The sequence below is a fragment of the Mycobacterium sp. genome (genome assembly GCF_049647605.1).
Lineage (GTDB): Bacteria > Actinomycetota > Actinomycetes > Mycobacteriales > Mycobacteriaceae > Mycobacterium.
This window is the reverse complement of record NZ_JBARXZ010000188.1, coordinates 1-49514: the sequence shown is the minus strand read 5'-3', so window position 1 is coordinate 49514 and position 49514 is coordinate 1. Positions and strand designations below refer to the sequence as shown.

The 49514-nt window shown below is 65.1% G+C and carries 56 protein-coding genes, 1 tRNA gene, 2 pseudogenes and 1 riboswitch; of the genes and pseudogenes, 31 read left to right on the top strand and 28 right to left on the bottom strand.

Annotation, left to right across the window (positions count from 1 at the left end):
• A pseudogene (locus tag WBB07_RS24240) lies at positions 1–1304 on the top strand (hypothetical protein); the annotation flags it as partial.
• On the opposite strand, the gene WBB07_RS24235 reads toward WBB07_RS24240, so the two are convergent.
• Positions 1261–1923: a hemerythrin domain-containing protein gene (locus WBB07_RS24235; RefSeq protein ID WP_526311352.1), complete on the bottom strand. Its 663-nt coding sequence runs from the start codon at positions 1921–1923 to the stop codon at positions 1261–1263. The pseudogene WBB07_RS24240 and the gene WBB07_RS24235 overlap by 44 nt on opposite strands.
• Positions 1924–2152: 229 nt before the next feature.
• Here WBB07_RS24235 and WBB07_RS24230 point away from each other — a divergent pair, with 229 nt between their 5' ends.
• Together WBB07_RS24230 and WBB07_RS24225 are read left to right on the top strand one after the other, a co-directional pair.
• Positions 2153–2566: a PASTA domain-containing protein gene (locus tag WBB07_RS24230; protein ID WP_526311350.1), complete on the top strand. Its 414-nt coding sequence runs from the start codon at positions 2153–2155 to the stop codon at positions 2564–2566.
• 31 nt (positions 2567–2597) lie between these two features.
• Positions 2598–2822, top strand: coding sequence for a hypothetical protein (locus tag WBB07_RS24225; protein ID WP_526311349.1), 225 nt, complete (start codon positions 2598–2600; stop codon positions 2820–2822).
• 13 nt (positions 2823–2835) lie between these two features.
• On the opposite strand, the gene WBB07_RS24220 is transcribed toward WBB07_RS24225, so the two are convergent.
• A complete protein-coding gene (locus WBB07_RS24220) occupies positions 2836–3417 on the bottom strand; it encodes a TetR/AcrR family transcriptional regulator (protein ID WP_526311347.1) in 582 nt (193 codons plus the stop codon).
• Positions 3418–3827: 410 nt separating this feature from the next.
• Positions 3828–4601 (bottom strand): FadR/GntR family transcriptional regulator, encoded by a 774-nt coding sequence (locus tag WBB07_RS24215; RefSeq protein WP_526311345.1) that lies wholly within the window; start codon positions 4599–4601, stop codon positions 3828–3830.
• Positions 4602–4681: 80 nt separating this feature from the next.
• Here WBB07_RS24215 and WBB07_RS24210 point away from each other — a divergent pair, with 80 nt between their 5' ends.
• Both WBB07_RS24210 and WBB07_RS24205 read left to right on the top strand, forming a co-directional pair.
• Positions 4682–5599, top strand: coding sequence for a proline iminopeptidase-family hydrolase (locus WBB07_RS24210; RefSeq protein ID WP_526311343.1), 918 nt, complete (start codon positions 4682–4684; stop codon positions 5597–5599).
• A 32-nt stretch (positions 5600–5631) separates the two neighbouring features.
• A complete protein-coding gene (locus WBB07_RS24205) occupies positions 5632–7014 on the top strand; it encodes an amino acid permease (RefSeq protein ID WP_526311341.1) in 1383 nt (460 codons plus the stop codon).
• A 140-nt stretch (positions 7015–7154) separates the two neighbouring features.
• Here the strand turns inward: WBB07_RS24205 and WBB07_RS24200 are convergent, their stop codons facing one another.
• The 3 genes from WBB07_RS24200 to WBB07_RS24190 form a co-directional block, all read right to left on the bottom strand.
• The gene (locus WBB07_RS24200) at positions 7155–7649 is read right to left on the bottom strand and encodes a hypothetical protein (RefSeq protein ID WP_526311339.1); all 495 of its coding nucleotides are present in this window, start codon (positions 7647–7649) and stop codon (positions 7155–7157) included.
• A 142-nt stretch (positions 7650–7791) separates the two neighbouring features.
• A complete protein-coding gene (locus WBB07_RS24195) occupies positions 7792–9435 on the bottom strand; it encodes an alpha/beta hydrolase (RefSeq protein ID WP_526311337.1) in 1644 nt (547 codons plus the stop codon).
• 9 nt (positions 9436–9444) lie between these two features.
• Positions 9445–9768, bottom strand: coding sequence for a WXG100 family type VII secretion target (locus WBB07_RS24190; protein ID WP_526311335.1), 324 nt, complete (start codon positions 9766–9768; stop codon positions 9445–9447).
• A 715-nt stretch (positions 9769–10483) separates the two neighbouring features.
• Between WBB07_RS24190 and WBB07_RS24185 the strand changes: the two are divergent.
• Both WBB07_RS24185 and WBB07_RS24180 read left to right on the top strand, forming a co-directional pair.
• A pseudogene (locus WBB07_RS24185) lies at positions 10484–10570 on the top strand (DUF2510 domain-containing protein); the annotation flags it as partial.
• Between the two features lie 243 nt (positions 10571–10813).
• Positions 10814–11059: a hypothetical protein gene (locus WBB07_RS24180; protein WP_526311360.1), complete on the top strand. Its 246-nt coding sequence runs from the start codon at positions 10814–10816 to the stop codon at positions 11057–11059.
• 1529 nt (positions 11060–12588) lie between these two features.
• Here WBB07_RS24180 and WBB07_RS24175 read toward each other — a convergent pair.
• The 3 genes from WBB07_RS24175 to pgm form a co-directional block, all read right to left on the bottom strand.
• A tRNA-Ala gene (locus WBB07_RS24175) sits at positions 12589–12664 on the bottom strand.
• Positions 12665–12714: 50 nt separating this feature from the next.
• Positions 12715–14007, bottom strand: coding sequence for an MFS transporter (locus WBB07_RS24170; protein ID WP_526311333.1), 1293 nt, complete (start codon positions 14005–14007; stop codon positions 12715–12717).
• Positions 14004–15650: a phosphoglucomutase (alpha-D-glucose-1,6-bisphosphate-dependent) gene (gene pgm / locus WBB07_RS24165; RefSeq protein ID WP_526311331.1), complete on the bottom strand. Its 1647-nt coding sequence runs from the start codon at positions 15648–15650 to the stop codon at positions 14004–14006. Before pgm ends, WBB07_RS24170 begins: the two co-directional genes overlap by 4 nt.
• A 109-nt stretch (positions 15651–15759) precedes the next feature.
• Between pgm and crcB (WBB07_RS24160) the strand changes: the two genes are divergently transcribed.
• Genes crcB (WBB07_RS24160) through mbtN form a run of 6 tightly spaced genes read left to right on the top strand, consistent with a single transcriptional unit; the run spans position 15760 to position 20570 of the window.
• Positions 15760–16155 carry a fluoride efflux transporter CrcB gene (crcB, locus tag WBB07_RS24160; protein WP_526311329.1) on the top strand — a complete coding sequence of 132 codons (396 nt, stop codon included), beginning with the start codon at positions 15760–15762 and terminating at the stop codon, positions 16153–16155.
• Positions 16128–16517 carry a fluoride efflux transporter CrcB gene (crcB, locus tag WBB07_RS24155; protein WP_526311327.1) on the top strand — a complete coding sequence of 130 codons (390 nt, stop codon included), beginning with the start codon at positions 16128–16130 and terminating at the stop codon, positions 16515–16517. Before crcB (WBB07_RS24160) ends, crcB (WBB07_RS24155) begins: the two co-directional genes overlap by 28 nt.
• Positions 16514–17533: a DUF190 domain-containing protein gene (locus WBB07_RS24150; protein WP_526311326.1), complete on the top strand. Its 1020-nt coding sequence runs from the start codon at positions 16514–16516 to the stop codon at positions 17531–17533. The genes crcB (WBB07_RS24155) and WBB07_RS24150 overlap by 4 nt, the downstream gene beginning before the upstream one ends.
• Positions 17534–17572: 39 nt before the next feature.
• Positions 17573–17833, top strand: coding sequence for a mycobactin biosynthesis acyl carrier protein MbtL (mbtL, locus tag WBB07_RS24145; RefSeq protein ID WP_526311324.1), 261 nt, complete (start codon positions 17573–17575; stop codon positions 17831–17833).
• Complete coding sequence (gene mbtM, locus WBB07_RS24140; protein ID WP_526311322.1) at positions 17830–19398, top strand: long-chain-fatty acid--ACP ligase MbtM; 1569 nt, start codon at positions 17830–17832, stop codon at positions 19396–19398. Before mbtL ends, mbtM begins: the two co-directional genes overlap by 4 nt.
• Positions 19395–20570: a mycobactin biosynthesis acyl-ACP dehydrogenase MbtN gene (gene mbtN, locus WBB07_RS24135; RefSeq protein ID WP_526311320.1), complete on the top strand. Its 1176-nt coding sequence runs from the start codon at positions 19395–19397 to the stop codon at positions 20568–20570. The genes mbtM and mbtN overlap by 4 nt, the downstream gene beginning before the upstream one ends.
• Before the next feature lie 3 nt (positions 20571–20573).
• Here the strand turns inward: mbtN and WBB07_RS24130 are convergent, their stop codons facing one another.
• The 3 genes from WBB07_RS24130 to WBB07_RS24120 are packed head-to-tail and all read right to left on the bottom strand — an operon-like array spanning position 20574 to position 22040.
• On the bottom strand, positions 20574–21173 hold the full coding sequence (locus tag WBB07_RS24130) for an acetyltransferase (RefSeq protein WP_526311318.1): 600 nt from the start codon (positions 21171–21173) through the stop codon (positions 20574–20576).
• A 43-nt stretch (positions 21174–21216) separates the two neighbouring features.
• Positions 21217–21573, bottom strand: a complete 357-nt coding sequence (locus tag WBB07_RS24125; RefSeq protein WP_526311316.1) for a cupin domain-containing protein — start codon at positions 21571–21573, stop codon at positions 21217–21219.
• Between the two features lie 29 nt (positions 21574–21602).
• Entirely contained in the window at positions 21603–22040 is a 438-nt protein-coding gene (locus tag WBB07_RS24120; protein WP_526311314.1) for a hypothetical protein, read from the bottom strand.
• Positions 22041–22159: 119 nt separating this feature from the next.
• Between WBB07_RS24120 and WBB07_RS24115 the strand changes: the two genes are divergently transcribed.
• Complete coding sequence (locus WBB07_RS24115; RefSeq protein WP_526311312.1) at positions 22160–22861, top strand: (2Fe-2S) ferredoxin domain-containing protein; 702 nt, start codon at positions 22160–22162, stop codon at positions 22859–22861.
• On the opposite strand, the gene WBB07_RS24110 is transcribed toward WBB07_RS24115, so the two are convergent.
• The gene (locus WBB07_RS24110) at positions 22831–24255 is read right to left on the bottom strand and encodes a short-chain fatty acyl-CoA regulator family protein (RefSeq protein WP_526311358.1); all 1425 of its coding nucleotides are present in this window, start codon (positions 24253–24255) and stop codon (positions 22831–22833) included. The genes WBB07_RS24115 and WBB07_RS24110 overlap by 31 nt on opposite strands.
• Before the next feature lie 125 nt (positions 24256–24380).
• Here WBB07_RS24110 and prpD point away from each other — a divergent pair, with 125 nt between their 5' ends.
• The 3 genes from prpD to WBB07_RS24095 are packed head-to-tail and all read left to right on the top strand — an operon-like array spanning position 24381 to position 27921.
• On the top strand, positions 24381–25886 hold the full coding sequence (prpD, locus tag WBB07_RS24105; RefSeq protein WP_526311310.1) for a 2-methylcitrate dehydratase PrpD: 1506 nt from the start codon (positions 24381–24383) through the stop codon (positions 25884–25886).
• On the top strand, positions 25883–26800 hold the full coding sequence (prpB, locus tag WBB07_RS24100; RefSeq protein ID WP_526311308.1) for a methylisocitrate lyase: 918 nt from the start codon (positions 25883–25885) through the stop codon (positions 26798–26800). Before prpD ends, prpB begins: the two co-directional genes overlap by 4 nt.
• The gene (locus WBB07_RS24095; protein ID WP_526311306.1) at positions 26797–27921 is read left to right on the top strand and encodes a bifunctional 2-methylcitrate synthase/citrate synthase; all 1125 of its coding nucleotides are present in this window, start codon (positions 26797–26799) and stop codon (positions 27919–27921) included. The genes prpB and WBB07_RS24095 overlap by 4 nt, the downstream gene beginning before the upstream one ends.
• Positions 27922–27992: 71 nt before the next feature.
• On the opposite strand, the gene metE is transcribed toward WBB07_RS24095, so the two are convergent.
• Both metE and WBB07_RS24085 read right to left on the bottom strand, forming a co-directional pair.
• Positions 27993–30278 (bottom strand): 5-methyltetrahydropteroyltriglutamate--homocysteine S-methyltransferase, encoded by a 2286-nt coding sequence (gene metE / locus WBB07_RS24090; protein ID WP_526311304.1) that lies wholly within the window; start codon positions 30276–30278, stop codon positions 27993–27995.
• Between the two features lie 127 nt (positions 30279–30405).
• A riboswitch (cobalamin riboswitch) is annotated at positions 30406–30612 on the bottom strand.
• 99 nt (positions 30613–30711) lie between these two features.
• Positions 30712–31407, bottom strand: coding sequence for a proteasome protein (locus WBB07_RS24085; RefSeq protein ID WP_526311302.1), 696 nt, complete (start codon positions 31405–31407; stop codon positions 30712–30714).
• A gap of 35 nt (positions 31408–31442) precedes the next feature.
• Between WBB07_RS24085 and WBB07_RS24080 the strand changes: the two genes are divergently transcribed.
• Both WBB07_RS24080 and WBB07_RS24075 read left to right on the top strand, forming a co-directional pair.
• Complete coding sequence (locus WBB07_RS24080; RefSeq protein WP_526311300.1) at positions 31443–32405, top strand: DNA polymerase domain-containing protein; 963 nt, start codon at positions 31443–31445, stop codon at positions 32403–32405.
• Positions 32402–32950 carry an LOG family protein gene (locus WBB07_RS24075; RefSeq protein ID WP_526311298.1) on the top strand — a complete coding sequence of 183 codons (549 nt, stop codon included), beginning with the start codon at positions 32402–32404 and terminating at the stop codon, positions 32948–32950. Before WBB07_RS24080 ends, WBB07_RS24075 begins: the two co-directional genes overlap by 4 nt.
• On the opposite strand, the gene WBB07_RS24070 is transcribed toward WBB07_RS24075, so the two are convergent.
• The 5 genes from WBB07_RS24070 to ggt all read right to left on the bottom strand — a co-directional run bounded on the left by WBB07_RS24070 (position 32934) and on the right by ggt (position 39355).
• Positions 32934–34721 carry a VanW family protein gene (locus WBB07_RS24070; RefSeq protein WP_526311296.1) on the bottom strand — a complete coding sequence of 596 codons (1788 nt, stop codon included), beginning with the start codon at positions 34719–34721 and terminating at the stop codon, positions 32934–32936. The genes WBB07_RS24075 and WBB07_RS24070 overlap by 17 nt on opposite strands.
• A gap of 107 nt (positions 34722–34828) precedes the next feature.
• On the bottom strand, positions 34829–35962 hold the full coding sequence (locus tag WBB07_RS24065) for a PDR/VanB family oxidoreductase (protein WP_526311294.1): 1134 nt from the start codon (positions 35960–35962) through the stop codon (positions 34829–34831).
• Positions 35955–36854, bottom strand: a complete 900-nt coding sequence (locus tag WBB07_RS24060; protein WP_526311292.1) for a metal-dependent hydrolase — start codon at positions 36852–36854, stop codon at positions 35955–35957. Before WBB07_RS24060 ends, WBB07_RS24065 begins: the two co-directional genes overlap by 8 nt.
• A 111-nt stretch (positions 36855–36965) precedes the next feature.
• Positions 36966–37400, bottom strand: coding sequence for a VOC family protein (locus tag WBB07_RS24055; RefSeq protein ID WP_526311356.1), 435 nt, complete (start codon positions 37398–37400; stop codon positions 36966–36968).
• Positions 37401–37426: 26 nt separating this feature from the next.
• Positions 37427–39355, bottom strand: a complete 1929-nt coding sequence (gene ggt, locus WBB07_RS24050) for a gamma-glutamyltransferase (RefSeq protein ID WP_526311290.1) — start codon at positions 39353–39355, stop codon at positions 37427–37429.
• Positions 39356–39491: 136 nt separating this feature from the next.
• Between ggt and WBB07_RS24045 the strand changes: the two genes are divergently transcribed.
• The 4 genes from WBB07_RS24045 to WBB07_RS24030 all read left to right on the top strand — a co-directional run bounded on the left by WBB07_RS24045 (position 39492) and on the right by WBB07_RS24030 (position 41480).
• The gene (locus WBB07_RS24045; RefSeq protein WP_526311288.1) at positions 39492–40145 is read left to right on the top strand and encodes an SGNH/GDSL hydrolase family protein; all 654 of its coding nucleotides are present in this window, start codon (positions 39492–39494) and stop codon (positions 40143–40145) included.
• 303 nt (positions 40146–40448) lie between these two features.
• The gene (locus tag WBB07_RS24040; RefSeq protein WP_526311286.1) at positions 40449–41048 is read left to right on the top strand and encodes a molecular chaperone DnaJ; all 600 of its coding nucleotides are present in this window, start codon (positions 40449–40451) and stop codon (positions 41046–41048) included.
• Positions 41048–41302, top strand: a complete 255-nt coding sequence (locus WBB07_RS24035; protein ID WP_526311284.1) for a hypothetical protein — start codon at positions 41048–41050, stop codon at positions 41300–41302. Before WBB07_RS24040 ends, WBB07_RS24035 begins: the two co-directional genes overlap by 1 nt.
• A 10-nt stretch (positions 41303–41312) precedes the next feature.
• A complete protein-coding gene (locus WBB07_RS24030) occupies positions 41313–41480 on the top strand; it encodes a hypothetical protein (RefSeq protein WP_526311283.1) in 168 nt (55 codons plus the stop codon).
• Between the two features lie 278 nt (positions 41481–41758).
• On the opposite strand, the gene WBB07_RS24025 is transcribed toward WBB07_RS24030, so the two are convergent.
• From WBB07_RS24025 to WBB07_RS23990, 8 genes are all read right to left on the bottom strand, one after another.
• Positions 41759–42124, bottom strand: a complete 366-nt coding sequence (locus WBB07_RS24025; protein ID WP_526311281.1) for a hypothetical protein — start codon at positions 42122–42124, stop codon at positions 41759–41761.
• Positions 42121–42438, bottom strand: coding sequence for a DUF732 domain-containing protein (locus WBB07_RS24020; RefSeq protein WP_526311279.1), 318 nt, complete (start codon positions 42436–42438; stop codon positions 42121–42123). Before WBB07_RS24020 ends, WBB07_RS24025 begins: the two co-directional genes overlap by 4 nt.
• 23 nt (positions 42439–42461) lie before the next feature.
• Positions 42462–42803 carry a hypothetical protein gene (locus tag WBB07_RS24015; protein WP_526311277.1) on the bottom strand — a complete coding sequence of 114 codons (342 nt, stop codon included), beginning with the start codon at positions 42801–42803 and terminating at the stop codon, positions 42462–42464.
• A 69-nt stretch (positions 42804–42872) separates the two neighbouring features.
• Positions 42873–43511, bottom strand: a complete 639-nt coding sequence (locus tag WBB07_RS24010) for a hypothetical protein (RefSeq protein ID WP_526311275.1) — start codon at positions 43509–43511, stop codon at positions 42873–42875.
• A complete protein-coding gene (locus tag WBB07_RS24005) occupies positions 43508–43756 on the bottom strand; it encodes a hypothetical protein (protein ID WP_526311273.1) in 249 nt (82 codons plus the stop codon). The genes WBB07_RS24010 and WBB07_RS24005 overlap by 4 nt, the downstream gene beginning before the upstream one ends.
• A gap of 109 nt (positions 43757–43865) precedes the next feature.
• Positions 43866–44153 (bottom strand): helix-turn-helix domain-containing protein, encoded by a 288-nt coding sequence (locus WBB07_RS24000; protein ID WP_526311271.1) that lies wholly within the window; start codon positions 44151–44153, stop codon positions 43866–43868.
• Positions 44150–45019: a phage antirepressor KilAC domain-containing protein gene (locus WBB07_RS23995; RefSeq protein WP_526311269.1), complete on the bottom strand. Its 870-nt coding sequence runs from the start codon at positions 45017–45019 to the stop codon at positions 44150–44152. Before WBB07_RS23995 ends, WBB07_RS24000 begins: the two co-directional genes overlap by 4 nt.
• A complete protein-coding gene (locus tag WBB07_RS23990) occupies positions 45016–45297 on the bottom strand; it encodes a helix-turn-helix domain-containing protein (protein WP_526311354.1) in 282 nt (93 codons plus the stop codon). The genes WBB07_RS23995 and WBB07_RS23990 overlap by 4 nt, the downstream gene beginning before the upstream one ends.
• A gap of 196 nt (positions 45298–45493) precedes the next feature.
• On the opposite strand from WBB07_RS23990, the gene WBB07_RS23985 reads away from it, so the two are divergent.
• The 8 genes from WBB07_RS23985 (at position 45494) to WBB07_RS23950 (ending at position 49312) form a co-directional block, all read left to right on the top strand.
• Positions 45494–46558 carry a helix-turn-helix domain-containing protein gene (locus tag WBB07_RS23985; RefSeq protein WP_526311267.1) on the top strand — a complete coding sequence of 355 codons (1065 nt, stop codon included), beginning with the start codon at positions 45494–45496 and terminating at the stop codon, positions 46556–46558.
• Positions 46555–47031, top strand: a complete 477-nt coding sequence (locus WBB07_RS23980; protein ID WP_526311265.1) for a hypothetical protein — start codon at positions 46555–46557, stop codon at positions 47029–47031. The genes WBB07_RS23985 and WBB07_RS23980 overlap by 4 nt, the downstream gene beginning before the upstream one ends.
• 41 nt (positions 47032–47072) lie before the next feature.
• Positions 47073–47477, top strand: coding sequence for a type II toxin-antitoxin system RelB family anti-toxin (gene relB, locus WBB07_RS23975; protein ID WP_526311263.1), 405 nt, complete (start codon positions 47073–47075; stop codon positions 47475–47477).
• Between the two features lie 15 nt (positions 47478–47492).
• Positions 47493–47957, top strand: a complete 465-nt coding sequence (locus WBB07_RS23970; RefSeq protein WP_526311261.1) for a hypothetical protein — start codon at positions 47493–47495, stop codon at positions 47955–47957.
• Between the two features lie 147 nt (positions 47958–48104).
• Entirely contained in the window at positions 48105–48452 is a 348-nt protein-coding gene (locus WBB07_RS23965; RefSeq protein ID WP_526311259.1) for a hypothetical protein, read from the top strand.
• Complete coding sequence (locus WBB07_RS23960) at positions 48434–48781, top strand: DUF3263 domain-containing protein (RefSeq protein WP_526311257.1); 348 nt, start codon at positions 48434–48436, stop codon at positions 48779–48781. The genes WBB07_RS23965 and WBB07_RS23960 overlap by 19 nt, the downstream gene beginning before the upstream one ends.
• Positions 48711–49028 carry a WXG100 family type VII secretion target gene (locus WBB07_RS23955; protein WP_526311255.1) on the top strand — a complete coding sequence of 106 codons (318 nt, stop codon included), beginning with the start codon at positions 48711–48713 and terminating at the stop codon, positions 49026–49028. The genes WBB07_RS23960 and WBB07_RS23955 overlap by 71 nt, the downstream gene beginning before the upstream one ends.
• Positions 49025–49312 carry a WXG100 family type VII secretion target gene (locus WBB07_RS23950; RefSeq protein WP_526311253.1) on the top strand — a complete coding sequence of 96 codons (288 nt, stop codon included), beginning with the start codon at positions 49025–49027 and terminating at the stop codon, positions 49310–49312. Before WBB07_RS23955 ends, WBB07_RS23950 begins: the two co-directional genes overlap by 4 nt.
• The last annotated feature ends 202 nt before the right edge of the window (positions 49313–49514 follow it).

Sequence of the window (49514 nt, the reverse complement as noted above, 5' to 3'; positions counted from 1 at the left end):
CGTTACACCTCGCCGAAGCCGCTGCCCGGATGAACGATCTGGCCCAGGCTGGGGTGACCGACGCCGACCGGGTGCGCATTCTCATTCAGATCACCGGCGCCGCAGCCCAGGCCGGTGCCAGTGCCACCGCCCGACCCGCGCGGGCCCGGGCGGTGCAGTTGGCCGCCGGCAGCGGGGACCCCAGCCTGGAACTGGCGGCGCTGACCTCCTACCGCGCGCCGATCTCGTGGACCGTTGCCGGACTCGGGGATGACGCGACCGCCATCGAACTGCCATTGCGTCGGGCCCTCGCCGATCACCGTGACGCCGACCCGACGACCAGGGTGTGGCTGCTGGTGGCCCTGATCTTCGAAACCGAGAACGCCGCTGCCGCACACGGTATGCACGAGGTATTGGCCTGGTCGGCGGAAGCCCTGGAGATCGCCCGTACCGCAGCCGATCCGACGGCGCTGTGCGCAGCCTTGAACGCCAGAGCTTACCTGTCGTTGGGCCCAGACCTGGCCGCGGAACGGGAAACACTGGCGGCCGAACTGCTTTCGGTCGCTCGAGACAACGGCCTGCTCGGCTATCAGGCACTGGCGCACTGGTTCCTGTTCATGTGCGCCTCGGGCCGAACCGACCTGGCCGAAGCGATGCGCCAGGCCGATCTGGCCGTCGAGCATTCCACCAGTGGCCAATTGGCGGCATTGGTACACGTTCTCCAGGTGTATCAGGCGGTGCTGCACGTGCTCGCAGGCCGGCTACCGGAGGCAGAACGGGCCTACCGCCGACTGGCACAGCAGATGGCCGATACCGGCATGGCGCGCACCGCAGAAGTGGCGCTGGTCTTCGAACTGGTACTGGCCTTCGCCCGCGACGATCTGAGCGGCCTGACCGAAGCCATGATCGCCGTTCACCGAATCAACCCCGACGCCATGAACGAAACGCTGGTGCTGTGCCTGCTGGATTCGGGGCGCGTCGACGAGGCCCGACACCAGTGGAACCAACGGATTCCGGTGCAGCGCAACTACTATTGGCTGGCGCGGATGGCGTTGTTTGCCCGCGCCGCCGTCCGGCTGGGTGACCTCGACGAGTGTGCTCGGGCCTACCGCGAGTTGCTCCCGTGGGCGGGCCGTATCGCCGGGATAGACTCCGGCTCCGTGGCATTCGGCACCGTCGATGACGCGCTGGCGCTGCTCGCCGATGCCTTGTCGCGGCCCGAGGACGCGGCCCGGCACCGCGCCGACGCTCACGTGGTGTTGGCCCGGGTTGCTGCCGACGTCAGCCCCAGATCGCCTTCTCCATCCGGCGGTAGCGCGGCCTGACCGCGGCCAGCAGAACGCCGATCATCGGTCCGGCTTCGGCTTTCAGGGTGTCGAATTCAGCCGGGGTGACCGCCGCAGCGATACGTGGCAGTTCGAACGACATCCGCGCGGCCTTGCGAATCCGCGCCTCGGCATCCTTCCAGTCCTGGACCGAAAGATAGCGCCGGATCACCGGGAAGGTGTCACGTTCTTCTTCGGCGATGTGTTCCCGCAGCATGTTCCGCATCTCCACCAGCCGCGCCGCCAGCACCGCGGCGGTCTGCCGTGACGGATCGGCGCCAAAACCTGTGGTGGCGACCTCGAGGCCGTCGATCTTCGGATCGAGCGCCTCGTGATCCTCGGTCAACGGCGAGAGATCGACGGCCGAACCCGCGCGCTGTTGGATCACCGGCCACAGGATGTCGTCCTCGGCGCAGTGGTGATGGTGGATGGACCTGCCCATCAGACCCAGATAGCGCACCAGGGCCCGCACCCGGCGGCGGGTGATCGGTACTCCCCCGTCGGCCATCGCCATCGCGACCCCGGTCGTGCGATCAAGGTCTCGCAGCATCACACGGTGTGCGATCTCCATACCGAGGGTGTCCGGGACTGTGGAGGTGACGGACGAGTCGATGTTCATAGTGCGCTCCTGTTCGACGTGGTTCAGACCAACCGCTGAGGTGACCTCACTGTCGCTGCGGGCACTTGCCGAGGACTTGTCCGCGACTTGCCGGCGGAGCAGCCGGACCAGATCTCACAAACTGTCTACACAGCAACATCCCAGCATTTAGCCTGTCTCCGGACTACAGGGGGAATCAATGCACATATGCAGGGCGATGGCGGCTGCGATCGGCGCGACAGTAATCGGGTTGAGTGCGTCCGCATGCGGCGGGGGTAGCGAGGCGGCCAAGCCGTCGACAGTGACCGTGACGAGTTCGGTCGTGGTGACCGCACCGGCCGCGGCCCCGGCACCACCACTGGCCGATGGGACAGCAGCGCCGGTTGCGCCCGCGGCTGGGGCACCCGCGCCACTGGAGGCGTCTTGGACGATGCCAAATCTCATCGGCCGGAATTTGCAAGATGCCCAAGACTCCATCCAAGCGTTGACGGAGTTCCAGAACGCATTCAGCACGTCGACCGACCTCACAGGTAAGGGCCGCGCTCAAATCATGGACCGGAACTGGCAGGTGTGCAGTTCCACGCCCGCCCCCGGGACCACGATCACCGCGGCCACACTCATTGACTTCGGTGTGGTTCGCATCGACACGGAGAGCTGCCCGTGAAGCACAGCCTGTGCTGTTTCCAGGAGTGCAAATGAGCTTGCGCGCGTTCGTTCTCGGCTTGAGTGGGCTATTGATCCTCGTCGGTGCAATCCTGGTCGTTCTCAACCGTTTACGCGCGTTCGAGACCTGCAGTACAACAATCGACTTCTACGGGATGAGTGAAGTCTGCACCCAGTCACCTACCCTGCTCATCGTCGGCATGATCCTCACCGGCCTGGGCTTACTCACCGCCATCGGCGCGGTTCTCGTCGACTGACCGCGGCCGCGGCTCAGCGGTGTCCGTCCGTGCGCACTGCGTGCCAGACCAGGTCCGAAACCGAACGGCAGTAGTCGTCGTCCACCAGTTCGCCGGTGAACAGAACGCGCATGTTGATCGGAGCGAAGAGCATCTCCAGCGCAATGAAGACGTCGACACCGTCACGTAGCTCGCCCCTCAGCCGGGCACGGTCCAGGACAACCCGGACGGTGCCGGCACGGAGCCGCCAGGCCGTTCGGCGAAGGTCGACACTCGGCAGTTTCTGATCCTCGATGAGGTGCGCCATCTGGAGGGTGCGGCCCGGCTCCGAGTCCAGGTAGTTGGCCATTCCGGTCGCCAGCCAATACAAGTCGGTGCGCAGGTCACCACTGTCGGGTGGCGCCATGTCCTCACCGGGCCACCGTGCCAGCACGTCGAGAATGAGTCGGTTCGGACAGTCACCCCAGTGCTTGCGGATCACAGCCGGATCGAGGCCGTGGCGATCGGCCATCGTCGAGACGCTGAAGCGGTCGATTCCCCACTTGACCAGTTCGTCGCGCGCCGCCTCCATGATGCGGCGCAACTCCTCGGCCGACATCGAACCCTGATCCGCCACTCGCTCACCCCGACCCGTTTAGGTTTCCCACCGCCAATTCCCAGCAACCCCACAGAAATGGTAGCGGCACCGCGACCTGCGTGAATACAACGCCCTGTCTACGACAAAGCGTGCCCTGGCCGAGGTCGAGGCGGGTCGTCGACAGCGGAGCCGGTAATTTCCACCCAAGCCATGTTCATACTGGTCAGCGGCTTGTTGAGCTGCTCCAGATCGTGCGATCCGAGTGACGAGTCCCGATGTGCACCGTGGTGGGCGCTTTGCCGCGGTCGATGCTAACAGGGGGTACCTCTGCAAACTCGGCACTTGGACAGCCTGTTCAGTTCGACGTCCGCGTGTGGCCGCGGCCAGCTACGGCCGTCACTGTGAGGGTGCGCACACTGCGCAGAGGCGTACGTGGTTCGAACAAACCGTCAGACAGCCGACACCCCGGCCCGGCGCATTGCAGCCGAGATGTGTTCAAGATCGATGGTCAGGTGTGCTCGTGCGATCGCGTCGGCGTCGTCACCGCGGCCATCGGCAATGGCATCGACGAGCTGTGTGTGTTCCTCCATCGCCCGCGCTTCCATGTCACGCATGGTGGCCGCATCACCCCAGCGGTGTGTCGAGGTGCCCACACCGTTCGACGATTCCAGGGTCACGAGGAGCTGTTTGAGGGTTGCGTTGTGGGCGGCGTCCATGATGGCCAGATGCAGGCGGCCGTCGGCAAGCTGCGCATTCAAGCCGCTCTCGGCGTCGCTGTAGTCCTGCAGACGGGCGGTCAGAGTCTTGATGTCGGCGTTGGTGCGCGACTCTGCGGCGGCCCGGCACACTGCCCCGTGCAGTCGAGCGATGGCCTCGCTGCGATCCCGCAGCTCGTCGAATCGCAGGGTCAGGGTGCGTGCTACCGCCGGAGTGGACGACTCAGGCCATTGGTCGAGAACATAGGAGCCGCCGCCTCGTCCTCGTCGGGTTTCCAGCAGTCCACGCTCGACCAGCCGGGCCAGCGCCGCTCTGACGGTCATTCGGCCGACCCCCAGCGCTTCGGCCAGTTCACGTTCGACGGGTAGACGGCCGCCCGGCAGGTACTCGCCGATAGCAATCGCAGTGACCAATCGGTCGGTGACCTCATCGACGCGCGACGGGGACTCAAGCTGCTGGGCCAGCAACCCCGGTGAAGGCGTGTCACCTACGGGCATACAGACCATCCAATCTCCTCGATGTCACCGCCATGTTAATTACAAACAATGGGCTTGCCGCGAGACCTTTTATGACTCATTCTGAGCTCATGCCCGTCGAAACCCGCACGATTGCCTTTCGTGAACATGAAACCTGGGTGAAGATCACCCGTCCTACAGATCCGCGACCTGGCGCGTTGCCACTGGTCGTCCTGCACGGCGGCCCCGGAATGGCTCATGACTACGTTGCCAACATCTCGGCATTGGCCGAAGAGACCGGTCGCACCGTGGTGCACTACGACCAAATCGGCTGTGGCAGAAGCACTCACCTGCCGCACGCGCCGAAAGACTTCTGGACCCCGGAGTTGTTCATCGAGGAGTTCCACACCGTGCGGGAGGCCCTCGACCTCGGGACGTACCACCTTCTCGGCCAGTCATGGGGCGGAATGCTGGGCGCCGAGATCGCCGTGCGCCAACCTGCAGGGCTGGCATCACTGGCGATCTGCAACTCCCCCGCCGCCATGGATCTGTGGGTCGCCGGGGCGGCCGAGCTGCGCGCCGAACTGCCCGCCGAGACGCAGGCGGCACTCCTGCGTCATGAATCCGACGGGACGGTCACCCATCCCGAATACCTCGCCGCAGCAGCAGAGTTCTACCGCCGCCATGTGTGCCGCAGCGAGCCCACGCCGCAGGCTTTCCTCGACAGTGAAAGGCAAATGGAAGCCGACCCCACCGTCTACCACACGATGAACGGCCCCAACGAGTTTCACGTCATCGGGACGCTGAAGAACTGGACGGTGATCGAACGCCTCCCGGAGATCGTCGCGCCCACTCTGGTACTTGCCGGCGAATTCGACGAAGCGACGCCCACCACGTGGCAGCCCTTCGTCGACCACATCCCCGACGTCAGCTCGTATGTCTTTGCAGAGTCCAGCCATTGCACCCATCTCGAGCAACCGGAGAACTTCCGTGCCGTTGTCGCCACGTTCCTCGACAAACACGACCTGGCCAGTGCGGGCCGGGCGTGATCTGACAATCCCACTCCCGACAGGAATCCACGATGGTTGGCACCACTGATCCCCTCACCACTGGCGAAGGCCAGCGCACGCTCGAATCATTCGGCTACAAACAAGAACTCAACCGGTCCATTTCCACATTCGACCTCGTGGTCTACGGCCTGGTCTTCATGGTGCCCATTGCTCCGTGGACCATCTTCGGCACCGTCTACAACAGCTCTTCGGGAATGGTCCCGCTGGTCTACCTCATCGGGCTGGTTGCGATGCTGTTCACCGCAGCCGCATATGCGCAGATGGCCAAGTCGTTCCCGCTGGCGGGATCGGTCTTCTCCTATGTCGGGCGCGGAATTCACCCCACCGCAGGATTTTTCGCGGGATGGGCAATCCTGCTCGACTACCTTCTGGTACCGACACTGCTCTATGTCTTTGCCGCGGAATCAATGGTCGGGCTGTTCCCCGGAACCCCACGGTGGCTATGGGCGGTCATCTTCGTGGCCGTGAACACTGTCGTCAACCTTCTGGGTGTCAGCTCGCTGAAGATCGTCAACCGACTGTTCCTGGCCGTCGAGCTGGTGTTCGTGGTGATCTTCGTGGTGATAGCCGTCCGCGTCATCAGCGGACACAGCGTGCCGGACATCGGCTGGAGCACCACACCGATCTGGAACTCCAGTGCCGTCAGCGCCTCGCTACTGGCCGGCGCCCTGTCGATCGCCGTGCTGAGTTTCCTTGGCTTCGACGGTATTTCAACGCTCGCCGAAGAATCCACCGGGAAAAAGAACCCGGCCGGCAAAGCCATGCTCATCGCGCTCTGCCTGGTGGCCACACTGTTTGTCACCCAGACCTGGCTGGCCAGCTTGCTCGCCGGCGGTCGAGAGTCGTTCAGTGACGACGAGGTGGGCAACGCGTTCTTCCTTCTTGTTCAGGCCGCGTCCAACACCGGCTGGATGAACGCCTTCTTTGTCGTCAACGTATTGGCGGTGGGTCTGGCGAATGCCATGGCCGCGCAGGCGGCCACCAGCCGGCTGCTGTTCTCGATGAGCCGTGACCGGCAGCTGCCGTCTTTTCTGTCCAAGATCAGCTCACGGCAGGTGCCCGTTGCCGCGATCCTGGTGGTGAGCGCGCTGAGCACCATGCTGGTGCTGTTCTTCGTCGGACAAATCGGTCTCATTGCGTCGCTGGTGAACTTCGGCGCTCTCTTCGGCTTCTGCCTGCTGCACATCTCGGTGATCTGGTACTACCTGGTGAAGCAGAAGTCCAAGAACTACCTGCTGCACCTGGTGGTGCCGACCCTGGGCTTTCTGATCATCGGCTACGTGCTGATCAATGCCGACGCGTTGGCCAAGATCGGTGGCCTGGTCTGGCTGGCGATCGGAGCGGTGATCTTCGGGATCAACGTGGTTCGCCGGCGATCGAACGTCACCGCCTAGGTTGCGACCGCTGGTCGTCCGGTGCCGGCCGTCGATCGCAGTGCATCGTCACCGTGGCCTACCAGCCCGCGGCGGTGACCGGGCCGGCTGTGCAGGTGACGCAGCCGCTAGAAATCATATCGGAGGATATCGATCATCCGTCACGGAGTCGATGAACTCTGCTCGATGACAGGCGGATTCCGCGGAAGGTCCTCATTCCGCAGGGTGCCCGGGTAACACGGTGAGGCGGCAATAATGCTCGGTGGATACTCCGGCGGATAGCTGGCGGCGATTTGCAAAACGTAGCCATCAGGGGCGTATCCGAAGCGGTTGGGCTTCGCGTAGCCATCGCGCTCGATGACCTCCCACCCCCAGCTTTCCCATACCCGCCCCACGTCATCAACGAGCTGATGGAAGTCGATCTGCGCCGAGGTCTGGATATCTCGCCAGTCCGAAAAGCGCACCGGTGCGTCAGGCCCGCTGGGGTTGTCTTCGCAATAGTTGGTATCGCCGCCGGCGATGTATCTGGTGCCATCGAGACTGCTCCCTGGCGGCAACGCGTTCACCGTCTCCTGCAAGTAGCGCAGCACCGTGTCCTGCGCTTCTTGCTGGCTCGTCGGGATCTTCGGTGATGGCACGTTCGGTGTCGGTTCCATGGGACCTCCCGGGATCAAGGTAACGCTGGACGACTCAGCAGGGGGCGGCGGATCAGCGGCCGGACCATCGGTCGAGCAAGCAGCGAGCGCGCCGCACGCGAGGAGTGCGGCGAGAAATCCTGTCGGACTTGGCATCAGCACCTCAGGGGTTGAAGGTCGGTGGCGTCACGTCGGTCCTTCCGGCGATGATACGACCCATGTTGATCAGGGCCGGATTGTTCATGTTGTCCCAATAGCTGCTGTGGGCATCGACCGATGGCAGACCGAATGGCCATGTCTCGCCTGGTGCTGCCTCGAACGGGATGGCCCCGAACTTGCCCGACATCGGATCAGGCCCGAGCGTCGCGCCCGTGACCGCGCCGATGATGTCGTTTTCGGCCCGGGTCGCGAACACGTGGGCACCGTCAGGCAGATTGAGGTTGCTTGCATGGTCAGTAAGCACCCCTGGGCTCCCCACGGCCACAACATTGTTCGCATCCAACTGCCCGTCGAGTGCGGCGGCACCCATGATGGTTGAGCCGTAGCTGTGTCCAATGACCGTGTTGATCGAATCCCCACCGGCGGTCACGTTGTCATGGGAGGCACGCAGACCGTCTTGGAAGCTCTGCAACGTACCGGCGCCATTGTGGGCGTAGTTCGGCGAGGCAGCGTTCCACACCTCCATCGGCCGGTCGTAGCCCATCCAGGTCGCCACCGACACGTCGCCTGGCTGCAGTGACCGGTCGGCATTGAGTGTCGCCTGGTACATGAGTTTCGATTTGTCGGCACTGAACTCGAAGCGGCCGAGATCCTGGCCCGTGCCCGGAACGAAGGTCGCAGACCGCGTGGCGTCATCCGGGTTGTTGAGGGAGACCGCCGCACGCCCCTGATCATCGAGCACACCAAGGAATCGCGGAATCCCATCCGATGAATCCAGAGCCTTGCGAACTTGCGCGTACTCATTGCTTGCTTTGTTGGCCGCGTCCCACTGAGGCTTCCAGGTCTGCCATTCGGGCGTCGAGCGGAACGGCGCCTCTCCACCCGCCCAGTCCGGATGCGCAGCGCGCAGTCGATCCAGCTCGGTCTGCGTCGCCTGTTGCAGCTCGGTCAGGTGCCGTTCGTTGAACAGATGCCGGTCGTCAAACGGCATGCCGTCGCTGTTGCCAATGAACGGGTTCTGCTCGTACAGCAGCTCTTTCTGCTCATCGGTGAGCTTGTCCCAAAAGTCGTTGAACTCTTGGGGGTCTTCGGGCAGCGGACCGCCTTCAAGCGCTGCTTGCACGTCCGGATCGCTGGCATGTGGCGATTCGGGGATTGGCACTGATCCACCGGCCATATCGATGGCGTTGGCCAGCGCCATGTCCACGAGGTTGGCTTCGGCGATCAGCTTGTCCACTCGTGGCTGGAGCTGCTGCTGCTTGATGAGGACTTCCATCGGGTTGCCGCTGGTGCCGGGTCCTGGCACCACTTGCCCGGACACCGGGTCGATCTCCATACCGAGCGCGGCGGCATCGGCTTTGAGGGTGGCCAGCTCCGATCTGATGCGTTCGATTTCGTCTGCCGCACTGCGGGCAGCATTGGCGACCGCCAGCGCTTCTTGCCCGTGTGCGTCCAGGTCAGCACGGGTCTTGCCGATAGCTTCCTTAGCGGCTTCGGCCGCCTCGCCGCCCCACGTCGTGAAGGCAGGCAACTGCGCCAGGCCATTGGCGGCATCCTGGACCGCTTTGGCGCGGCTGCTGGCAGCGTGGAACACCTCGCGGACGTCGCCGGCATCCCAGCGCTCGATGTCGGCGATAGTGAGGGTCACGGCAATCCGCTACATCCGGCTAGCGATGGCATCCGCTTGCTGCCCCGGCACTTTCAGTGCTTCGGCGTGCCGTTCTTCCATGGAGCAGAACTCCTGCGCGCAGGTGTGCAGGCCCTGGGCGTGGTCACTGAGGCGCGTCAGGAGGGTGGTGGTCGTGATCGACCATGCCGCCATGCGGAGCGCCATGGATGCCGCTGATTGGCCCTGCCAACCACCTTGGGCACTTTCGATGCGGCTATCCGCCGTGCAGTGCTTGGCGGCCACATTTTCGCCGTGACCGGTGACCGCCACCCCAGATGCCACCAGATCTTCGATGCTCACCTTCAGTGCCACAGCGCCCCCTCCCGGCGTTTGTGCTGCTGGGACATGCTTAGCAGCAAATGGAAGGTGGGGTAGTCAGTTGGTCATACCTCAACCTGGGAAACGAATGCGGACAGTTCGCTGGGCAAGTAGCATCGCTGCATTCGCAGGCTCTTGCCACTTCGGGGATGGCTCGCGGCAACATCTCTCTATCAAGGCGGGAGTTCGCGCTAGTTCCGCTGGGGCGTTTTCACGCGGACCGAATGCCCAGAGCCGCGCTGTGGTTGTCGATCGCTTTGGTGATCTCGACGATGGCGCTCATCGCAGTCGCGGTTGCTTTATGGACGCGGGAGGATCCACCTTCCGCCGCCACCCAGGCGGCTAGCACGACATCTCCGCAAGAGTGGATCGAGGCCATCTGCGCTACCGGTACCTATCAGAATGGCAGAGGCGGGAACGTGCTGACCGGCTCGACGGGAGCTGCAACCTGTTATACGGAAACGTCCCAAGCCTCGGTATTCGTCGGTACCTACGAGTCGCAGTTCCGCTTCGAGAACGCCGCTGCGAACTTCTCGCAGAACGGCGCCTACGCTGCCCGAACTGATGCGTCGGGACAGTTGTGGGTCTTTACTCACCGGATCGCCGAGCCGACCTGCAGCAGCTGGCCAGGTTTGGGTTCTCGCTGCGCAATGGGTGAGCCAGTTGCACCAAGTTCCTTTGCGAGAAGCTCAATCCTCAGGAGGCCGATATGACCACACCTGGCTGGTATCCCGACCCAGGAACGTCGGCCGGCGAGCGCTATTGGGATGGGTCGGCCTGGACGACGCAAACACGGAGCCCCAGTAGCGGTTTCGTTCCACGTTCCCGCAGGCTGCCAGCTCCCCCTCTCGTGATCGGGCTGAGCGTTGCACTTGCCGTCGTCCTGCTTCTTACGACGGCCGGCGTCGTTGCGCTCCTTCGCTCCAGCGACCAAGCAGGCATCCAGGATCCTGCCGTAGCTGGACCGTCATCGCTGACTGGTACGAGTGACGACTGGTTAAGCACTGTGTGCGCACCTGGCATGTACATGGATGGCGGGGTGACCATGCCAGAATCGACCAGCACTGGGATCTGCCTGCCGCGCGCAAATGAGAGCCCCGTATCGATCGGTTCGTTTCGCAGCGATTTCTCCGCCCGAAATGTCGGCACGCTGCTCACAAACCAAGGTGGCAGCTATGCGACCGGTGCGGATGCAACGGGCACCGTCTGGCTGTTTGTCTCATCCTGGCAAGACGACGGAGCGACCTTGCTACCCCTTGCCGCCTACGGTTTCACAATGCACTGACGATCACGCCGATCCAAGCCGCACCAAAGCCGCTGTTGCTAGATGATCGCTGGAGGGAGCCGAACAGGTGACAGACCCCGACTCACCGCTGACGCCCGATGGGCGGGACACTCAGTACATCGATCCGAGCTGGCCGACCCCGCTCCCGTCGATGCGCGTACCAGACGCTCCCGAAACGGGACCAGCACATCTTGCATCGGCGGGCGGGCGCGGGCGTCTGCGGCTCGTCGTCATCGTCAGCATTCTGGGAGCAACGCTCGGTGGAGCTGCCACTGGTCTCGTTCTACTTAGGGGTACCGGCGGAGAGTCCGCGCCGCCGCGGGTTGAGACACCGGCAACCCCTGAACTACCTCGTGTCGCAGCGCCTCCTGGCTCGACCACCCGCTCACCACCCTTGGCACCTTCGCCGAGGGTAGGAGCCACAACTGACCTCTCTCCGAACGCTGGCCCTGATGTCATCGTTCGCACACCGTCAGGTCGAGCAAGATGTTTGTTGAATACTGCAGAAGTCGTCTGTCAGTCTTCGGGCGCGGTCGACGAAGGGAACCGTGGATTCGTCCAAGCTCCGCTCAGTGAGTCAGGTATGCACTTCGTCCTTGCTGCCATCGACGCGTCCGGGAACTTTCAGTGGGCGAACGGCAACATCCCGGGTGCGTACCCAGAAAACGACCACGTGCTCACCTACGGCAGCAGCTACTCCGCGATGGGGTGGGTCATCCGAAGCTCGCCAGCCGGCACAACATTCACGAACAGCGGGACGCAGCGTGGCATGTTCGTGAGCATCGAGAACGTCAGTACATTCTGATAACAATCGGCCACGTGCACTTCGAAGCCCAATGTCGCGACAAGCTAGCTTGTTCGCGGCGATCGCTCCCAGTTTGTGGGCTCTGAGATTGACGAGATCCATTCGCAATTGCCGAGAACGCCGGGAACCTCCCGGCTGGCAAACCAGCTAGCCGCCCTGGTCGCTAGCCCAGTTGTCGAGTAGCTCGCGTGGGAGTTCACGTCGAAAAATCTGCAATCTTCTCAAGTACTTGTAGTCAAGTTACGCTCACGAAACGCGGCCGAGAGGTCAGCTCGAACCGGGCGGCGTCGGCAGATTGCCAACGAGTTCGGCGACTGGGATGGGGCAGGCATCCTCCAAGCCCATAGGTAGCATGACTATCAATCCAGAGACCATGAATCCCAATACCTTGAATCCTGGAGAGATTCCTCGTACCTCGTACCGTAGGCGCACCCAGGCGGACGTTTCCGTCCGGGACGGCACGCAGCATTGGGGAGGCGGGTGAACGGTATGGGCGGCGGCGATGGAATCGTTGGCGGCGGCGACGGTTAGCAACAAGACGACGTCACCGACCACGAACTGCAGCCAGAACTCGCGGAACTTCGTGCGTTACAGGACCGGGTCGCAAGCGAATCCGGCCCCTCAAACGCGAATGTCACCGCCGAAAGCGGTGACATTCGCGACCAGAGATCCTCTTCTCGTGCCAGCGGCGTTGAAGAGGTCGCTCTTTTGAGTAACACCCATATGGTGGAGCTAAGGGGATTCGAACCCCTGACCCCCACACTGCCAGTGTGGTGCGCTACCAACTGCGCCATAGCCCCTTGTGCGATTCGAAGTTACACCACTGGTGAACTCCAGCCAAAATCGCTGGTCACGGAAGCTCGCCACCGCCTTCCGGACCCAGTGGTCGCGCCGGGGTGTGGGCGGCTTCCGGTGTGGGTCGTGTCTCCGGCGCAAACACCCACCCGAGTGCGGCCGCCAGCAGGATCGCCCCGCTGATCGCAAACGCCCACCCGAACGACAGGTACTGCGCGATCAGCCCCACCACCAGTGAGCCGCCGATCGAACCGACGTCGGCCGTCATCTGGAAGGCGGCGACAGCGGTGCCGCCGCGCGCCTTGCTGCCGATGATGTCGGCCACAGCCGCCTGCTGCGGCGAAGTGAAGATGCCCGTCGCGAACCCGGCGATGAAAGCCGACACCAGGAACGGGATCAGGCCATCGGTGAGGCCCACGATCATCGTCGACACCCCCGCCACCGTCAGCCCGACAATCAGCAGCACCCGCCGCCCGGTCCGGTCCGACAGCCGCCCGCTGGGCACCACCGCACAGACGTTGCCGATCGCGAACGTCGCCAGCGCCAGCCCCGCCACCCCGGCACCCCGATCCAGCACCTCGGTGACAAACAGCGGCACCAGGGCAATACGCAGACCCCACGCCGACCACCCGGTGGCGAAGTTCGACAGCAGCGCCGCACGATAGGCCCGGTTACGCAGCGCCTGGCGCACCGTCACCGTCTCGGCCGTCTCCGCCTCCGGCGCGGCCAACGACGACCGGCGCAGGCTGATGAACACCACCGCGGCGGCGATCAGCAGCGCCGCGCCGTAGATCAGGAACGGCGCCGACAGGCCCAGCCCGACGGTGAGGCTGCCCAACACGGGCCCTCCGACCGACCCGATCAGGAACGCCGACGAGAACATGCCGGCGACCCGACCACGGGCGTTGTCCGGGCTGATCCGGATCATCAGGCCCAGCGCGGAGATGAAGAACATCGTCGACCCGATCCCGCCGAGCGCCCGGAACAGCAGCAGCTGCCAGTAGGTCGCCGCGAACGCACACGCGCCGGTGGACACCGCCACGATCACCAGCCCGCTGACGTAGATCCGGCGCTCCCCCAGCCGCTGCACCAGCGTGCCCGCCGCCGGCGCAAACGCCAGCCGCATCAACGCGAAAGCGGTGATGACAAACGTCGCCGCGCTGATGCTGACACCGAAGTTGCGCGCATACTCCGGTATCACCGGCGCGACCACCCCGTAGCCCAACGCGATGACCGCGTTGGAGAAGATCAGAATCCAGACTTCGCTGGGCAGCTTGGGCTTGGGCTGGGGCGACCCGGCGTCCGACGAGGTGTCGGACGAACAGTCGCCCTCCGAGACAGAACTCACGAGATGACTGTATTCACCACCTCACGGGCCGCCTCCTGCACCTGCGCCAGATGCTCAGGCCCCAGGTAGGACTCGGCGTAGATCTTGTAGACGTCCTCGGTGCCCGATGGCCGCGCAGCGAACCAGGCGTTCTCGGTGGTGACTTTCAAGCCACCGATGGCCGCGCCGTTACCGGGTGCGGTGGTCAGTTTGGCGGTGATGGGCTCACCGGCGAGCTCGGTGGCTTCGACCTGGTCCGGTGAGAGCTTGGCGAGTCTGGCCTTCTGGTCCCGGTTGGCGGGCGCATCGATGCGGGCATAGGTCGGGGCACCGTACTGCTCGGCCAGCGTCAGGTAGCGCTGAGACGGGGTGGCGCCGGTGACCGCCAGGATCTCCGAGGCCAGCAGCGCCAGGATGATGCCGTCCTTGTCGGTGGTCCACACCGTCCCGTCCTTGCGCAGGAACGACGCGCCCGCCGATTCCTCGCCACCGAATCCGATTGTGCCGCCGATCAATCCGTCGACAAACCATTTGAAGCCGACCGGGACCTCGACAAGTCTGCGGCCGATCCCCGCCACCACCCGGTCGATGATGGAGCTACTGACCGCGGTTTTGCCGACGGCCACCTCACCCGGCCAGTCCGGCCGGTGCGTGTACAGGTAGTCGATCGCCACCGCCAGGTAGTGGTTGGGGTTCATCAGCCCGCCGTCGGGGGTGACGATGCCGTGCCGGTCGGAGTCGGCGTCGTTACCGGTGGCGATCTGGTAGGCCGTGTTGTCTTCATCGAACTTCCGGATCAGCGAGGCCATCGCATTCGGCGAGCTGCAATCCATCCGGATCTTGCCGTCGGTGTCCAGCGTCATGAACCGCCACGTCGCATCCACCAGCGGGTTGACCACGGTGAGATCCAGGTTGTGCCGTTCGGCTATGGCAGCCCAGTAGTCGACGCTGGCGCCGCCGAGCGGGTCGGCCCCGATGCGCACCCCGGCAGCCCGGATCGCATGGATGTCGACAACATTCGGCAGATCGGAGACGTAGGCATCCAGGTAGTCGTGGCGTTCATGGGTTCGCAGTGCCCGGGCCAGCGGGACCCGCTTCACACCTTTGCCGCCCTCAGCCAGGATTTTGTTGGCGCGCTTGGCGATCCATCCGGTGGCGTCGGTGTCCGCCGGACCGCCGTTGGGTGGGTTGTACTTGAAGCCCCCGTCCCGGGGCGGATTGTGGGACGGGGTGACGACGATGCCGTCGGCGAGGTCGGCGTCCCGGCCCGCATTGAACGTCAGGATGGCGTGACTGACAGCCGGGGTCGGCGTGTAGCGGTCGGCCGAGTCGATCATCGCGACGACGTCGTTGGCCGCCAGCACCTCCAGCGCCGTCACCCAGGCGGGCTCGGACAGACCGTGGGTGTCACGGCCGATGAACAGCGGTCCGGTGACGCCCTGGGAGGCGCGGTACTCGACGATGGCCTGAGTTGTCGCCAGGATGTGCGCTTCGTTGAAGGCGCCGTCGAGCGCGGAGCCGCGGTGCCCTGAGGTACCGAACGCCACCTGCTGGGCGATGTCCTCGGGATCCGGCTGGATTGTGTAGTAGGCGGTGACAAGATGCGGGAGATCGATCAGGTCTTCTGGTTGTGCCGGTTGACCGGCACGAGGATTGGCAGCCACCCGGTCAATTCTGCCCACTCTCGCGGCACTTCGCGCGCAGCTGGACACATTGGACCGCCGCGGCGGCTTCAGCGCCCCGTTTGTTCAATCACCCGTCACACTGTGTGCTGTGTTCGGTCATGACAACCGCGAACTTGCCGCCGTGTTCTTCGGCGGCGCACTGGGCACATTGGCGCGGGCCGTGTTGGTGACGGTGGCCGCACCACGTCCCGACCAGTGGCCGTGGGCAACGTTTGTGGTGAACATCGCCGGCGCGTTCCTGTTGGGTTACTTCACCACCCGCCTGCTCGAACGGCTGCCGCTGTCGAGCTACCGGCGGCCGCTGCTGGGTACCGGCCTGTGTGGCGGGCTCACGACGTTCTCCACGATGCAGCTCGAGACGCTGCGCATGATCGAGCATCACCACTACGGTTTGGCCGCCGGCTACGTGACGGCCAGCATCGTCGCCGGTCTTGCGGCAATGCACCTCGCGACGGCATGGGTGCGACGGGCGCGGGTGCGGTGAATCCGGCAATCTGGCTGGCTGTCATGGTCATTGGTGGGTTCGGGGCGACCGCTCGGTTCCTGCTCGACCGGGCCGTGTCGCGTCGCGTGACCCGGCCGTTCCCCTACGGCACGCTGGCGGTGAACATCAGTGGCGCGTTGGCGCTGGGATTCGTCAGCGGGCTGGTGCTCAGCCACGAGGCGGCGCTGCTGGCGGGTACCGCGCTCATCGGCGCCTATACGACGTTCTCCACCTGGATGCTGGAGACTCACCGCCTTGCCGAGGACCGCCAGATCCGGCCGGCGCTCGGCAACATCGTGGTCAGCGTCGCGCTGGGTATTCCGGCGACCGTGTTCGGCCAGTGGATCGCGGGTTTCCTGTGAGCCGGCCGGACGAGGCGTTGACGCTGACGGCCTTCTTCGCCGAGCGGGAACGCAGCGCCGGCCGGTTCCTGGCCGAGGTCTTGTTGGAGCTGTTCCACAGCCGCGGTATCGCCAGCAGTGTGATGTTGCGCGGTATCGCCGGATTCGGACCCGCCAATGTCATCCGTAGTGATCGATCGCTGAGTCTTTCCGAGGACCCGCCCGTGACCGTCACCGCCGTGGATACCGCCGAGCCGATCGCCGCGCTGGCCGATCAGGTGGCGGCGATGACCGGTCGCGGACTGTTGACCGTGCACCCCACCAGCCTGGGCTCACCGCCCGCTGACACCGGGTCGGTGCGGGTGACGCTGTATCTGGCGCGCCGCCAGCGGGTCGACGGCGAACCGGGTTACGTCGCGGCCATCAGGGTGCTGCAGCGCTGCGGTTTCGCCGGCGCCGAAGCGTTCCTCGGGGTCGACGGCACCGTGGCGGGGCAGCGCCGGCGGGCACGATTTTTCAGCAGCAACAGCACGGTCCCCCTGGTGGTCTCGGGCGTCGGCAGGGCCGCTGCGGCAGCCATCGCGATACCGGAGCTACAGGCCCTGGTGCCGCACCCCCTGCTGACGGTCGAGCCGGTCCTGGTGTGCAAGCAAGACGGCTTGACGCTCGCCACACCGGCCGACCTCCCAGGTTCGCAGTTCCAGAAGCTGACGGTGCGCACCACCGAGGACGCCTACCACCACGGCCGGCCGATTCACCGCGCCCTGATCCGTCGACTCAAGGAAGCCGATGCCAGCGGGGCGACCGCACTGCGCGGCCTGTGGGGTTTCCACGGCAGCGAGGAGCCGCACGGCGACAGGTTCCTGCAGCTGACGCGGCAGGTGCCGGTGTCCACGGTCATCATCGACACTCCGCAGAACATCAGCGCTGCATTCGCCATCGTCGACGAGTTGACCGCCGAGCGCGGATCGGTGGTGTGCGAAGCGGTGCCTACCGTGCTGGCTCTGCGCGATGACCACGGCCCGGGTGCGAGGTAAGCGTAGCCTTGCTTTACCCATCGGTGTAACGTCCCCGCCATGGAGACGTCAACCCCGGAAGCGGTCAGTGCCGCCCTCGAGGAGATCCTGCGCGACGACCTGAACATCGATATCAGTCGTGTGACGCGTGATTCCCGCCTGATCGACGACGTGGGGATGGACTCGGTCGCTTTTGCCGTGGGCATGGTCGCCATCGAGGACAAGATCGGCGTCGCGTTGACCGAGGAAGATCTGTTGACCTGCAACACCGTTGGTGATCTCGAAGCCGCAATTCTGGCGAAGGTACCGGCCGGCCGGTGAGCGCACTCGCGACCGCATTGTCGCAGGCGATGACCGGATCCACCAATGCCCTGACGCTCCTCGATCAGGGCAGCGGCACCTGGGTCCGACACCCGTGGCAAGAAGTACACACCAGAGCCGAGAACATCGCCGAACACATCCTGGAAGGACCCGACGGTGCCGTCGGCCTCGTGGGCGAGCCGACGGTCGAGTTTGTCGCCGGCATCCAAGGCGCCTGGCTGGCGGGTCGGGCGCTGTCACTGCTGCCCGGACCGGTTCGCGGCGCCGACGGCCGGCAATGGGCCCACAGCACCGCTGAGCGCTTCCGGAGCATCGGTGTCTCCCAGTTGTTCAGCCACGGCAACCAGCTGGATCTGTTACGGGCCAGCGATCTCGGGATCTCGGTGTTCGACGTCGCCGCGGTCGGCCATGCACGACGCTCCACCACACTGGCTGCGCAGACCAGCCCAGAAGGCACGCCGGCGGTTCTTCAGGGTACCGCCGGGTCCACGGGAACCCCACGGACGGCGATGCTTTCACCCGAAGCGGTGCTGAACAACATCCAGGGCCTCCTCCAACACATCGAGGTGGACCCCGAAAACGACGTCGGCTGCACCTGGCTTCCGCTCTATCACGACATGGGACTGGCCTTCCTGCTCACCGGGCTCCTCACCGGCGGGCACATGTGGTTGGCGCCTACCAGCGCCTTCTCGGCCTCGCCGTTCCGCTGGCTGACCTGGCTGTCGGAGAGCCGCGCAACCCTCACTGCGGCACCGAATTTCGCCTATTCGGTGATCGGCAAATACGCCCGCCGGGTGCCCGACGTCGACCTCGGCCGGCTCCGATTTGCCCTCAACGGCGGTGAACCGATCGACTGCGACGGCTTCGAACGGTTCCTCTCCGAACTCGGCCGCTTCGGCCTCGACCCCCGCGCCGCGGCACCGTCCTACGGCCTGGCTGAGTCGACATGCGCCGTCACCACCCCCAAGCCGGGAACCGGGTTGCTGTACGACCAAATCGTAGATCCAGAAACACATTCCACCAAAAAACACGCGGTCCTCGGCGAACCGCTCCCTGGAATGGAAGTCCGCATCGTGACCACCGAACGCTTCGGAGACGGCGTCGGCGAGGTCGAGATTCGCGGCTCCTCGATGATGTCGGGCTATATGGGCCAGCCATCACCGGCACCCGATGAATGGTTCCGCACCGGTGATCTCGGATATCTGAGCGACACCGGCCTGGTGGTGTGCGGGCGGATCAAGGAACTGATCACCGTGGCCGGCCGCAACATCTTCCCCAGCGACGTCGAACGCGTCGCCGCACAGGTGCGTGGAGTCCGGGAAGGAGCTGTCGTCGCCGTCGGCACCGACGCGGACTCCACCCGGCCGGGACTGATCATCGCCGCCGAATTCCGCGGTCCCGACGAAGCGGGCGCCCGCAGCGATGTGGTGCAGGCAGTGGCCTCTCAATGTGGCGTGCTACCGGCCGATGTGGTGTTCCTGGCACCTGGATCGCTACCGCGAACCACTTCGGGCAAGCTGCGCCGACTGGAGGTCAAGCAGCAGCTCGAGGCCGCCCGAGTATGACCACACCGCTACACGGCCCGGACATCACGCACTACCGCGAACTGCTCGCCGAAGTGTTCGACGAGACGATCATCGCCTGGACTGCCGAAGCGGAGGCATCGGAACGCTTCCCGCGCAAGATGATCGAGCGCCTCGGAGCCGAAGGGGTGTTCCGCGGCAAGTGGGGCCCGGCCGGCGGTCAGCATCCTGACGTCGCGAAACTCAACGAATTGGCGTTCCGCCTCGGCCGTCTCGGTTCGGCGGGCATTGGTGTTGGTGTCAGCCTTCACGATTCGGCCATCGCGCTGCTGCGCCGGTTCGGCAGGTCCGAGCATCTGAAGACCATCTGCGAGCAAGCCATCGACGGCGATGCGGTGCTGTGCATCGGGGCCTCCGAAGAGTCCGGTGGATCTGATCTGCAAATCGTGGAGACCGAGGTCCGTTCCGTCCGTGACGGTTACGAGATCCGCGGGATCAAGAAGTTCGTGTCCCTGTCCCCCGTCGCCGACCACATCATGGTGGTAGCCCGCGGCGTCGACAACAATCCGGGCAGCAAACACGGCAACATCCTGGTGATCGCGGTGCCCACCGCCCAGGTCGAGGTGCAGAGGGCGTACCGCAAGGTCGGGGCCGCCCCGTTGGATACCGCCGCCGTGCACATCGACACCTGGGTACCCGCCGACCATCTGATTGCCCGGGCCGGTACCGGTTTGGCAGCCATCTCGTGGGCCCTGGCCCATGAACGCATGTCGATCGCCGGCCAGATCGCGTCCTCGTGCCAACGGGTGCTGGGGGTGACCCATGCCCGGATGGTGCAGCGCCGTCAGTTCGGCGCCACCCTGTTCGAACATCAAGCACTGCGCTTGCGGATGGCCGATCTGCAGGCCCGCACCGACCTGTTGCGCCACAGCCTCAACGGCATTGCGGCACAGGGACGTCTGGATTTGCGTTCGGCGGCGGCGGTGAAGGTCAGCGCGGCACGGCTGGGCGAAGAGGTGCTTTCGGAGTGCATGCACATCTTCGGCGGCTCCGGCTACCTCGTCGACGAGACCCCGCTGGGCCGGTGGTGGCGCGACATGAAACTCGCCCGGGTCGGCGGCGGAACCGACGAGGTGTTGTGGGAGCTGGTCGCCGCGGCGATGAAACCGGATTTCGACGGATACTCCGCGTTGGTCGGCGGGTCCCCGCAGTAGGAGCTACGCCGGCCGGTTCATCGCGTACAGCGCCATCCGCCGGTTCGCCATCTGGTGCTCACCGAGGAAATCGCACTTCGCGTACTCACAGAGCCGGCGGGCACCCACATTGCGGTGGTCCGGATCGAACATGATGCGCTTGCATTGCGGTTCGATGGTGAACAAACTGACGACCAGACGCGGCAACAAGATCGGACCGAAGCCACGATTGACGATGTCGGGGTCGGCGATCGCAGCGTGCAGGCCCAGATCGTAGGGATCGGCTTCATAGCGTGGCGCTATCGAATCCTTGGCCGCGCGGTAGACCTCGACATAGCCGTGCGGCTCACCCTTCAGACTGCCGATCAGCGGGCGGGAGTAATCACCGGCAAGCTGTGCCCGCAGATAGCCATGCCACCACTGCACCGGCCGGTCGTACTCCCACGCCTGCGCCAGATGCGGCCGATTCATCCACTCCGAGATCATCGCGGCATCTGCATCGGGATCGACAATCCGGATCGAGTACGGATCCGGCAGCTGCGGGATCGGCGGAGGCGGCACCAAACGGACCGCGTCGCTGAGATCGGTGAGTTCGCGGGGCAGGATGGGCAGCACGTCAGTCATGGTGAGCGCAGAGCCTACCGGAGCTGGTGAGGCTAGGGTTACCTTAGCCCGCGGGGGCGACGGCGGCGGACCGGTCGGCAAGAACGGTGAGCAACACCGCGGAGTCCTCGATCGCCGCCAGCGCATGCCGCACCGGCGGGATCACCAAATGGTCACCGGCGCGGCCCTCGCAACTCAGCTCGCCCGCAGTCAGTCGCACGTGTCCACGAAGCACCTGCAAGGTGGCCTCGCCAGGACTCTCGTGTTCACTGAGCTCCTGGCCACCAGCCAGGGCGATCACCGTCTGCCGTAGGAAATGCTCATGCCCACCGTGCAGAGTCCGGGCAGCCCGCCCGCTGTTGTGCTCACGTGCAACTCCCAACAGCTCCTCGACGAGGGCGTTCAGCGATATCGCCTGCATTGCCGTCTCCTTTGCTCAGATCGTCTGGGTCAACCGGCGAGTAACAGCAATCCCGCGGCCGCCAGTGCGATCACTTTGATCATCTCCAACATCACGTAGGCGTAGTGGGCCTGCGACCTCGACCCTGCCTGCAACGCGGGCCCACCCGCAAGCACCGTGTTCGACCGCCGCGACAACGCCGGCCGAACAGCCAGGACCTGAACTGCCAGTGCCCCCGCGGCCGTGACAGCGGCGGCCACCCCGAGCACCGGGACGCCACCGACCACAGCACCGGCCACCACCACCGTCGCCAGCACCGCCTCGACACAGTTGAGTGCCCGAAACACCAGCCGCCCGATGCCCAGGCCCACCGCCAGCGTCACCCCCGGCGCCCGGAACTTCAGCGGGGCTTCCAGGAACGAGATCGCCAGAACCATGCCCAACCACACGAACACCGCCGCGACCGCAAGAGACCAGCCCACGCCCATGTCGCCAGTTCAGCATTGGTATCGACTGAGCAGCAAGGGTCTTCGGTCACCGCTTTCCAGGCGGGGCCTCACAACACGACCGGACCGATAGACGACACTGGACCGATGGACGGCGACGCATGACTGAGCACCCACGCCAACTGGTACTGGTCGGGATGGGCGTCGATGCCCCGTCGCGCGACACCGACCTGTTGTTGCTCGCCGAGGAAGTCGGCGCGCGGGTCGCATACCTGCAGCTGGCCACCCCAACCCTGGGCGAGGTACTCGACGACCTTGCCACCAATGCACCGGGCACCGAGGTCCGCCTCGTCGCGGCACCCACCGCGGGAGCGCCGGCACCGTCGCGGTCGTGGCTGCGCCGGGTCGCCGGCGACTGGCTCCGGCAACACCCCGAGACGCTGGTCATCGAGGTCGCCGACCGGCCCGTCACCGGCCAAGAAGCCGTACTGTCTTCGCCCGCTTGGGAAGAAGTGCCCCGACACGGCCGCCACGTGCTGGTGTGTCGCGGTCCTCGCTGTACTGCCCGGGGCGCCGCAGCCACCGCGACCGCCCTCACCGAGCAGCTGCGCGCCCGGGAACTCGGTGACGAAGACGTGCTGGTGACCCAAACCGGCTGCCTCTACCCGTGCAACCATGCCCCGGTTGTTGTCGTGCACCCCGACGACCAATGGTGGGGTCCGGTCTCCCCCGACGTCGCCGAGACCCTCGTCGACGCCTGGGCGTCCGACATTCGGCGCGGCAGCCATCGGCCCGTGTATTTCCGGGCCCCCGAGGCCGCCGGCCGGCCGCTTCAGCCAGGAAGCACCTCGTCCGGCGGATAGGGCAGATCGGTGCTGCTGTGTGGGTCGACGTGCACCGGGCGACCGACATACGGAAACGCCCGCTGCGGGCATGCCGGTCGATCGCAGATCTTGCAGCCGGCACCGATTTCCGCCGCCGAACTCGGATCGGTCAGATCGATTCCCGCTGAGTAGATGAGCTTTTCAGCGTGTGCCAGGTCGCATCCCAGCCCGATCGCAAAACTCTTGTTCGGTCCCAGATAGCGACTCGGGCTCGACGTTGTGGTCCGGGCGATCCAGAAATAGGACCGGCCGTCGGGCATCTGCGCCACCTGGGTCAGGAACTGGCCCGGCCGCGCGAACGCGTGATGCACCACCCACAACGGACAGTTTCCGCCCACCCGTGAGAAATGAAATGCGGTGGCGGACTGACGTTTCGAGATGTTGCCCGCCGAATCGGTCCGCACGAAGATGAACGGCACCCCACGTGCGTCGGCCCGCTGCAGCGTCGACAGCCGATGACAGATGGTCTCGAAACCCACCTCGAACCGGCGCGCGAGCTGATCGATGTCATAGCGCAGCGATTCGGCTGCGCCGAGAAAAATCCGGTACGGCAACAACAGTGCACCGGCGAAGTAGTTGGCCAACCCGATGCGCGCCACCCCACGGGCATTCGGGCTCAGCTCGTCATCGGTGGCGACGATGGATCCGATGAGGTCATCATGCGCCAGCAGTGCCAGCGCGGTGGCCAACTGGAAAGCGCGCTGCCCGGGTTGCAACCACCGCGCCACGTAGAGCACCCGGGATTCCGCGTGGAACCACCTTTTGGCATTGGGCGCCAACACATCCCCGTCGTCGAGGATCACCGTGATCCCGTACTCCTCGGTGAACAGCTGCGCCAGTTGCGCATCCAGACCACCTACACGGAGCTGATGCCGGGCAAACACCTGCTCCGCGGCGACGTCCAGCTCCCCGATGTAGTTCTTGCGGTCATAGAAGAAGTCGCGAACTTCCTCGAACGGCATGGGCTGCTGGCTGGTCACCGTCGCATCACCACTGGCCCGGCCGCGGAACACCTCGAGTTCGGCCGACATGTCATGGACCCGGCGCTGCAAGCCCACCAGCGTCTTGCCGACATCGGGCATCCGAGCCACCAGTTCCTCGATCTGGGTACCCGTGGCCGGGCTGTCGGCAAGAATCTCCCGCAGATCGGCGATCAGGCGCGCATCGGAATCCGGAGCAAAGTAATGCGTGGGCAGGTTGAACCGCTCAGTGACCGTCAGCAGCACCGGGACCGTGATCGGGCGCTGGTCGTTCTCGAGTTGGTTCACATAACTGGTGGACAGGCCAAGTGCCCGAGCCAGCGCCACCTGCGTCAGGCCCTGCTCTTCACGTAGCCGTCTCAGCCGTGCGCCCACGAATGTCTTCGCCACCATGCCTCCGCTGGAAACCATAGCTCAGCAGCCATTCACAACATTCGCAAAAACGGCCGGCAAAGGACACTAAATTACGCTTATACAGGCTATTTCGGTCCTGACCAGCGATCGATACCCTGCGGATTATGCGTAATCACGATGTTCGAACCCGACGTAGCGCCGAAGACTTCCCCCGCGAGGAACACCTCGCCTGGAAGATCGCCACGATGGCCGCAGACCCGGTCGCGGTACCCGCCGACACCGAAGCCATGGTGATCAACCGGATCATCGACAACGCCGCCGTCTCCGCAGCATCGGTGATCCGCCGGCCCGTCACGGTGGCCCGCACCCAAGCACAGGGACACCGCACCAAGCAGGGCGCAACAGTATTCGGGATCGAGGGCTCCTACTCCCCCGAGTGGGCCGCCTGGGCCAACGGGGTGGCCGTCCGTGAACTCGACTTCCACGACACGTTCCTGGCCGCCGACTACTCCCATCCCGGCGACAACATCCCCCCGCTGGTCGCAGTCGCCCAGCAGTTGGGAGTCCGCGGCTCCGACCTGATCCGCGGCATCGCCACCGCTTATGAGGTGCAGGTGGATCTGGTGAAGGGAATCTGCCTGCACGAGCACAAGATCGACCATGTGGCGCACCTCGGTCCGGCGGCGGCCGCCGGTATCGGCACGATGCTGCGGCTGGATCCCGAGACCATCTACGACGCCGTCGGCCAGGCCCTGCACCTGACCACCGCCACGCGCCAGTCCCGCAAGGGCCTGATCTCCAGTTGGAAGGCCTATGCCCCGGCCTACGCGGGCAAGGTCGCGATCGAAGCCGTCGACCGTGCCATGCGCGGCGAAGGTTCGCCCGCCCCCATCTGGGAGGGTGAGGACGGCGTGATCGCGTGGCTGTTGTCCGGTCCCGAGCACACCTATCAGGTGCCGCTGCCCGAGCCGGGTGAGCCGAAGCGGGCCATCCTGGACAGCTACACCAAGGAACACTCCGCGGAGTACCAGAGCCAGGCCCCGATCGACCTGGCACGCCGCATGCGGGACCGGATCGGCGATCTGGAGCAGATCGAGTCGATCGTGCTGCACACCAGCCATCACACGCACTACGTGATCGGCACCGGATCCGGCGACCCGCAGAAGTTCGATCCCGACGCCTCCCGTGAGACGCTCGATCACTCGGTGATGTACATCTTCGCCGTCGCCCTGCAGGACGGCACCTGGCATCACGAACACTCCTACTCCCCGGAGCGCGCCCACCGTCCCGACACCATCGAACTGTGGCGCAAGATCTCCACTGTCGAAGATCCCGAGTGGACCCGCCGTTACCACTCGATCGACCCGAACGAGAAGGCATTCGGCGCCCGCGCGGAAATCACCCTCCGCAACGGTGAAGTGATCACCGACGAACTCGCGGTGGCCGACGCCCATCCGCTGGGCGCCCGTCCGTTCGAACGTGACCAGTACGTGGCGAAGTTCGGGGTGCTCGCCGACGGTGTCATCGACGTGGCCGAGCAGCAGCGCTTCCTCGACGCGGTGGCACGGATCAGCGACTTGAAGGCCGGCGCGCTCGGCACCCTCAACCCGCTGGTGGATCCGCGGGTGCTGGACAAAGCCCCCACGATCCCGTCCGGAATCTTCCGGTGACCGGGCTCATCGGCGCGCCGTCCTCGGCGGCCGACAAACGTTCCCGGTTTCGTGCAGCACTGGAATCCGGTCGGCTGCAGCGCTTTCCGGGGGCCTTCTCACCGTTAGTCGCCAAGCTGGTCGCCGATATCGGGTTCGACGGGGTGTACGTCTCCGGCGCGGTGCTCTCCGCGGATCTCGGACTGCCCGATATCGGTCTGACCACCCTGACCGAGGTGTCCGCCCGGGGCGCCCAGATCGCATCGGTGACCGATCTGCCGACGCTGATCGACGCCGACACCGGTTTCGGTGAGCCGATGAGCTCTGCCCGCACCGTGACCGTCCTCGAAGACAGCGGCCTGGCCGGCCTGCACCTGGAGGACCAGGTGAACCCGAAACGGTGCGGTCACCTCGATGGCAAAGCAGTGGTACCGACGTCGGAGATGGTCAAACGGTTGCGGGCGGCGGTGGCCGCACGCCGGGACCCGAACTTCATCATCTGCGCACGGACTGACGCCGCAGGCATCGAGGGGTTGCCGGCCGCCATCGACCGGGCCAAGGCCTACGCCGACGCCGGTGCCGATCTGATCTTCACCGAGGCCCTGGCCAATCCGGCGGAGTTCGAGGCGTTCCGGGCCGCGGTGGACACGCCGTTGCTGGCGAACATGACCGAGTTCGGCAAGTCCGAGCTGCTCACCGCCGATCAACTGTCCGACCTCGGCTACAACATGGTGATCTACCCGGTGACGACGCTGCGGCTGGCGATGCACGCCGTGGAGGTCGGCCTTCGTGAAATCCACGCCGCAGGAACACAAACCGGGCTTCTCGATCAGATGCAACACCGCAGCCGGCTCTACGAGCTGCTGAAGTACGCCGATTACAACCAGTTCGACTCCGATATCTACAACTTCGCGTTGCAAGGAGTGAGGTCATGAACGCTACATCCGAGGCCCCGAAAATCCACCGCGGTCTGGCAGGTGTTGTCGTCGACACGACGGCGATCTCGAAGGTGGTTCCCGAGACCAACACCTTGACCTACCGGGGCTACCCGGTTCAGGATCTGGCCGCCCGCTGCAGTTTCGAGGAAGTCGCCTACCTGTTGTGGCACGGCGAGCTGCCCACCCAGCACGAGCTGGAATTGTTCAGCCAGCGGGAACGCGGCGCCCGGCGCATCGACCGGTCCATGCAGTCGCTGCTGGCGAAGTTGCCCGAGAACTGCCATCCCATGGATGTGGTGCGGACCGCGATCAGTTACCTCGGCGCCGAGGATCCGGAGGAGGACGATCCCAGCGCCTCGGCGAATTACGCCAAGTCGCTGCGCATGCTGGCGGTGCTGCCGACGATCGTCGCCACCGATATGCGGCGTCGCCGCGGCCTGGATCCCATCGCCCCGCACAGCCATCTGAGCTACACGCAGAACTTCCTGAACATGTGCTTCGGCGAGGTTCCCGACCCGGTGATCGTCGAGGCCTTCGAGCAGTCGATGATTCTGTACGCCGAGCACAGCTTCAATGCCTCCACCTTTGCCGCCCGGGTGGTGACCTCCACCCAGTCCGATATCTACAGTGCGGTGACGGCGGCGATCGGCGCGCTGAAGGGTTCACTGCACGGCGGCGCCAATGAGGCCGTCATGCACGACATGCTCGAGATCGGTACGCCGGACCGGGCCGCGGCCTGGTTGCAGGACAAACTGTCCCGCAAGGAGAAGGTGATGGGCTTCGGCCATCGGGTGTACCGCAACGGAGACTCCCGGGTGCCCACGATGAAGGCCGCGCTGGTCCGCGTCGCCACCGCCCGCGGCGGGCAGGGCTGGCTCGACATGTACGAGATCCTGGAACGGACCATGCTGGCGGAGACGGGAATCAAACCCAACCTGGACTTCCCCACCGGCCCGGCCTATCACCTGATGGGCTTCGACATCCCCAGCTTCACCCCCATCTTCGTGATGAGCCGGATCACCGGATGGACCGCACACATCATCGAGCAGGCCGGATCCAATGCGTTGATCCGCCCGCTCAGTGAGTATTCCGGGCCACCGCAGCGCGCACTCGCCTAGCAGCAGATCGAAGCAGAAATCACGCACACGATTCAGTGGAATCGTGTGCGTGATTTCTGTCTGGATGGGTGTTACTGCCCGGCGCGCACGGCCCGGGCCGCCGCCACCATGTTGCGCAGCGAGGCCGTCACCTCGTCGGTCTTACGGGTCTTGAGCCCGCAGTCGGGGTTGACCCACAGACGTTCGGCGGGAACAGCTTTCACCGCGGCACGCAGCGCCTCAGCCATCTCCTCGGTGCTCGGCACCCGGGGTGAGTGGATGTCGTAGACGCCCGGGCCCACGCTGTTGCCGAACCCGATGGCGTTGAGGTCGTCGAGCACCTCCATGTGCGAGCGGGCCGCTTCGATCGAGGTGACGTCGGCATCGAGGTCGGCGATCGCCCCGATCACCTCACCGAACTCGGAGTAGCACAGGTGGGTGTGGATCTGCGTGGCATCGGTGACACCCGAGGTCGACAGCCGGAAAGCACCAACCGCCCACCGCAGGTACTCGCCTTTGTCGCTGGTGCGCAACGGAAGCAGCTCACGCAGCGCCGGCTCGTCGACCTGGATGATCGCGATACCCGCCGCCTGCAGATCCACCGTCTCGTCCCGGATCGCCAACGCGATCTGGTTGGCGGTATCGGCCAACGGCTGGTCATCGCGGACAAACGACCACGCCAGGATGGTGACCGGACCGGTGAGCATGCCCTTCATCGGCTTGTCCGTCAACGATTGTGCATAGGTGGCCCATTCGACCGTCATCGGCCGCGGCCGTACCACGTCACCGAACAGGATCGGCGGCCGGACGCAACGAGTTCCGTAGGACTGCACCCAGCCGTTGGCCGTGGCGAAGAACCCGTCGAGCTGTTCGGCGAAGTACTGCACCATGTCGTTGCGCTCGGGTTCGCCATGCACCAGCACGTCGATGCCCAACTCTTCCTGCAGCGCAACCACCGCAGTGATTTCGGACTTCATCCGGCGCACGTACTCGGCCTCGTCGATCGCACCGTCACGCAGCGCCGCCCGCGCCTTACGGATCTCCGAGGTCTGCGGGTAGGAACCGATGGTCGTGGTGGGCAGCACCGGCAGCTTCAGCCTGGCGTTCTGGCTTTCCCTGCGGGCCTTCGGATCTCCACGGTGCACGCCGGCAGCCAGCACGGTGTCCAGCAATGCCCGGATGTGGGCGTTGTGCAGCCGCGGATCGGACTTGCGGGACGCCACCGCCGCCGACGACGCGGCAAAGGCCTCCGCCACGGCGTCGCGGCCACTGCGCAGAGCCGTGGCCAGAGTCGCCACCTCGCCGACCTTCTCGGCGCCGAACGCCAGCCAGCTGCGCAGCGCGTCGTCCAGGCCGGTCTCGGGCGCCAGCGAGTACGGCACGTGCAGCGTCGAGCACGACGTGGACACGGCGACAGCAGCCGCCGATCCCACCAGCGTCGTCAACGTACTCAGCGCGGCTTCCAGATCGGTGGCCCAGATGTTGCGCCCGTCGACCACACCGGCAACCACCAGCTTGTCGGCGAGCTCGGGAACCGCTGCCACCGCATGACCGCTACCGGCCACCAGGTCGATGCCGATCGCCTCGACCGGGGTCCGGGCCAGCACCGGCAGCACGCCGTCGAGCGAGCCGAAGTAGGTGGCGAGGAAGATCGCCGGCCGCTTGGTCAACTCGCCCAGCGCCTGGTACACGCGCTGCGCCGGAGCACCCGGATTGTCGAGGATGTCGGTCACCAGTACCGGCTCATCTATCTGAACCCACTCGGCTCCGGCGTCGGCCAGCTTGCCGAGCAGGTCGGCGTACAGCGGCACCAGGTCGTCGAGCCGCTCGATCGGGGCTCCGGCGCCGTCGACCGCCTTGCTCAACGCCAGGAACGTGACGGGCCCGATGATCACCGGCCGCGCGGCGATACCCTGAGAGGCCGCTTCCTTGAGCTCGCCGAGCACCTTCGCCGGATCCAGTGTGAAAGTGGTGTCCGGGCCGATCTCCGGAACGATGTAGTGGTAGTTGGTGTCGAACCACTTGGTCATCTCCAGCGGCGCGATCTCATCGGTCCCGCGGGCCGCGGCGAAGTAGCGATCCAGGTCGTCGGCCACGCCGGACACCCGGGGCGGGAGCGCCCCTAGCAGAACGGCGGTGTCCAGCATCTGGTCGTAGTAGGAGAAGGTGTTGACCGGGATCGAATCGAGGCCGGCGGCGGCCAGCGACGCCCAGGTGGAGAACCTCAGCCCCGAGGCGACGGCGTCGAGCTTGGCGCGGTTGATGCGCCCGGCCCAGTAGCCCTCGGTGGCGCGCTTGAGCTCACGGTTGGGGCCGATCCGCGGCGACCCCGCAACAGTGGCGGAAAAGGGTCTTGCAGTAGACGATACGAGTGACACAGCTGGTCCTTATGGGTACGACGGAGTGCCCACCACCCTCGGACGTGCAACCGACCGGCCCTGCGCACCAAGTCGCCACCGCGTCGGTCATACGCCCAGTCCGCGAGGCGATGCGCCGCCGGGCGCGGCGCGCCCGGCACAGCTGGCAGGTCTTCGGACTCACAGGCGCGCATCCGAGGATGCTCCTACTGACCGTCGCTTCCCAGTGCTCACGCACCAGTGCCGGTGACGGCTGTCGTTCCTGCATACCGCTGCGGGACAGTCCCGGATTCTCACCGGGTTCCCTCTCACGTCACACCCGTTACCGGGGGTGGCCGTTCGGTGCCTACGACATCACGATGCCGCAGACAAACCAGCTGCACTCCGCAGGTTACCGCGTGCGGAGCTGTTGTTGGCCTCAGAGTCGCTCAACGGGACGTCAAGGCCGCGAATATCAGTCGAACAACCCATCGAGGGCATGATGTTCCAGCTCGACCCACCGTTTCACCTGAGCGCGCACCTCGTCGACCTCGTCCGGCGTCAGATGGGTGGCACCGTCGGAGGTCAACCGGCAGATATCCATCGGTCCACCGACGCTGGGAGACGAGGCGTCCAGCGCGTCGAGAACCCGCAGCGCCCCGACGGTGCCGTAGTCGAGGTCACGTTCGGTCATCCGGAAGTGCGCCAGCAACGCGTGTGCCTGCTGCGCCAGCGGAGCACCACTGCCGATTGCTTGGAAGCCCGTTTCCTCGTGATGCCCGACGAGCCCGTTGGGATCGATGTCGATGATGAACGGCTGATCGCCGACATATCCGGCGGTCAGCACGTAGGTGGCCGGTGTCCCGGCCTTCTCCTCGCCCGGGACGTCGACGATGAAGTTCTGGTAGTGATGCTTGAAGATCGGCAGCACCCGGGATTGCAGCGCATGCCCGACGTTCCTGGCCTCCAAGATCGCATCCGCATCGGCGTCGAAGGTCTGCTCGACGTCGTAGAGAACAGCGCGTGCCCCGCTGCCACCCCAGGCCGCATGTGTCCCGAGACTGTGCAGCTTCTGCGCCGGATACGTCAATCCCCTTCCCGGATCGGTTATTTGAGAATCAGAAGCCAATACGATTCCGTTTGCACATTTGATGGCCAGAACAACGGTCATACCGTCCATGGTGCCAGCCGCCGTAGGGTGGGGTGATGCCCGCCGAGGAGCAACGCGCCGGCGTCGAGCTGACCAACCTGGATCAACCTCTGGGCCCCGGCGCCGACGCCACCAAGCGTGATCTCGTGGATTACCTGGACGCGGTCGCCGACCGCATCGTGCCGGTGCTCGCCGGCCGTCCGCTGACCGTGCTGCGGGCCCTGCGCGGCCGGGCGCCGTTCATGCAGAAGAACGTCCCCAAGTACACCCCCGAGTGGGTGCCGACGGTGCCGATCTGGGCCGAGACCTCACACCGGGAGATCCATTACGCGCTGTGCAACGACCGCCGCACCCTGCTGTGGCTCGCCAATCAGCGCGCCGTGGAGTACCACCCGGCTCTGGGTTTGGCTCCCGACATCTATCGGCCCACCCACCTGATCCTGGATCTGGATCCGCCCGACGGCGCGGAGTTCGCGACGGTGGTGGCTGTCGCGTTCCAGGTGCGCCAAGCTCTGGCCGACTGCGGGCTGACGGGCGCGGTCAAGACCAGCGGCTCCCGCGGGGTGCACATCTTCGTGCCGATCGACGACCACGTGCCGGTCGACGATGTCGCGGCCGCGACCCGCGCGCTCGCTGCGCGCACCGAAGCCCTGGACCCGACGGTCGCGACCACCGCGTTCATCGTCGAGGACCGGGCGGGAAAGGTGTTCGTCGACGCCACCCGCGCTGGTGGCGCAACTGTGGCCGCCGCCTACAGCCCGCGGCTACGCCCCGGCACTCCGGTGAGTTTCCCGGTGCAGTGGTCGGACCTGGACCGGATCGCACCGGCGGATTTCACCGTTCGCACCGCTGTCGACGCGCTCGCCGGCGGTGATCCGTGGTCCTCGACCATGCCTGCCCCGCAACAACTTCCCGTCGACCTGATCGAGCATGGCCGTACCATCCCCGTGGCCCGGGTGGCGGCCATGCATGAGGGCAAGCGTCGTGCCAACGCCCGCAGAGCCGGGACCGCCGAGTGAACATCTGCGTGTTCCTTTCCGCGGCCGATCTCGACGAGCGCTACACCACACCGGCCCGGGAGTTCGGCGAGGCCATCGGCCGCGGCGGCCACACCCTGGTGTGGGGTGGCTCCGACACCGGCCTGATGAAGGTGGTGGCCGACGGGGTCCAGCAGACCGGGGGTCGCCTGGTCGGTATCTCGGTGGAACTGTTGCGGCACAAGGCCCGCGAGGGTGCCGACGAGATGGTGTTTGCACCCGACCTGGCGCAGCGCAAGGCGCTGATGCTGGCCCGCTGCGATGCGATCGTGGTCATGGCCGGCGGGCTGGGCACCCTCGATGAGGCCACCGAAATCCTGGAGCAGAAAAAGCATCGCCTGCACACCAAACCTGTTGTGCTACTGAACACGTGCGGCTTCTACGACGGATTGACAACTCAGCTGCGGCGCATGGAGGACGAACTCTTCCTGCCGGTGCCGCTGGCCGAATTGGTGCAGTTCGCCGACACCGGAGAAGAGGCGCTGGCCGCCGTCTGCCGGTCTCCCGGGTTCAGTTGGCCGGAGTAGGCGCCGGCGTCGGCTCCGTTGAGGAGGTCTCGGCGGTCGGGTCTTCCGGTGGCGCAACCCCGCACACCACTCGGGGAATCGGGTCATAGACGACGGTGTGGGACTCGGTCCGGGTTTCTCCGGTCTCGATATCACGCAGCGTGCGGGTGTCGGTGATCGTGAAACCCGACGCTCCGCCACTTGCGCTGCACGACTCACCGGCTGGGATGGTGACGGTCCGCGGGCTTGTCGGGGCGCTGCGCGAACTCTGGGCCGAGGTCACCTCATAGCGTTTGATCCCCACCAGCCGGACCGTGATCGAGCTCGACGTCCACTCGGTCTGGATCTGCACCGCCGTCGGACCGTCGTTGCGGAACTTGACGTCGAGGACATCCCCGGAGACCGTCGCTTCCCGGCCGGCCGGATAGCGACTGATGTAGTAGCTGTGCTCGTGGTGCTCGACGTCTTCCATTCCGGCGAAGTACGCGGCGTTGAAGACGGTGGTGGCCACCTGGGAGACGCCCCCGCCGACGCCGCGGTCGGGTCGACCGTTGAGGATGACCCCGGCCTCGACGTATCCGGCCGCCGCATTGCGCGGGTTGGTCGCTTCGTTGAGGCTGAACGTCTCCCCCGGCTCGACGACCATTCCGTCGATCTGTTCAGCCGCCCGCCGGATGTTCACCCCGGAGTCACCCGAGAAGCCACCCGTCTGGAACTCGCCGATGACCTCGATCGGGCCGAGCGCGTCGAGTTCGGCAGTGGTGAATTCGGCGGGTTCTTCGACGTACTCCGCGGTGATCTCACGGTCCTCGGTGTTGGTCAGCACCGAGAGCAAATCCGCCAGGGTGGCATCGTAGTCCACTCGGCGGCCGTCCTGCGACGGCACCTTCACCGGTGGGGTCACGGCAAAATCGATACCGGCATCGCGGCGCGGAACCTCGGACGAGGCCAGTTGGGGTCGCAGCCGATCGGCGATCAGCGTTGTGTTGATCTCCGGCACCAGTTGCCCGTCCTCGACGCTGAAGCTCAGCGCCGCCGCGATGACCGCAGGGGTGATGACGGCCTGGATGTCGTCATCACCGTCGACGGTCACCGGCCCGGACACCGCCGGGGTGGCGATGTCGTCGAGCGCCGACTGAACGTCGGCGGACGAGGTACTCGGCGCGATCTCGACAAGCGGCAGAGCGACAGGCTCCCCGGAGGCCCAGCCACCGATGAATGCATCGGCGGCAGCTGCGACGTCGAGCCGCTGACCCGTCTGGGGATCAGCCGAGACGGGCTTTCCGCCGACAAAATCGATCGAACCCTCGACAGGTTCGGTGTCGACGGTTTTCCCGAGTTCCCGCAGTGTTGCCGTCAGAGCGTTGTCGTCGACGGACGTGACCACCGCGATCGGGGTGGTCACGAAGAACGAGCTGAATCGGGTGAACGGATTCCATGGCTGGGAGTCGACCTGATCGATGGTGGCGCGCCAGTCGGCCGTCAGGTCCACCGAAGTCGGATCGATCTCGCTTTGCACCGCGCCGACAGTGACCGGCACCGGCTGGTCGGCGCGCCCGGATACCGCATCCCGCAGACGCTGTTCGGCTTCGTCCGGCGTCAGCCCACCCAGCGAAACACCCGCCGCGGCGACGCCCCTCGGGATCTTTCCGGAAGTGAGTACCAGGTCAGCGATGTACAGGGTCGCCAGCAGGACCAAGGGAAAGCCGATGATCAGGAACAGCCGCCGACGCGCAGACAACCGGGCACCAGGACCCCTCAGCGCACCTATCGTCAGCCTGTTGGCCGGCATGAATTCGTTCCTCGAATTTGTTCAGGCCCGGCCTGCCGTAGCCATCTTCCTCGGACCAGCTGATCACGCGGTATTTGCCATCCTATCGACTGCCGCGCACCCGGGCCTCACACGTCGAGAACCAACCGGCCGTTGCCCCGGGACACGCACACCAGCATCTGACCCGACTTTCGTTGCGTCTCGGTCAGTAGGTGGTCGCGATGATCGACCTCACCGGCGATCACCCGTTGCACACAGGTGCCGCAGAAACCTTGCCGGCAGGAGTAGCTGATGTTCGGCCGGGCGTCCCGCAGCGCCGCCAGCGCACTCCGGTCACCGGCAACCTGGACCACCTGCCCGGTGTGCACAAGCTCCATGTCGAAGACAGCGCCGTCGGCCACCGGCAACGGCGAGAAGCGTTCGACATGCAACTCGGTGGCCTCGTCGACCGTCCGGCGCACCAGCTCGATCATCGGCGGCGGCCCACAGACAAACACCGAAGTATTGCCCTCGCTACCGGCCAGAAGCTCTGCCGCCGAAGGTATTCCATGCTCGGCGTCGGTGCGGATCCAGACGTCGCCACCGAGCGCTTCCAGCTCGTCGAGAAACGGCATGCTGGCCCGGTGCCGACCGGTGTAACACATGGACCAGGGCACGCCGAGCGAGGCCGCCAGGCGCGCCATCGGCAGCAACGGGGTGATCCCGATGCCACCGGCGATGAAGTGCACCTTCTCGGTGCGTGATGCCGATCCGGGCAACGGCATCATGAAAGCGTTACGGGGGGCGCTGATGTCAATGGTGTGTCCGACATCCAACAAATGCATCTCGATCGAACCGCCGCCGCCGCAGGCGATCCGTCGCACCGCAATCCGGTACTGCCGCCGCGCATCGGGTTCACCACACAGCGAGTACTGCCGGATACGCCCCGACGGCAGCTGGACGTCGATGTGCGCGCCCGGATGCCACCGGTGCACGGGCCCGCCATCGAGCGGCGCCAACGTCAGCTCCACCACGTCGTCGTCGGTGGCGACCAGCCGTCGTCGCGTCACCACCATCGTCCGACGGTTGGGCACCACCGGCGGTTCCGGCAGCTCGGCATCGCCGCCGAGTCGCATCACCACTGACAGGAAATGTGGGACCACGGTTCCCACGATGCGGATCAGCAGGTCCGGTGAGCCGGTGCGGTACAGGCTTTCCGGGGGTTCACCGCCGTACGGCCTCAACACCTCGCGCGCCCGCCGGAGCAGCCGGCCGTCAGCCATGGACTGCGCGTGCCGCGGGCGAGCTCGCCAGGTAGGCGACCGCCTGTGCGGTGTCGCCCTCGTCAGCCGGGTTGTAGTCACGCCGCAGTAGGTGCAACCCCGACCGAATGACAAACCCGGCCGACGGCAGCGCACCGCGCTTGCCGGAGGCCCGTAATTTCCAGGCCAGCCGCAGGTATCCCAGGTTCGGCAAGGCCGGGTCCTCACGGACCAGGAACTTTGTGCCCCGCAACACCATCGCGAAGAAGACGGCGCTGACCACCACACCGGCCAGGGCCTGTGCGAGGTGGTCCATGTCGAAGTACTTCGCCACGTTGTAGGAGACGTGGCGGTGCTCGACCTCCTCGGCACCGTGCCAGCGGTACAGGTCGCAGAGCGTCGGATCGACACCCATGTCGTCCCACGAGTTGTTCAGCGACCAGTCGCCGAGGATCCCGGTGAAGTGTTCGGCGGCATTGAGTGCGTGTGTGCCCGAGGCCAGCGCCTTACGCCGATTGGCTGGTGTGGCGCCGGCGACCCGCTGTTCATACTGACCCGCCACCCACTCGAGCTGCCGGGTGAACGGCTCCGGATCTATCCCGTGCCGGCGCAGATATCCGACCAGCACGTCGTCGTGGGTCTTGGCGTGCACCGCCTCCTGACCGATGAAGCCGATGATCTCCTCACGCAGCCGCTCATCCCGGACATACGCCAGCGAGTCCGACAGCAAGGTGGCGAACCAGCGCTCCGCCACCGGCAGGAACAGGTTCAACGCGGTCACCGCATGTGAGGCATAGGGGTCACCCGGGATCCAATGCAACGGGCAGGCACCCCAGTCGAACTGCACATTCCGCGGTCGCAGGGCCACTTCTTCCGGAGCGAACCTGTCCGCCCCCTGGTGTTCGCCAGCCACCTGAGCCTCCCTGCGTCTGCTCACACTCGAGCCGCGTACGTCAACCGTCCGCCGACAGGGATTGACCGATTCCGATCTGCTAAACCGTGGCTCGAAATGTGGGAGTGGGCGTCAGCCGCTGACAAAGAGTTCGAGTTGGATGTTGTCGGGATCGCGGAAGACCACGGTGGCAAATTCGAACGGCACCTGCCCCTCGCGGATACCGGAATGCTCGATCCCGAGTTCCTCGAGCCAGTCGATCCATGCCTGCAGATCCCGGCGGTTCGCCACGTTCAACGCGATGTGATCGAGTCCGGTGCGGGCCTCCTCGAACGGCCTGCCATCGTTTCCGGTATTGGTGTGCAGACCGATGATGACACCGGAGCGTGGCTCGACCAGCAGCTCGCCGTAACCGGTGTCCTCGCAACCGAAGTGGGGGAACTTGACCGGTATCCGATCGGCTCCCAGCAACCGCTGATACCACACGATGCTGGCTTCGATATCGGTCACAGTGATGGAAAAGTGGTGGATCCCGGTAACTGCGGGAGCCTGCGATTCGCCCATCATGGCAGTGTCGCAGCCCGACGCCCAACTCACGTCGTATCGCCCATCACCACACCTTCGCGGCGCGGATCGGCGCCACCGATCCAACCCGGATCGCCGCGCACGATCACCGACAGCCCGCTGGATTGGTCATCGAGGTCGACTTCGTGCCCGAGTTCGCGCAGCCCCTGCACCAGCGGGTCATGTGCCCCGTTGTCGGAGGTGTTGATGTCAGGATGCTCTCCCCCGACATTGGTCGCCGGCGAGTTCGCGGCCCCGAAGTTCACCGCCGAGACCGCCTGTTGGGCGTCGAGATCCCAATCCAGCATCGACACAAGCGTTTTGACAACAAACTGAATGATGACCGAGCCGCCCGGCGAACCCACCACCGCATACAGCGGCCCGCGACCCGAGGCGGCCCGGTCGAACACCAGCGTGGGCGCCATCGAGCTGCGTGGCCGTTTGCCCGGCTGCACCCGGTTGGCCACCGGTGCGCCGTCCTTGCCGACCGGCTCCGCCGAGAAGTCCGTGAGCTGGTTGTTCAGCAGAAATCCGTCGACCATGTGGAACGATCCGAACGCCGATTCCACGGTGGTGGTGAACGACGCGGCATTTCCCTGATCATCGACGACACTGATGTGGCTGGTGCCGTGTTCGGGTACCGCGGGCCCCGGGGCGGCAGGAATACCGAAGTCGCCGGGCTGGGCCTCCCCCATGGAGTGCTGCTGCGAGATCAGAGCCGCCCGCCCTTTCAGGTACTCACTACCCAGCAATGTCTCCGATGTGCCCGCCGGCAGGGGTACAAAGTCGGTGTCGGCGACGTACTTGTCGCGGTCGGCGTAGGCCAGCCGCTCCGCCTCAGCGACCAGGTGCACCCCCATCACCGACGGGCGACCACCATTGAGGTCGACGTCGGTGGGGCCGTATTCGTTCATCGGGAAGTTCTCGAGGATCCCCAGTGTCGAAGCGACGGCGATACCTCCCGAGGACGGCGGCGGCATCCCGCAGATCTCTTTTCCCCGGTAGCTGGTACACAGCGCGTCGCGCTTCTTGGCGGTGTAGCCGGCGAGATCCTCGACCGTCATCAGGCTCGGTGTCCGGCCACCCGTGGTGTCCGCCGCGGCAGCCACGATGGCTTCGGCGACCGCGCCCCCGTAGAAGCCTTCGGCCCCGTCGGTGGCGATGACCCCCAACGTCTTTGCGTACGCCGGGTTGGTCAGCTGGGTTCCCTCGGTTTTGGCCGAACCGTCGGCGTTGAGGAAGTACTGCCCCGCCTGGGAGTCGAGCCGAAGCTGCGGCGCGGCGTCGGCGATGGCGGCCGCCATCCGGGAGCTGATGCCAAACCCACTGTCCGCCAAGGTGATAGCTGGATCAAAAAGGGCTCGCCAGGCCATGCTGCCGTGCTCGTCGTGGACGTCCTGCAGTAGTCGCACCGCACCGGGCACCCCGATGGAGCGCCCCGAACCGCGCGCATCCGGTTGGGGTTCGCTGCGATTGGCGTCGTCGATCCAGCGCAGGTAGTTCTCGGTCGCAGCTGCCGGCGCGGTCTCACGCCCGTCGTACGCCTGCACAGTCCGGGTGGCCGCGTCGTAGTACAACAGGAAGCCGCCGCCGCCGATGCCCGACGACTGCGGCTCGACCAATCCGAGCACCGCCTGCGCGGTGACCAGCGCGTCGGCGGCGTTACCGCCGGCGCTCAGGACATCACAAGCAGCTTCGGTGGCCAACGGGTTGGCGGTGACAACGGCGAAGGTCGCGGTGTGCACCGCGGCCATGTCGCGGCGATAACCGGTGGCGACCTCGGGGTTGGTGTCGGATTCTCCGGCGGGCGCGGATTCGGTGTCCGAGGGGTCCGCTGTCCCGGCGGACACCACCTCACAGGACCCCACCAACGTGGGCGTCGCCGCTCCGTCGCCGCCGCACCCGGCGAGCACCAACATCACCGCCGCAAGCAATACCGTCACTTTCCTGGCTGACATGTGGCCCTCCCTGGTGGTGTTCACCACACTGGCACCGCCCGCTTCCCGGATCAACCCTGTGGTGAGGCTGGGGTCCCGCTGTGTGACGTCGTGGCGCCCAGCGGTTACGGTCCCGCAATCTGCGATGATGCTCGCGATGAATCTCCTGAGATTGCTTGGCGCGCTCTTGATCTGCGCCGCGTTGACGGGCGCGCAAGTACACTCGGCAGACACCGCCGCAGCCGAGCTCGGTCCCTTCCCCGTTGCCGCCTTCATCGGCGATTCCTACGCCGAAGGTGCCGGCGCCTCCAGTAGCGGCACCCGGTGGACATCGCTGGTGGCCGGCCGAATGGGATGGATCGAAGCCAACCTCGGCCTCGGCGGAACCGGCTACTTGAAGACATTCGAGAACAAACCCAACTACTTCGGCCAGCTCGACGCCGTCGCCGCCATGAATCCCGCCATCGTGGTGGTCTCCGGTGGCCAGAACGACCAGGGCCTGCTCACCTCGGATGCCCCCGCACTGTTCGCCGCCGTCGACCAATTCTTCGACCAGCTCCGCTCCCGACTGCCGTTTGCCCGCATCATCGGTGTCGGGCCGTCGTTCCCGGATGCGCTCACTCCCGAGCGCTACGCCTTCGATCAGGTGGTGCGGGAAGCCGTCCGCGGGATCGGCGGGCAGTACATCTCGCTGCTGCGGCCCAGCCCGGTGATCGTGCCTGCGATGGTGACCCCCGACGGAGTGCATGTCAACGACACCGGGCATGCGGCGATCGCCAATCGGGTACTGGCCGAGATGTATCCGGTGTGATCCTCGGGGCACGCCGCCCGATGAGATTACGTTGAAAAAGGAGAACCCCCCACACTGTGGGGGGTTCTCTTGCTCTTTCTGGTGGAGCTGCCGGGAATCGAAGCCGATGCCTTCAGACGCGATCTGGCGCTGACCTGCGGATATAGCAGACCACTGATCCGCCGGTGACCTCCTGCGACCTGGCGAAACCTGGAGAGCTGATGAAAAGTTCATCAAACGACCTGAGCCCCACCTGGCCACGCCTGATCGGCGCCGGCCAATGACGAATTACCCGCCGAACATGACTCTTCGCCCCATCCTGGCGTGGCCACGAGCCGAGACCCGCCACCGGCAACGGTCGCAGTTCTCGGCACCGTGGTCGGCGACGCTCGAGACCTTGGACCGGGAGCTGTACTACCTTGGCCCGGGCCGGGACATGCGAAGGCGGTCCTGCAGATCGCGATGCGTGAGCAGGACTTCCGGCTCGACGGCATGCCGCGCGCGAACGCGGTACCAGCGCACCCCGGGGTGATTCTGAATGTCGAGTCGACGAAGGGACCGCTGTCGTTCCCGTCTGACAAGTTCGACCGCTGGCAGGACAACTTGCGCGCGATCGCACTCGGCCTGGAGGCGCTCCGCAAGATCGACCAGTACGGCATCACCCCGGGCAATGAGCAGTACACCGGTTGGAAGGCGCTTCCGGCGCCCGGCGCGGTGTCGGACACGTTCACCGCTGACGCTGCGGCCGGCTTCCTGCGGTCGCTGGCCGGCGACCAGGGCGACGGCTTGGACCTCAGCACAATGCAGCAGACCTACCGGCGGGCCCGGGCCGCGGCGCACCCCGACCGCAACGACGGCAGCCGGGAGCGGTGGGATCAGGTGGAGGCTGCGGCCAAGGTGCTCACCGCGGCAGGAGCACTCTGATGGCCGGCTTCGTCGTGCTTCTGCTGGCGATCGCGGTGGTCGGCGTGTACTGGAAGTGGATCCTGGTCGCCGTCGTCGTGGTGCTTGCGTGGCGCCGCGGAGTGGAGCTGGTGGATCGGATGCGGATCGCAGCCCAGCAGTGTGCGGCCGCGCACGCCGCACTGATAGCCGACGCCGACGAACAGCACGCCCTGGTGCTCGCCGGCGACCCCCGCGGTGTGCACGGCCGTTGGCCGCCCGCCGATCTGATCTGAGGAGACCACTATGGACCCACACGCAGTGGTGGCTGCGACCCAGGCAATGTGCCGGGAGCTTTACGGCGACAACTTCGACCTGCACGATCACGGCGCGCAAGATCCTGAAGGCAGAGACAGCCTGGAACGTGCCGCCGAAGCAGCGATCGAGGTGTATCTAGAACACACCGGCGGCTGACTCGGCTACTCTCCCCACCCATGGGGGCGACGCACGACGACGATGACGGCTACTTCCCGGACGAGGACTACTACCCCACCCCGCCACCCCAAGAGCCCAAAGCTGCGCGACGAACTTCGCGCGGTGCTCGAACGCGGCATCCGGGTTCAGACGGGCGGGGTCGAGGTGCTTGCGGTACGACAGTGGGCAGGTGCCGCCGGAACCCGGTTCCACGCTGTGTATGACATAGCGGCCGCCATTGAGGGAGATGTGCCGTTTGCAGTGCGGGCAGGGCTGTTTCATTCCGGCGCTCCCCACGTGTCGGTGTCCCAGTGGGGTTTGCGGCCGCCGTCGACGGTCTCGGCGGCGCGGGCCGGACTGTGGACGGTCTCGGTCGTGACCGTGGGCAGGATGCCGTCGCGGTACGCGGCGTAGGGGGTGCCCTCGAACCAGTCGGGGGTCATCTCCTCCGCCGGTGTCGGCAGCGCGTCCAGGATCCGTGCCTGCTGCTCCTGGACGGAGAGAACCAGCCACGCGAGCGCTGCCACGGTGGCGATGCACGCCGCGACGAGACTCCCGGTGACGTTGCCGCCGACCAGAGCAAACAGTGCGTACCCGATCGTGAACGACAGAACGATCAGCGCCGCGGTCTTGGAGTACTTCATGCGCGGACCTGCCCGCCGATGGTGTGCTCCGGGCAGTACGCGGTGACGGATTCGCCGATGAAGTACAGGGCGGTGGTGATGTCGAAGCCGGTGAGGGCGGCGACCTGGATGCCGGTCTCGTAGTGGGTGTCACCCGCGTCGAGGTAGTCGCACACTTCGCCGGCCGCACCGATCGCGGTGGCGGTGTCGGGGAAGGTGAAGCCGCGTTCGGTGATCGCGGCGATGAAGTCACCGTCGGTGTCCGGGTCGGCTTTCGCCGCGGTCATGCCCAGCAGGCCGGGGCCGACCATGCCGACGAAGATCAGCGTGGGCATCGTTGGCCACCATCTCCAGTTCTTCACGCTGCGGCCGCCTTCCGTTCGATGCTGGTTGCGGCGAGGAGTGCGCGGCGCAGCGACGACGCGTACCGGTCTTTCGTCATGCCGAGCGCGCCGCCGATCTCGGCTAGCGAAGCGTTCGGGCGATCGATGCGCGCCTGGAGGATGTCGAGGTACTCCTGTTGGAGCGCCAGGTCGTGGCGGCGGCTCGCGGGGTTGGCCTTCAGCACCGTGACAGCGTGCTGGGCTTTCGCCACGGTGCGCTCGGCTGCGTCACGTGTCCGGTTGAGGTTGCCGGTCAGTAGGTTCTGATGCTGTGCCCTGGCCGTCTGGCTGGGGGCAGCTACACTGCTGGTTGACATCGGGATTTCCTTCCAGTTGGTTCCGTTGTCTTCGGCCTCTCGCCCTGCATGGCGGGAGGCCGATCACGTTCAGTCGCCTTCTGCGGCGAATTGGCTTGCGAGGTCCCGCGCTTCGGGGATCAGCTCATCGAGATAGGCGCGGCGGTTCGCGTCGCACGGCACACCATCGCGGTACAGCTGCAGCTGGTTCGCCAGCGCGGTGATGATGGCGGAGTCGGAGTGGTCGGCGCCCCGGCCCGGTATGGACTCCGAGACGCCGACCCTTTCCCCTGCAACCCCAGCGGCGTGCTGCTGCGAACCACCCGCCGCACCAGGGGAAGTCGTTGTGTGTTGCGGGAACATCTCAGCCGCCGCCGTGCAACGGGCACCCATGTCCTGCATCGCGCCCGGAGCTGGCGCGCTCTTCAGCCTTGGTGGCGGTGGCCACGTCGGTGGCTCGTCAGCATTCGAGAGGGTCCACCCGTCGAGACGGGCGCGACGAGCGTCCGGCACACCGTAGGTCTTGGGTTCGTGGACCTCGTTGGCGGCCTCGAAATCGACGAGCGCCTGCTCAAACTCGTGTTCGAATCCCTGCCCGGTCACCCCGAAGAACGCCATCTGCGCGCGATGGGCCGCCGGTACCGAAACACCGATCTGCACCAGGCGGTCGGCGGCATCGGCCACAACACGCACGAGGCGGGCGGCAGGTGAAGGCTTACCGGCACTCATGACCGCCCGCCGATCGCACCGCTCATCGAAGCGAGGTACTGCAGCCACTCACGGGCGGCTTCCTCGCAGTACACCTCTGCCGCGGGCATACCGATCCGGGCGACGATGTGCCAACTCTCGCTGCGATACCGCGTCGCCGGGTGCTGAACCGCTGTGAAGCGGTGCTCGCCCTCGCCGGTATGGAGAATCCGCGCACCGCCGGGGTTGCTGATGCTCTCGGTTATGACGACTGGTGCGGCGCTCATGACCGTCTGCCGATCCGGCGCTCACGCCGAGCCTGCGCGACAACCGCCACCGCAGCGCAACCGACGCACAGCACGACCAGAATGCCGACCGCGACCCACTCGCCGGCGCTCATGAAGCGAGCCGCCGACGTGAACGAGCGGACAGCCCGTCGGTGAACGACACGACACCGCTGGACGGCGGCGGCAGTGTCGGGACGACGATGGCAGGCCGATCAAGGTTCCGGTGCTTCTCGATCAGGAAATCGACGTCCCCATCGGTCATCCGCCAGACTCGGCCGACGCGAAATCCGCTGAGCTCGCCGCGGTTCAGGCGCCGGGCGAGCCAGCGGACGCCATCTGTCCAGCTGTCAGGCAGCTGCGCGGCGGCAACCTCTTCCAGCGAGTAGGAACGCCTCATGCTGCGCCGCCGATACGACGGGGAATCTCAAGCGTTCCGTTGGCTTCGATATAGCGGACGCAGCGTTCCCAGGCGTATTCCTGTCCGGTCGGGGTCAATACAGGTCGGATGAAGTTGTGTCCGTTGTCTGCGGTCCCCTCAGGGTTGCGGGCATATCCCCTCTCAATGGCCCACGAAGTGGCATGCCCGGTGTCAGTGCGATTTCCGCCGACGAAGAGACCGAGCTTCGAAGTCGAAAGGAATGCCATCACGTGCGCCTGCTTGACTGCGATGCCGTGTGCATCCTGAGCCCACTGCTTGACCTCTCGGAAGAACTGCTGCCGCGTCTTCGTTCCCGATCCCGCGGCATGCGTCTTGGCGCGCTCAACCATCGGCCGCTCGGCTTCACGCTGAGCTTTGGTCAGTTCGTGAGCTTCAACTTCGTCCGCGTAAGCGCGGAGAGCAGCTGGAAGTGTCTTCGGTATTAGGAACGTCGACGAGCCCTCGGCGTTGAGGAGGTAGTCCCGAACCTGGCGTGCGACGTTGGAATCGCGGAGCAGCATCCCGATGCGTAGAACTGCGCGACGCGGATAGAGTCCGACCGAGCGGGACCGCGGGTCCAGATTTGAGAGGGAGCCAAACTCACTTTCAAATTCAGACCGCCCAACGACTCGGTAGCCATCTTCGTCGAGTTCGTCACGGTTCGCCTTGACGTGATAGCGAATTGCTTCCACGTTGACGGCATAGAACTCCGCCAGCATGTCGGTAGTCACGTGCACGTCATCGGGTAGGCAACGAAGCACGCCCACCTTGTCGATGACATCAATGTGGATGGCCAGGGCGTCGCGCTTCGCACGCGCACTCGGAAGCGTTAGGTCGGCGCTCACGCGGCGGAGCCCCGGTCTCGACCCGTAGGACGAGGGGCTTGGCGCGGTGGGCGCACCGGGATCACTGGAGGTCGTAGGGGTCCGTGCCAGACGATCAGTGGATCCAGGCCAAGTGCCTTCGACCACGCAATCAGCAAACGATCGCTGGCCTTCTTGTTGCCGTTCTCCACATTCGAGATCCCCGCGTCAGTGATTTCGACGCCTTGCTCGGCAATTTTCGACGCAAGTTCTGACTGACTTAGCCCGTGAGCGAGGCGAAGATCTTTAATCCGAATCATCGGACCTAGCGGTTCTAGCGCTGGCATAGCGACAACTTTAGACAACTAGCGCTTGTTGTCAACATTAAAGCGCCAGTTTCGCCAGTTTACGTGCTGAATGACAACCTTGTAACTATGTTTTTCGGCGCTGACCTGGCGCTAGACTTGTCAAACCTTGACTAGACCTGTCACGGAACGCGATGGAAGGGTTCGCGCCATGACTGAGAAACCAGCCGAACGCCTCGGCCGCCTGATCCGGGCGCGACGGAAGGAGCTCAAACTCACGCAAGCTGATGTGCAGCAAGCCCACGGACCTTCTCCAGCAACTTTGCGCCTTATAGAGGCCGGCAAGCACAAAGACTTTCGGGCGAGCACCAGCCAACCCCTCGAAACAGTCTTGAAGTGGGAACCCGGAAGCATCGATCGAGTCCTCGCAGGTGGTGCGCCGATCTACAAGATGGTGGGCGTCGCCGAGTTCAAAGAGCGCATGCATACCCAACGTGAGTCGATGACGTCCGAGCAATTGGCAGCATCGGACGCAATCGAGGCGGAACTGCTTAAATCGCGGCGCCGTAACGAGGCATCGAACGTGACTAGCGATTCCCGGACGCTCTCGATACTCCGGGCTAGGCGGACGCCGCCGGATGAGCGAACACCGGAGCAGTGGGACCTAGTTCGTGGCGCCGATGCGGAGCGGGATCGTCTCGCCGTGCTGGCACGGCGCGGCGCTGTAGAGAAGCCGTTGATTGACATCGTTTGGGATGGGCAGCAGCTCGCTGTCGAGAAGGGTGACGCCGATTTTCTGGCGTACGTACGGCAAGTGGAGGCAGCGGTAGTTGGAGTGATTGGGGTTGACCGCCTGGCCGACGGTCTCGATGGAAAAGCACAGGAAGCGCTGATGGTCGAGACCGTTCGTCTCGGCGTCGACCACACAGTTTGGGATGCCGCAGAATGGGCGCGCGAGCACGGAGTGAACTGGGGCGACTTCAACAAGCGATTCATCGAGCTGCTGCGACGCGGGAAGGTGTCGTCGGTTGACGGAGTGACGGATGCCATGGCGGATTTGGTGCCACCGTCTCAAGACACTCTGGACCCTGCGGCCGGATCTGGCGAGTTCCTCCGTGAGATCAAGGGCGGATTTCGCGAGATGGCGGCGCAGGTCGAAGCCAATCCGGAGCAATTCGGCCTGGCTGCCCGCATCGAGCCCGGTTATCGCAAGGGCCAGTCGGAGCAGGGCGACGCCGGCGACGGGGACCAGGATCACGGAGACCACACCGAGTGAGCCGGCAGCCTCGTCAGGAATCAGACCGCATCGGTATCCGACAGTGCAACTGGAAGTACCACGGAGCATTCATAGAGGACCTGAAACGTATTTCCGTTGACGCCCAAACCTGGGCAAGCCTGAAAACGATGCTGAAAAGGGCAGCGGACGGTACGGCTCAGGACGTCAATTGGGAGTACCCGTGTGCTAGCTCTTCCGGCATCGTCGGAGAGTTGAAGCATGATGAGATCGGCGAGGTGAGATACCTCGATACCGACAGCAACCCCGTCGTTGACCAAGCCATGATTCACTATCGAATTTACTTCAACGAACCGACACTGTGCCCCGAAGAACTCTGGGCCATGGGAGGCGGAGCGAAGAGTCACCACCCCGAGTACGTGGGCACCGATCAGCAAACCGACATCGAGCTATCGAGGCTGCGCGCGTCGCAAGTTGATCCGACCGGATGTGACCTCTACAACTTCCCTGTGTAACTGGGCATTGCGTTCCTGAAGGTTACGGTTAACCTTAACGAATGAACCCGCTAGAGCAGTTTGAGGCAGCGTTCGCCGACGACCCGTTCATGCCGCTGCACGAGCACCTGGCCAGCAACGATGATCAGATGCTGGAAGACCTGGTTTCGATGCGCAAAGCGAAGAACCTCAGCCAGGATGTCGTGGCAGACCGCATGAACCGGTCAAAGACGGCGGTTTCGAACTTCGAGCGCCTCGGCGATGACCCGCACCTTTCGACCATTCGTCGGTATGCGGCGGCAGTCGGCGCAACGATCACGACGCATGTCAGCGACTTCGAGGAAACAGATCCGCAACCCTTTAGCGAAGACGTCCTCAAAGTACGGGTTAAGCACATCAAGGTAAAAAAGCGCCAGTCTGCTGACCACACCGCTGACGCCGAACTAGAAGACTGGGCGACCGTCTAGATGAGCCTTCCAGGCGTGAAGGAAGCGTCCTTCCACATCTACGAGAAGAGCGGCCGGCATCACCACCAGAACCATCTCGACGAGAATGTGGCCGACGCCGAGTTCTCGACCATGTTCATTTCAGTGCCCGAACATCTGGGCGTACGGATCCGAATCGCAGACGAGGTATCCCGCGGATCGCTCATTGTCGATGTAGCAGTCATTTACAAGTGGGATCGGCCCGCCACACCCGAGGATGACCTCGATACCTTCGCCATCGAGACGGCGATTCCTCAAGTTCTCAGCTGTGCGTCGGCAGTCTTGGTGGAGGTTGCTGACAGCGTGGCAGCCAAGACGCCTTTCTACGGCGTGGGAGCACTAGAACAAGTCATTGAGGGGTTTCGACAGCGCAGCAGCACCCTCTCGGAGTTGCTCGCCAAAAACATCGAGAAGGCGGAAGCAAGGTCGCGCGAACAGAAACGTCGCCGCAAAAAGGAATAACACCAATGTAATTCGACGACTTGTCAGACCTCTCCCCTACCTTCGGACGCCATGGGGTTGGACATCGTTTGGCATCCGTGGCGCACTCTCAGGCATCACCATGGTCATGTTGAGGTGTCCTGTCGCCATCGGTTACCCGATCACGTCATGGGTTTGCAGCGGGGTGCCCAGATCTGGCTATGCCGGACGATGACGCAGGCCGAGCGGCGCTGCACCCTCACTCATGAGCTCGTTCATCGCGAGCGCGGTCTCGTTCCCGCGGACCCGGCGGCAGCCGAACGTGAAGAGCGCATCGTCGATGAGATCTCCGCTCGCCGGCTCATCACCACGCCGGCACTCGTCGACGGACTCCGTTGGACGCGTCACCGCGGTGAGCTGGCCGATCACTTGTGGGTCGATACCCCCACCTTGGAGACCCGCATGGCAACGCTCGATCCGCTCGAGGTCGCCGAGCTCGAGCACCATCTGGAGGACGGATGGCTGTGGATACCCTGACCAACGAGCAGCGCGCCATGCTCGACCTCGAGGCCCAGTGGTTCAAGACCGCAGGAGCGAAAGAAGACGCGATCCGGGCGATGGGATTGTCGCCGGTGCGGTACTACCAGCGGCTCACTCGTCTGATCGCTGACGAGGCGGCGCTGGCGTGCGACCCGGTGACAGTGAACCGGCTGCGGCGGCTCTCACGGGTAAATTGCAGCGCTACGTCCGATCAGCTTCACTCGTCGTTAACAAGAACACGACACGGGGGGCACCATGGCGTCGATACTGCAGGCTCAATTGGAAGCATTAGCCACGACCGCCGACAGCCTCGCAGACCAAGCTGACCAGCTCGAAAACGAACTCGCGCAGATTGTTCAACACTGGAATGACCTCTCGGCGAAGTGGACCGGCAAAGCCGCATCCGCCTTCGAGCCCCCGTGGAACGACTGGCACGACGGAGCCAAGGTCGTTGCCTCCATCCTGGCCGAAGAATCCGAGCTACTCAGGCAGTCCGTCGCGCTGCTCGTCGAACATGAAACCAATGCCCAGAACGCCATAGGAGGCGTATACCGCAGCGGACGGAACTCATGACCCGCTACACCGTCAACCTTGAACAGCTCTCCGAATTTGCGGATCGCTTGGAGGCGTTCAACAAACGCGCCGACGAGATCGAACTCGCCATCGACCAACAAATCGCAGCCCTCCACGATTCGTGGCTTGGGGAAGGCGCCGATGGCCACATGGACTATCACGCTCGTTGGATGGAGGCGGCCAAGAAGATGCGCGACTCCCTCGCCGAACTGCGGGAGAACGCCGCGAAGGCGCACCGGAATTACACCGGGGTCGCGGAATTGAACACCGCGATGTGGCCATGACCGAACAGGACGTCGACCCAGAAGTCATCTTCGACGCGGCCCGCGTATACACAAGTGTCCAATCCGCGGCGTCGTTGACGGCGCTCATCGAAAGTCCCCAGCTGTGCTCGCTGAAAATCCCCACCTGTGAGCATCGGTCAGTGTAGTGGTTGGCGGGTTCCGGTGGTGGCTCGGCGTAGGGTGTCGGTGGCGGCGTGGTGGT

Bases quoted from the DNA above. Each gene is read 5' to 3' on its own strand.
- WBB07_RS23960 (WP_526311257.1), top strand. From the start codon at position 48,434: ATGGCTGTGGATACCCTGACCAACGAGCAGCGCGCCATGCTCGACCTC.
- ggt (WP_526311290.1), bottom strand. From the start codon at position 39,355: ATGTCAGCCAGGAAAGTGACGGTATTGCTTGCGGCGGTGATGTTGGTG.
- WBB07_RS23950 (WP_526311253.1), top strand. From the start codon at position 49,025: ATGACCCGCTACACCGTCAACCTTGAACAGCTCTCCGAATTTGCGGAT.
- WBB07_RS24010 (WP_526311275.1), bottom strand. From the start codon at position 43,511: ATGAGTGCCGGTAAGCCTTCACCTGCCGCCCGCCTCGTGCGTGTTGTG.
- WBB07_RS24025 (WP_526311281.1), bottom strand. From the start codon at position 42,124: ATGAAGTACTCCAAGACCGCGGCGCTGATCGTTCTGTCGTTCACGATC.
- WBB07_RS24000 (WP_526311271.1), bottom strand. From the start codon at position 44,153: ATGAGGCGTTCCTACTCGCTGGAAGAGGTTGCCGCCGCGCAGCTGCCT.
- WBB07_RS24085 (WP_526311302.1), bottom strand. From the start codon at position 31,407: ATGACCGTTGTTCTGGCCATCAAATGTGCAAACGGAATCGTATTGGCT.
- WBB07_RS23990 (WP_526311354.1), bottom strand. From the start codon at position 45,297: ATGATTCGGATTAAAGATCTTCGCCTCGCTCACGGGCTAAGTCAGTCA.
- WBB07_RS24035 (WP_526311284.1), top strand. From the start codon at position 41,048: ATGGCCGGCTTCGTCGTGCTTCTGCTGGCGATCGCGGTGGTCGGCGTG.
- WBB07_RS23965 (WP_526311259.1), top strand. From the start codon at position 48,105: ATGGGTTTGCAGCGGGGTGCCCAGATCTGGCTATGCCGGACGATGACG.
- WBB07_RS24115 (WP_526311312.1), top strand. From the start codon at position 22,160: ATGACTGAGCACCCACGCCAACTGGTACTGGTCGGGATGGGCGTCGAT.
- WBB07_RS24130 (WP_526311318.1), bottom strand. From the start codon at position 21,173: ATGACTGACGTGCTGCCCATCCTGCCCCGCGAACTCACCGATCTCAGC.
- WBB07_RS24215 (WP_526311345.1), bottom strand. From the start codon at position 4,601: ATGGTCTGTATGCCCGTAGGTGACACGCCTTCACCGGGGTTGCTGGCC.
- WBB07_RS23985 (WP_526311267.1), top strand. From the start codon at position 45,494: ATGACTGAGAAACCAGCCGAACGCCTCGGCCGCCTGATCCGGGCGCGA.
- WBB07_RS24205 (WP_526311341.1), top strand. From the start codon at position 5,632: ATGGTTGGCACCACTGATCCCCTCACCACTGGCGAAGGCCAGCGCACG.
- WBB07_RS24225 (WP_526311349.1), top strand. From the start codon at position 2,598: ATGAGCTTGCGCGCGTTCGTTCTCGGCTTGAGTGGGCTATTGATCCTC.
- WBB07_RS24005 (WP_526311273.1), bottom strand. From the start codon at position 43,756: ATGAGCGCCGCACCAGTCGTCATAACCGAGAGCATCAGCAACCCCGGC.
- WBB07_RS24210 (WP_526311343.1), top strand. From the start codon at position 4,682: ATGCCCGTCGAAACCCGCACGATTGCCTTTCGTGAACATGAAACCTGG.
- relB (WP_526311263.1), top strand. From the start codon at position 47,073: ATGAACCCGCTAGAGCAGTTTGAGGCAGCGTTCGCCGACGACCCGTTC.
- prpD (WP_526311310.1), top strand. From the start codon at position 24,381: ATGCGTAATCACGATGTTCGAACCCGACGTAGCGCCGAAGACTTCCCC.
- mbtL (WP_526311324.1), top strand. From the start codon at position 17,573: ATGGAGACGTCAACCCCGGAAGCGGTCAGTGCCGCCCTCGAGGAGATC.
- crcB (WP_526311327.1), top strand. From the start codon at position 16,128: ATGGGTGCGACGGGCGCGGGTGCGGTGAATCCGGCAATCTGGCTGGCT.
- mbtN (WP_526311320.1), top strand. From the start codon at position 19,395: ATGACCACACCGCTACACGGCCCGGACATCACGCACTACCGCGAACTG.
- WBB07_RS24015 (WP_526311277.1), bottom strand. From the start codon at position 42,803: ATGTCAACCAGCAGTGTAGCTGCCCCCAGCCAGACGGCCAGGGCACAG.
- WBB07_RS24030 (WP_526311283.1), top strand. From the start codon at position 41,313: ATGGACCCACACGCAGTGGTGGCTGCGACCCAGGCAATGTGCCGGGAG.
- WBB07_RS24125 (WP_526311316.1), bottom strand. From the start codon at position 21,573: ATGCAGGCGATATCGCTGAACGCCCTCGTCGAGGAGCTGTTGGGAGTT.
- WBB07_RS24095 (WP_526311306.1), top strand. From the start codon at position 26,797: ATGAACGCTACATCCGAGGCCCCGAAAATCCACCGCGGTCTGGCAGGT.
- WBB07_RS24200 (WP_526311339.1), bottom strand. From the start codon at position 7,649: ATGGAACCGACACCGAACGTGCCATCACCGAAGATCCCGACGAGCCAG.
- WBB07_RS24235 (WP_526311352.1), bottom strand. From the start codon at position 1,923: ATGAACATCGACTCGTCCGTCACCTCCACAGTCCCGGACACCCTCGGT.
- WBB07_RS24110 (WP_526311358.1), bottom strand. From the start codon at position 24,255: ATGGTGGCGAAGACATTCGTGGGCGCACGGCTGAGACGGCTACGTGAA.
- WBB07_RS24080 (WP_526311300.1), top strand. From the start codon at position 31,443: ATGCCCGCCGAGGAGCAACGCGCCGGCGTCGAGCTGACCAACCTGGAT.
- WBB07_RS24065 (WP_526311294.1), bottom strand. From the start codon at position 35,962: ATGGCTGACGGCCGGCTGCTCCGGCGGGCGCGCGAGGTGTTGAGGCCG.
- WBB07_RS24070 (WP_526311296.1), bottom strand. From the start codon at position 34,721: ATGCCGGCCAACAGGCTGACGATAGGTGCGCTGAGGGGTCCTGGTGCC.
- WBB07_RS24055 (WP_526311356.1), bottom strand. From the start codon at position 37,400: ATGATGGGCGAATCGCAGGCTCCCGCAGTTACCGGGATCCACCACTTT.
- WBB07_RS24020 (WP_526311279.1), bottom strand. From the start codon at position 42,438: ATGCCCACGCTGATCTTCGTCGGCATGGTCGGCCCCGGCCTGCTGGGC.
- WBB07_RS24120 (WP_526311314.1), bottom strand. From the start codon at position 22,040: ATGGGCGTGGGCTGGTCTCTTGCGGTCGCGGCGGTGTTCGTGTGGTTG.
- WBB07_RS23955 (WP_526311255.1), top strand. From the start codon at position 48,711: ATGGCGTCGATACTGCAGGCTCAATTGGAAGCATTAGCCACGACCGCC.
- WBB07_RS24045 (WP_526311288.1), top strand. From the start codon at position 39,492: ATGAATCTCCTGAGATTGCTTGGCGCGCTCTTGATCTGCGCCGCGTTG.